General features: G+C 72.3%; 46 protein-coding genes and 1 tRNA gene (1 of these 47 running past the window's edge). 18 read left to right on the top strand and 29 right to left on the bottom strand.

What is annotated here, in order from left to right:
• Positions 1 to 204: 204 nt before the first annotated feature.
• The 3 genes from AB0F03_RS00250 to AB0F03_RS00260 all read right to left on the bottom strand — a co-directional run bounded on the left by AB0F03_RS00250 (position 205) and on the right by AB0F03_RS00260 (position 2421).
• Positions 205 to 657 (bottom strand): DoxX family protein, encoded by a 453-nt coding sequence (locus AB0F03_RS00250; protein ID WP_361984524.1) that lies wholly within the window; start codon positions 655 to 657, stop codon positions 205 to 207.
• 97 nt (positions 658 to 754) lie between these two features.
• Entirely contained in the window at positions 755 to 1435 is a 681-nt protein-coding gene (locus tag AB0F03_RS00255; protein WP_361984527.1) for a class I SAM-dependent methyltransferase, read from the bottom strand.
• A gap of 74 nt (positions 1436 to 1509) precedes the next feature.
• On the bottom strand, positions 1510 to 2421 hold the full coding sequence (locus AB0F03_RS00260; RefSeq protein ID WP_361984530.1) for an acyltransferase domain-containing protein: 912 nt from the start codon (positions 2419 to 2421) through the stop codon (positions 1510 to 1512).
• A 301-nt stretch (positions 2422 to 2722) separates the two neighbouring features.
• Between AB0F03_RS00260 and AB0F03_RS00265 the strand changes: the two genes are divergently transcribed.
• Entirely contained in the window at positions 2723 to 3049 is a 327-nt protein-coding gene (locus AB0F03_RS00265) for a DUF6343 family protein (RefSeq protein WP_361984533.1), read from the top strand.
• Positions 3050 to 3098: 49 nt separating this feature from the next.
• Here the strand turns inward: AB0F03_RS00265 and AB0F03_RS00270 are convergent, their stop codons facing one another.
• From AB0F03_RS00270 to AB0F03_RS00280, 3 genes are all read right to left on the bottom strand, one after another.
• A complete protein-coding gene (locus AB0F03_RS00270; RefSeq protein ID WP_361984536.1) occupies positions 3099 to 3479 on the bottom strand; it encodes a tetratricopeptide repeat protein in 381 nt (126 codons plus the stop codon).
• A 49-nt stretch (positions 3480 to 3528) separates the two neighbouring features.
• Positions 3529 to 4170 (bottom strand): dephospho-CoA kinase, encoded by a 642-nt coding sequence (gene coaE / locus AB0F03_RS00275; RefSeq protein ID WP_361984539.1) that lies wholly within the window; start codon positions 4168 to 4170, stop codon positions 3529 to 3531.
• A 66-nt stretch (positions 4171 to 4236) separates the two neighbouring features.
• A complete protein-coding gene (locus tag AB0F03_RS00280; protein ID WP_361984542.1) occupies positions 4237 to 5175 on the bottom strand; it encodes a PAC2 family protein in 939 nt (312 codons plus the stop codon).
• Between the two features lie 191 nt (positions 5176 to 5366).
• On the opposite strand from AB0F03_RS00280, the gene AB0F03_RS00285 reads away from it, so the two are divergent.
• On the top strand, positions 5367 to 6326 hold the full coding sequence (locus tag AB0F03_RS00285) for a right-handed parallel beta-helix repeat-containing protein (RefSeq protein WP_361984545.1): 960 nt from the start codon (positions 5367 to 5369) through the stop codon (positions 6324 to 6326).
• Between the two features lie 114 nt (positions 6327 to 6440).
• Here the strand turns inward: AB0F03_RS00285 and rpsA are convergent, their stop codons facing one another.
• Complete coding sequence (gene rpsA / locus AB0F03_RS00290) at positions 6441 to 7946, bottom strand: 30S ribosomal protein S1 (protein ID WP_361984548.1); 1506 nt, start codon at positions 7944 to 7946, stop codon at positions 6441 to 6443.
• A 333-nt stretch (positions 7947 to 8279) separates the two neighbouring features.
• Between rpsA and AB0F03_RS00295 the strand changes: the two genes are divergently transcribed.
• Positions 8280 to 9161, top strand: a complete 882-nt coding sequence (locus AB0F03_RS00295) for a class I SAM-dependent methyltransferase (protein WP_361984551.1) — start codon at positions 8280 to 8282, stop codon at positions 9159 to 9161.
• A 68-nt stretch (positions 9162 to 9229) separates the two neighbouring features.
• The gene (gene hrpB / locus AB0F03_RS00300; protein ID WP_361984554.1) at positions 9230 to 11758 is read left to right on the top strand and encodes an ATP-dependent helicase HrpB; all 2529 of its coding nucleotides are present in this window, start codon (positions 9230 to 9232) and stop codon (positions 11756 to 11758) included.
• A gap of 154 nt (positions 11759 to 11912) precedes the next feature.
• Here the strand turns inward: hrpB and AB0F03_RS00305 are convergent, their stop codons facing one another.
• Positions 11913 to 13745, bottom strand: coding sequence for a lytic transglycosylase domain-containing protein (locus AB0F03_RS00305; protein WP_361984557.1), 1833 nt, complete (start codon positions 13743 to 13745; stop codon positions 11913 to 11915).
• Positions 13746 to 14062: 317 nt separating this feature from the next.
• On the opposite strand from AB0F03_RS00305, the gene AB0F03_RS00310 reads away from it, so the two are divergent.
• Positions 14063 to 14923, top strand: coding sequence for a DUF4184 family protein (locus AB0F03_RS00310; protein ID WP_361984559.1), 861 nt, complete (start codon positions 14063 to 14065; stop codon positions 14921 to 14923).
• Here AB0F03_RS00310 and AB0F03_RS00315 read toward each other — a convergent pair.
• The gene (locus tag AB0F03_RS00315; protein WP_361984562.1) at positions 14841 to 15242 is read right to left on the bottom strand and encodes a hypothetical protein; all 402 of its coding nucleotides are present in this window, start codon (positions 15240 to 15242) and stop codon (positions 14841 to 14843) included. The two genes, AB0F03_RS00310 and AB0F03_RS00315, sit on opposite strands and share 83 nt — an antisense overlap.
• Positions 15243 to 15720: 478 nt before the next feature.
• Positions 15721 to 18447 (bottom strand): DNA polymerase I, encoded by a 2727-nt coding sequence (polA, locus tag AB0F03_RS00320; protein WP_361984565.1) that lies wholly within the window; start codon positions 18445 to 18447, stop codon positions 15721 to 15723.
• Positions 18448 to 18593: 146 nt separating this feature from the next.
• Between polA and AB0F03_RS00325 the strand changes: the two genes are divergently transcribed.
• The 9 genes from AB0F03_RS00325 (at position 18594) to AB0F03_RS00365 (ending at position 28744) form a co-directional block, all read left to right on the top strand.
• On the top strand, positions 18594 to 20906 hold the full coding sequence (locus AB0F03_RS00325; RefSeq protein ID WP_361984568.1) for an FdhF/YdeP family oxidoreductase: 2313 nt from the start codon (positions 18594 to 18596) through the stop codon (positions 20904 to 20906).
• A 43-nt stretch (positions 20907 to 20949) separates the two neighbouring features.
• Entirely contained in the window at positions 20950 to 21441 is a 492-nt protein-coding gene (locus AB0F03_RS00330; RefSeq protein ID WP_361984571.1) for a hotdog fold thioesterase, read from the top strand.
• Between the two features lie 125 nt (positions 21442 to 21566).
• Complete coding sequence (locus tag AB0F03_RS00335) at positions 21567 to 22070, top strand: hypothetical protein (protein WP_361984574.1); 504 nt, start codon at positions 21567 to 21569, stop codon at positions 22068 to 22070.
• A complete protein-coding gene (locus tag AB0F03_RS00340; protein ID WP_361984577.1) occupies positions 22067 to 22702 on the top strand; it encodes a Tat pathway signal sequence domain protein in 636 nt (211 codons plus the stop codon). Before AB0F03_RS00335 ends, AB0F03_RS00340 begins: the two co-directional genes overlap by 4 nt.
• A gap of 289 nt (positions 22703 to 22991) precedes the next feature.
• The gene (locus AB0F03_RS00345; RefSeq protein ID WP_361984580.1) at positions 22992 to 24230 is read left to right on the top strand and encodes a branched-chain amino acid ABC transporter substrate-binding protein; all 1239 of its coding nucleotides are present in this window, start codon (positions 22992 to 22994) and stop codon (positions 24228 to 24230) included.
• A gap of 113 nt (positions 24231 to 24343) precedes the next feature.
• A complete protein-coding gene (locus AB0F03_RS00350) occupies positions 24344 to 25273 on the top strand; it encodes a branched-chain amino acid ABC transporter permease (protein ID WP_356820861.1) in 930 nt (309 codons plus the stop codon).
• 5 nt (positions 25274 to 25278) lie between these two features.
• Complete coding sequence (locus AB0F03_RS00355) at positions 25279 to 27114, top strand: branched-chain amino acid ABC transporter permease (RefSeq protein WP_361984583.1); 1836 nt, start codon at positions 25279 to 25281, stop codon at positions 27112 to 27114.
• A gap of 5 nt (positions 27115 to 27119) precedes the next feature.
• Positions 27120 to 28031 carry an ABC transporter ATP-binding protein gene (locus AB0F03_RS00360; protein WP_361984586.1) on the top strand — a complete coding sequence of 304 codons (912 nt, stop codon included), beginning with the start codon at positions 27120 to 27122 and terminating at the stop codon, positions 28029 to 28031.
• Positions 28028 to 28744, top strand: a complete 717-nt coding sequence (locus AB0F03_RS00365; RefSeq protein ID WP_361984589.1) for an ABC transporter ATP-binding protein — start codon at positions 28028 to 28030, stop codon at positions 28742 to 28744. Before AB0F03_RS00360 ends, AB0F03_RS00365 begins: the two co-directional genes overlap by 4 nt.
• Positions 28745 to 28841: 97 nt before the next feature.
• Here the strand turns inward: AB0F03_RS00365 and AB0F03_RS00370 are convergent, their stop codons facing one another.
• A complete protein-coding gene (locus AB0F03_RS00370; protein WP_361984592.1) occupies positions 28842 to 29498 on the bottom strand; it encodes a response regulator in 657 nt (218 codons plus the stop codon).
• Positions 29499 to 29598: 100 nt separating this feature from the next.
• Between AB0F03_RS00370 and AB0F03_RS00375 the strand changes: the two genes are divergently transcribed.
• A tRNA-Leu gene (locus AB0F03_RS00375) sits at positions 29599 to 29673 on the top strand.
• Between the two features lie 92 nt (positions 29674 to 29765).
• On the opposite strand, the gene pyk is transcribed toward AB0F03_RS00375, so the two are convergent.
• Positions 29766 to 31211, bottom strand: coding sequence for a pyruvate kinase (gene pyk, locus AB0F03_RS00380; RefSeq protein ID WP_361984595.1), 1446 nt, complete (start codon positions 31209 to 31211; stop codon positions 29766 to 29768).
• 216 nt (positions 31212 to 31427) lie between these two features.
• Here pyk and AB0F03_RS00385 point away from each other — a divergent pair, with 216 nt between their 5' ends.
• Positions 31428 to 33233, top strand: a complete 1806-nt coding sequence (locus AB0F03_RS00385) for a 5'-nucleotidase C-terminal domain-containing protein (protein WP_361984598.1) — start codon at positions 31428 to 31430, stop codon at positions 33231 to 33233.
• Between the two features lie 70 nt (positions 33234 to 33303).
• Here the strand turns inward: AB0F03_RS00385 and AB0F03_RS00390 are convergent, their stop codons facing one another.
• The 5 genes from AB0F03_RS00390 to AB0F03_RS00410 form a co-directional block, all read right to left on the bottom strand.
• Positions 33304 to 34716, bottom strand: a complete 1413-nt coding sequence (locus AB0F03_RS00390) for a SidA/IucD/PvdA family monooxygenase (protein ID WP_361984601.1) — start codon at positions 34714 to 34716, stop codon at positions 33304 to 33306.
• The gene (locus AB0F03_RS00395; protein ID WP_361984604.1) at positions 34713 to 36107 is read right to left on the bottom strand and encodes a pyridoxal-dependent decarboxylase; all 1395 of its coding nucleotides are present in this window, start codon (positions 36105 to 36107) and stop codon (positions 34713 to 34715) included. Before AB0F03_RS00395 ends, AB0F03_RS00390 begins: the two co-directional genes overlap by 4 nt.
• A 172-nt stretch (positions 36108 to 36279) precedes the next feature.
• Positions 36280 to 37104: an NAD(P)H-binding protein gene (locus AB0F03_RS00400; protein ID WP_361984607.1), complete on the bottom strand. Its 825-nt coding sequence runs from the start codon at positions 37102 to 37104 to the stop codon at positions 36280 to 36282.
• 131 nt (positions 37105 to 37235) lie between these two features.
• Positions 37236 to 39824: an aminopeptidase N gene (gene pepN / locus AB0F03_RS00405; RefSeq protein WP_361984610.1), complete on the bottom strand. Its 2589-nt coding sequence runs from the start codon at positions 39822 to 39824 to the stop codon at positions 37236 to 37238.
• 107 nt (positions 39825 to 39931) lie between these two features.
• The gene (locus AB0F03_RS00410) at positions 39932 to 40282 is read right to left on the bottom strand and encodes a chorismate mutase (RefSeq protein WP_356820839.1); all 351 of its coding nucleotides are present in this window, start codon (positions 40280 to 40282) and stop codon (positions 39932 to 39934) included.
• Positions 40283 to 40412: 130 nt separating this feature from the next.
• Between AB0F03_RS00410 and AB0F03_RS00415 the strand changes: the two genes are divergently transcribed.
• A complete protein-coding gene (locus AB0F03_RS00415) occupies positions 40413 to 41294 on the top strand; it encodes a hypothetical protein (protein ID WP_361984614.1) in 882 nt (293 codons plus the stop codon).
• Between the two features lie 141 nt (positions 41295 to 41435).
• Here the strand turns inward: AB0F03_RS00415 and AB0F03_RS00420 are convergent, their stop codons facing one another.
• The 3 genes from AB0F03_RS00420 to AB0F03_RS00430 all read right to left on the bottom strand — a co-directional run bounded on the left by AB0F03_RS00420 (position 41436) and on the right by AB0F03_RS00430 (position 48684).
• Entirely contained in the window at positions 41436 to 42899 is a 1464-nt protein-coding gene (locus tag AB0F03_RS00420) for a glutamate synthase subunit beta (protein WP_361984617.1), read from the bottom strand.
• Complete coding sequence (gene gltB / locus AB0F03_RS00425; RefSeq protein WP_361985794.1) at positions 42892 to 47406, bottom strand: glutamate synthase large subunit; 4515 nt, start codon at positions 47404 to 47406, stop codon at positions 42892 to 42894. Before gltB ends, AB0F03_RS00420 begins: the two co-directional genes overlap by 8 nt.
• Positions 47407 to 47952: 546 nt before the next feature.
• Positions 47953 to 48684, bottom strand: coding sequence for a VIT1/CCC1 transporter family protein (locus tag AB0F03_RS00430; RefSeq protein ID WP_361984620.1), 732 nt, complete (start codon positions 48682 to 48684; stop codon positions 47953 to 47955).
• A 230-nt stretch (positions 48685 to 48914) separates the two neighbouring features.
• On the opposite strand from AB0F03_RS00430, the gene rbsK reads away from it, so the two are divergent.
• Positions 48915 to 49808: a ribokinase gene (rbsK, locus tag AB0F03_RS00435; RefSeq protein WP_361984623.1), complete on the top strand. Its 894-nt coding sequence runs from the start codon at positions 48915 to 48917 to the stop codon at positions 49806 to 49808.
• 81 nt (positions 49809 to 49889) lie between these two features.
• Here the strand turns inward: rbsK and lgt are convergent, their stop codons facing one another.
• The 9 genes from lgt to AB0F03_RS00480 form a co-directional block, all read right to left on the bottom strand.
• A complete protein-coding gene (gene lgt, locus AB0F03_RS00440; RefSeq protein WP_361984626.1) occupies positions 49890 to 50870 on the bottom strand; it encodes a prolipoprotein diacylglyceryl transferase in 981 nt (326 codons plus the stop codon).
• An 84-nt stretch (positions 50871 to 50954) separates the two neighbouring features.
• Complete coding sequence (locus tag AB0F03_RS00445) at positions 50955 to 51728, bottom strand: thioredoxin domain-containing protein (protein WP_361984629.1); 774 nt, start codon at positions 51726 to 51728, stop codon at positions 50955 to 50957.
• Positions 51729 to 51825: 97 nt separating this feature from the next.
• Complete coding sequence (gene trpA / locus AB0F03_RS00450; protein ID WP_361984632.1) at positions 51826 to 52644, bottom strand: tryptophan synthase subunit alpha; 819 nt, start codon at positions 52642 to 52644, stop codon at positions 51826 to 51828.
• Complete coding sequence (trpB, locus tag AB0F03_RS00455; protein ID WP_361984635.1) at positions 52641 to 53924, bottom strand: tryptophan synthase subunit beta; 1284 nt, start codon at positions 53922 to 53924, stop codon at positions 52641 to 52643. Before trpB ends, trpA begins: the two co-directional genes overlap by 4 nt.
• Positions 53925 to 54223: 299 nt before the next feature.
• Entirely contained in the window at positions 54224 to 55033 is an 810-nt protein-coding gene (trpC, locus tag AB0F03_RS00460; RefSeq protein WP_356820824.1) for an indole-3-glycerol phosphate synthase TrpC, read from the bottom strand.
• Between the two features lie 134 nt (positions 55034 to 55167).
• Positions 55168 to 55566: a DUF2752 domain-containing protein gene (locus AB0F03_RS00465; protein ID WP_361985796.1), complete on the bottom strand. Its 399-nt coding sequence runs from the start codon at positions 55564 to 55566 to the stop codon at positions 55168 to 55170.
• 900 nt (positions 55567 to 56466) lie between these two features.
• A complete protein-coding gene (locus AB0F03_RS00470; RefSeq protein ID WP_361984638.1) occupies positions 56467 to 56724 on the bottom strand; it encodes an HGxxPAAW family protein in 258 nt (85 codons plus the stop codon).
• Between the two features lie 198 nt (positions 56725 to 56922).
• Positions 56923 to 57561 carry a TIGR02234 family membrane protein gene (locus AB0F03_RS00475; RefSeq protein ID WP_361984641.1) on the bottom strand — a complete coding sequence of 213 codons (639 nt, stop codon included), beginning with the start codon at positions 57559 to 57561 and terminating at the stop codon, positions 56923 to 56925.
• A gap of 52 nt (positions 57562 to 57613) precedes the next feature.
• On the bottom strand, positions 57614 to 57671 hold the 3' end of the coding sequence (locus AB0F03_RS00480) for an anthranilate synthase component I (RefSeq protein ID WP_361984643.1). 1421 nt of this gene lie beyond the right edge of the window; the window shows 58 of its 1479 coding nt (coding positions 1422-1479); its start codon lies beyond the right edge, outside the window; it ends in the stop codon at positions 57614 to 57616.

A 57671-nucleotide genomic window follows, 5' to 3' on the forward strand; every position in this document is an offset into this window, starting at 1 on the left:
TGCCGGCGCGGCCGGACGGCCGGGGCGGACCCGGGGCGGCCGGGACAATCGGGGCGGCCGGTCTCATGACCGCGCGCGGCGCCGCACGGAGGGCCGCCACCGCCGCTGCCCCAAGCGGCTCAAACCCGGGCCCGCTGACATCTGCCGGCCCCCCGCCTGCCCGTCAGCGTGGGCGTCCGCGGCGGGGGTCGACCGTCAGGGCTGTCAGCGTCGGCGCAGCAGGCCCAGCAGGTCCCTGTTGTGCTGCCGCCGGGCCCAGGCGATCAGGAGGAGGGGTACGACGAGGATCAGCGGGGTCGCCGCGTTCTGGCCGTCGAACGCGGTGAGCTGGACGATGAACGCGCCGACCATGAGCGCGCTGAGGGCGAGGGCGGCCACGGACTGGAGCACCGGTGTCAACAGCGCGACGGCCCCGGCGAGTTCCAGCGCGCCGATCGTGTACATGGCCCCGCTGCCCCAACCCATTCTGTCGAAGGACTCGACGGCCGACGGGTGCGCGATGAGCTTGGGCAGGGCGCTCGCGACGCCGTAGAACAGGGCGAGCAGCACCTGCACGGTCCGCAGGGCGATCCGGAGCCCGCGTGCCCGGCCGGTGACGGGCGAGCCGAGGCCGCTGGTGGGTGTCGTGGTGCCGGTGGGGGCGGTGCTCTCCGACATGGATGTCTCCTGGTGAGGCGGCGAAGCGGTGCCGGTTGCTTTCACCGACGTAGACCGGCCGGACACCGGAAACTCATCGCCGCGGCCCCGGCCGCCGTCACGCCCTGGGCAGTGCCCTCACCCAGATACCGTCCGGGGTGAGATACGCGTCCACCGCCAGTCCCGCCTCCGCCAGCGCCGACTCGAACTGCTCCTTGGTCAGGGGCCGGGACAGGAACGTCTGTGTCCAGACCGCGTCCGGGAACACATACTCGGCGTGCACCGAGTTCACCCCGTCCCCGACCGGTTCCGCCAAGACGATCCGCACGGTGAGGCCGCTCGGGTCGACCCGCTCTCTCGGCACATCGGAGTGGTAGTCCTCGCCCTCACGCTGGATGAGCACACAGCCGCCCTCCCCCACATGCCGGACGCAGGCGCGCAGCAGCTTTCTGCGCACCTCCTCGTCACCGGCGTGCACCAGGAACGACGCGAGCATCACCACGTCGAACGTCTCCCCCAGGTCGAGACCCTCGATGGGACTGCATATCGTGCGCGCCCCGCGGACCCGGGCCAGCATGTCGGCGGACTCGTCCACCGCCGTGACCGTGAAGCCGCGCTCCAGCAGGGCGTGGGTCACCCGGCCCGCACCGCTGCCCAGTTCCAGAATGTGCGCCCCCGCCGGTACCGCCGCGGCGATGACGTCCGGCTCGCCGCCCACCGGCAGCCGGGTGTACAACTCCACCGCGCAGCCGTCCGGGGTGATCGCACCCGGTCCCGTGCCCTCGTGTCCCTCACGCATGTCGACCCTCATGCCCGGACAACGGCCCGCACCCGCACGCCCGTTCCCCCCCTCCCCCGATTCACCCGTTCGAGCTATCCAGCGCGGAACGGGAACCATCCGTGCCCGATGTACCAGTGGCCGCCCGCCCGCAGATGGTCGCCGACCGCCCGCTCCACGGACGTGCGGCGGGGCAGTCCGGCCACCGGCAGGTCCGGGTCCCCGAAGACGAACCGGACCGGCTCGGCGTCGGCCGGCGCCGTCTTGTCGCAGGCGATGCGGAACCGTTCCTGGAAGCGGACGATGCCGGATTCGGCGGGCAGGTGACGTCGCAACTGCGGGTCGAGGAGCCAGGAGTGGCACAGTACGGCGCCCGGCCGTTCCCCGGGGAAGTGCCGGGGGAAGAACGCGCGGGCGAGCGCCAGGGAGCGGTCGCAGGCGGACGGGGTCAGCGGGCCGTGGAAGTCGGGGACGTGCAGGTTCAGGCAGGGTGTGCCGGGTGCCGCGGCCAGTCCCGCCGCCGCCGTCACCCGGGCGTCACGGTCCCCGAGCCGCGCCCGCTCGAACTGCAAGCGGCCCAGCTGGTACAGCTCCCCGCGGAAATGGCGCACCAGCCAGCGCCGCGACCGCACGCCCGTCCTGCCGTGCCGCCCGCGGTACGCGGCCATGTTCCGGCCCAGGTCCGCCAGGGTGCGCCGGGAGATCTCGGCCGGGATGCCGCGCGCCCGGTGATACGCCCGTGTCCGCGGGAGGGCGGCGAGGAAGACGTACACGGGGAAGACGTCGGCCAGTTCGGCCGGGGCCGCGGCGAACGGCTCGGCCAGGTCGGGTGTGCGGCCCGTGTCCCACGGTTCCCGGAGCAGTTCCTCGACGCAGTCCGTCAGGAGCCTGAGCGTGCCCGGGTCAGCGGTCACCCCGCGCCGGCGCGCGACGAGCTCGTTGATGTCCTCGTGCGGTACGGCCAGGTCGAGGAGGAGTTCGGGCAGGTCGTCGGCGTCCGGCAGCACGTGCGGTTCCCCCCTTTCGGTTCCGGTGGACGGCGTCGCCGCGCACGTCTCACCGAGCGTGACCGGCGGTGGTCGGCTTCCGCTCTCCCGGCGCCGCCCGAGGTCGCCCCGCGCGCGTTGCATCACGCCGAGTCGCCCTCCCTGCCCCGGTGCCGTCCGGCCGGCTCCCGCTCCACGTCGAGAGCATGTCGGGCGCCGGCCCGCTCCACCGCGCCGGACGCCGCTCCCCCGTGCTCCGTCGGGCGTTGATGTGCGTCATCATCGAAGAGTACGGTGCGAAGAGGAGTGGAGTGGTGGCCCGATGCGTACCGGCAGCGAACCGAGAACCGCGCGCAGCCCCCTGCGGGCGCGGTTCTGGCTGAGTGTGTGGGGGCTGCTGTGGGCGTTCCTCGGCACGGCGGTGTTCGCGCTGGCCGGGCGCACCGGCTGGGCGGTGGCCTGCGGGGTGCTGTCACTGGTGGTCGCCGTCGACATGGCCATGATCCTGAGGCATCTGCGCCAGGGCCCGCACTACCAGCCGGGCCGTGACATCCCGCCGTACCAGCCGCCGGAATCCGGACCGCCCCACCCGCGGCCCCCCTACCCCCGGCCGCCCCGTCCCGGGCCGCCCAGACACCGGCACCCGTGATCGACGGCACGGGCGCACCGGCCGGCCGGGCAGGCGGGCCGGCCCGCCGTCAGGCCTCGAAGCGCGCGGCCTTCAGATAGTCCGGGTTCGGGTCGAGCGCGGCGGCCAGCCGGAAGTGGCGCTTGGCCTGCTCGGGACGGTTCTGGCGCTCGTAGGTGCGGGCCAGCGCGAAGTGCGCGAAGGCGTTGTCCGGCTCACGTTCCAGCACGATGGTGAACTCAAGCTCGGCCGGCCGCAGTTGCGCCGCGGCGAAGAAGGCTCGCGCGCGCAGCAGCCGGGCGGCGGTGTTCTCGGGGTGGGCGGCGATGACTCCGTCGAGCAGCTTCACCGCGCCCAGGGGGTCCCGCGCGTTGAGCAGCTGCTCGGCCGCACGGAAGTCGATCACATGGGTTTCCGGCGTAGGTCCGATGGAACCGCTGGTCTCGGGCACGACTGAGTCCTTCCCTCACTCCACCGCTGCAACGCCCCCTGCCGGACCGCTATTCCGCGGCCGCACCGCCCTCGCCCGGCGTACGGTCCCCGCCCCGGCGCGCTCGCCGTACGAGGTCGTCCCAGACCTCGGCGACGCGCTCCCTCAGCGCGTCCAGGGGTACGTCGTTGTCGATCAGGATGTCGGCGATCTCCCGGCGTTGCTCGCGGGTCGCCTGCGCGGCCATACGCGCGCGTGCGTCCTCCTCGGTCATCCCGCGCAGCCGGACCAGCCGGTCGAGCTGGGTCTCGGGGGCTGCGTCGACGACGATCACCACGTCGTAGAGCGGCGCGAGGCCGTTCTCGGTGAGCAGCGGCACGTCATGGAGGACGACGGCGTCCTCGGCCGCCGCGCTCTCCAGCTCGCGGGACCGGGCGCCCACCAGGGGGTGCACGATCGAGTTGAGGACGGCGAGCTTCTCGGGATCGGCGAAGACGATCGAGCCGAGCCGGGGCCGGTCGAGGCTGCCGTCGGCGGTGAGCACGTCGGTGCCGAAGGCATCGGCCACGGCGGCGAGGCCGGGGGTGCCGGGCGCCACGACCTCGCGTGCGATGCGGTCCGCGTCGATCAGCACGGCCCCGTGCTCCACGAGCAGCCGTGACACCTCGCTCTTGCCGGCGCCGATCCCGCCGGTCAGGCCCACTGTCAGCATGGGCGGAAGCTTAGGCCCTGCCGTGGCCGGCAAAACCGGCGGCGGCCGGTCCGAGGAAGCCGGGGGTCAGTTCTCGCCCTCGCGCTCCGCCAGGAAGCGCTCGAATTCCTGACCGATCTCGTCGGCCGACGGGATCTCCACCGCCTCGGCGAGCATGTTGCCCCGGGTCTCGGCGCCCGCCGCGGCGTCGTACTGGTGTTCCAGGCCCTGCACGAGCGCGGTCAGCTCCTCGTCGCCCTCCTGGATCTGCCGGTCGATCTCGGTCTGTGTGCGGTGCGCGTCCGTGCGCAGCGCGTGCGCGACGCCGGGCAGGACCAGGCCGGTGGCGGCCGTGATCGCTTCCAGGACGGTCAGGGCCGCGTCCGGGTACGGGGAACGGGCGATGTAGTGCGGGACGTGCGCGGCGACACCCAGGACGTCGTGCCCGGCTTCCATGAGGCGGTACTCGACCAGCGCCTCGGCGCTGCCGGGCACCTGGGCCTCCTCGAAGGGGCTGCGGTGGCCGGGGACGAGGTCGTTGCGGTTGCCGTGCGGGGTCAGACCCACGGGCCGGGTGTGCGGGACGCCCATGGGGATGCCGTGGAAGTTCACGGACAGGCGGACGCCGAGCCGCTCCACCAGCTGCCGCACCGCCGCCGCGAACCGCTCCCACTCCACGTCCGGCTCCGGGCCCGACAGCAGCAGGAACGGGGCGCCGGTGGTGTCCTGGACGAGGTGGACCTCGATGGCCGGGACGTCGTAGTCGGTCCAGCGGTCCCGCTTGAAGGTCAGCAGGGGCCGGCGGGCGCGGTAGTCCACGAGCCGGTCGTGGTCGAAGCGTGCCACGAGCTGGTGGGGCAGCGAGTCGAGCAGCCGGTCCACGATCTGGTCGCCGGTCTCACCCGCGTCGATGTATCCGTCGAAGTGGTAGAGCATGACCAGGCCGGCCGACTCCTGGGCGAGCGCCATGTCGACCACGGCCAGGCCCTTCGGCTCCCATGCGTACAAACCCTGCGGATCAAGCACTGTGACCGCCCCTCCTCGTGTTCCCCTCCCACAACGCGACCTGGAGCGGGGGAATTCCCGCGACACGCCGCTGATCAGCGATCTCGCGCGCGACCTCTTGACGGTCCGTCACCTGGTCCGTACCTTCACGACGACCAGCATTCATGCTGAAGTCCGTTGTTCATATAGGCGAACGTACGACAGGAGCACTCATGCGCGCACGCACGTCGCTCATCCCCCTGCTCGTCCCCACCCTCGCCGCCGGCGGACTGCTTCTGGCCGCCACCGGCCCGGCCTCGGCCGCCACCGTCGAGGTCACGACCGCGGCGCAGCTGAAGACCGCCCTCGGCGCCGCCCGGCCCGGCGACACGATCCACCTGGCGGACGGCACCTACACCGGCAACTTCAAGGCGTCGACGCCGGCCACGGCTTCCGCGCGCATCACCCTCACCGGCTCGCCGCGGGCCGTACTGACGGCCGGCGGCGGCTACGGCCTGTACCTGAACGGCGCCTCCTACTGGACGGTCAGCGGCCTGACCGTGACCGGCGGCCAGAAGGGCATCATGATCGACGCGGCCAGGGGGGTCGTCGTGGACGGCGTCACGGTGCACGGCCTGGACATGGAGGGCGTGCACTTCCGCGACTCCAGCACGGACGGCGTGATCAGGAACTCGAGGATCTACGACACCGGGAACGACGGCCGCGGCATGGGCGAGGGCGTGTACGTGGGCACCGCCAACACGCTCACCGACCGGAGCGACCGCATCCAGATCGTGGGCAACACGATCGGCCCGGACGTGGGCGGCGAGAACGTCGACATCAAGGAGGGCACGACGGGTGCCCGGATCATCGGCAACACCTTCGACGGCAGCGGCCTCACGGGCGCGAACTACGACGACTCCTGGGTCGACGTGAAGGGTAACGACGTCCTCGTGCAGGACAACACGGGCAGCCACACCGCCAACGACGGCTATCAGACCCACACCCAGCAGCCCGGCTGGGGCTGCGGCACGGTCTTCAGGGGCAACCGGTCGACACTGACCGGCGCGACCGGCGCGACACGTCTGGCGATCGACGTCACCGACGACAGCGCCGCCTGCCGGACGACCGTCTACAGCACCAACACGGTGACCGGCGGCAGCGGCCTGACCAACGTCCCGGTGACGCCGTAGGCACAGTCGGGGTGCGGCCCGGGAGGAGCCGGCGGCCCGGGGAACGCCTGAGGGACCGTACCTCGAAAGGTACGGCCCCTCAGCCGACTATCGGCTAAGCCTCAGCGACAGCGATCAGCTCTGGCCGCCGGCCAGCTTCTCGCGCAGTGCGGCCAGCGCCTCGTCCGAGGCCAGGGCACCGGAGGTGTCCGCACCCTCGGAGGAGTACGAACCGCCGCCGCCACCACCGGTGGACGCGGCCGGAGCCGCAGCCTCGCCACCCTCGGCCGCAGCGGCCTCGTCGGCCTCGCGGGACTTGATGACCTGCTGCTGGTGCTGCTCGAAGCGGGACTGCGCCTCGGCGTACTGGTGCTCCCACGCCTCCCGCTGGGTCTCGTAGCCCTCGAGCCAGTCGTTGGTCTCGGGGTCGAAGCCCTCGGGGTAGATGTAGTTGCCCTGGTCGTCGTACGACGCGGCCATGCCGTACAGGGTCGGGTCGAACTCGACCGAGGCCGGGTCGCTGCCGAACGCCTCGTTGGCCTGCTTCAGCGAGAGGCTGATGCGACGACGCTCGAGGTCGATGTCGATGACCTTGACGAAGATCTCGTCGTTGACCTGGACGACCTGCTCCGGGATCTCCACGTGGCGCTCGGCCAGCTCGGAGATGTGGACCAGACCCTCGATGCCCTCGTCCACGCGGACGAACGCACCGAACGGAACCAGCTTCGTGACCTTGCCGGGCACGACCTGGCCGATCTGGTGGGTGCGGGCGAACTGCTGCCACGGGTCTTCCTGGGTCGCCTTCAGCGACAGGGAGACGCGCTCGCGGTCCATGTCCACGTCGAGAACCTCGACGGTGACCTCCTGGCCGACCTCGACAACCTCGGAGGGGTGGTCGATGTGCTTCCAGGACAGCTCGGAGACGTGGACCAGGCCGTCGACGCCACCCAGGTCCACGAAGGCACCGAAGTTGACGATCGAGGAGACCACGCCGGAGCGGACCTGACCCTTCTGGAGGGTCGTGAGGAAGGTCTGGCGGACCTCGGACTGGGTCTGCTCGAGCCAGGCACGGCGGGACAGGACCACGTTGTTGCGGTTCTTGTCCAGCTCGATGATCTTGGCCTCGAGCTCCTTGCCCACGTAGGGCTGGAGGTCGCGGACACGGCGCATCTCGACCAGCGAGGCCGGAAGGAAGCCGCGGAGGCCGATGTCGAGGATGAGACCACCCTTGACGACCTCGATGACGGTACCGGTGACGATCCCGTCCTCTTCCTTGATCTTCTCGATGGTGCCCCAGGCACGCTCGTACTGGGCGCGCTTCTTCGAGAGGATCAGGCGGCCTTCCTTGTCCTCCTTCTGGAGAACAAGGGCCTCGATCTCGTCACCGACGGCGACGACCTCGTTGGGGTCGACGTCGTGCTTGATCGAGAGCTCGCGGCTCGGGATCACACCTTCGGTCTTGTAACCGATGTCGAGCAGGACCTCGTCCCGGTCGACCTTCACGATGACGCCGTCGACGATGTCGCCGTCGTTGAAGTACTTGATCGTCTCGTCGATCGCGGCGAGGAAGGCTTCCTCGTTACCGATGTCGTTGACCGCTACCTGCGGGGTGGTGGCGGTGGTCTCGGTGCTGCTCGTCATGTGGGAAAGGGCTCCGGTACGGACATTGAAGTCGTAGGTACTGCTTACGCCGGGAGCCCGTTTCGCTCTGAAGAAGCCGGACAGCCAAGGAAGCGCCACTTGAGCACCGGATGCCCGGTGGCGCCTCGACAACCGAGGGGACATACAACAGATGCGAGCGCAGCCTGCTACGTCTGAGGAGCGCAGGCCCGCAGCGCAACTTGTAGCATACGGGGGCAGCCGGGCAGGGTCAATGCGCGAAGGCGCACACCCGGGGCGGATCACCGCATACCCGGCAGAAGAAATGTCTCAGCGGGCCGCGCGGGCCCGCGGAAGTCCTTCCGTGGGGCCCCGGTGCGGGTTGGACGGAAGAGTACGACGAGGGAGCCGATCATCCAAGAGCCGGAGACGTACGAACCGGAGGGCTCCGAGGGGTTCGAGCCGGAGGCCACCAGGCGTGACGCGGACGTCACGGAGAGCGCGCGGGCCAACCGGGGCTGGTGGGACCGCAACGCCGACGAGTACCAGACCGAGCACGGCACGTTCCTCGGCGACGACCGCTTCGTGTGGGGTCCGGAGGGCCTGGACGAGGTGGAGGCCGAGCTGCTCGGCCCGCCGGAGGAGCTGAAGGACAGGGCGGTACTGGAGATCGGCGCGGGCGCGGCCCAGTGCGCGCGCTGGCTGGCCGCGCAGGGCGCCCGCCCGGTGGCCCTGGACCTCTCGCACCGGCAGTTGCAGCACGCCCTGCGGATCGGCGGGTCGTTCCCGCTCGTCTGCGCCGACGCCGGCGCGCTGCCCTTCGCGGACGGGTCCTTCGACCTGGTCTGCTCCGCGTACGGGGCGCTGCCGTTCGTGGCCGACCCGCGGCTGGTGCTGCGCGAGGCGCACCGGGTGCTGCGGCCGGGTGGCCGGTTCGTGTTCTCGGTGACCCATCCGATCCGCTGGGCGTTCCCGGACGAGCCGGGCCCCCAGGGCCTGACGGTGGCCTCCTCGTACTTCGACCGCACGCCCTACGTGGAGCAGGACGAGGACGGCCGCGCGGTCTACGTGGAGCACCACAGGACGCTCGGCGACCGGGTGCGGGACATCGTGGCGTCGGGCTTCCGGCTGGTGGACCTGGTGGAGCCGGAGTGGCCGGCCTGGAACACCTCCGAGTGGGGCGGCTGGTCGCCGCTGCGCGGGAACCTGATCCCGGGCACGGCGGTCTTCGTGTGCGAGCGGGACCGGATCTCCTAGGCAGCGTCCCCTTGGCGCCGCGCACGCGCGCGTGGGGACGGTTCTCGCCGTCGTACGACACTGGGGGCGTGATCCGTGACGACGCCCTGGACGCGCTGCCCGTGCGCTCCGCCCTGCCCGCCCTGACCGACGCCCTGGAGGGGGGCGGTGCCGCCGTGCTGGTGGCGCCGCCCGGCACGGGTAAGACGACCCTGGTGCCGCTGGTGCTCGCGGGGCTGGTCGGCGGCGGTCCCGCGCGGCGGGTGGTGGTGGCCGAGCCGCGGCGGATCGCGGCCCGGGCGGCGGCCCGGCGCATGGCCTGGCTGCTCGGTGAGAAGCCGGGCGGCAGCATCGGGTTCACGGTGCGCGGCGAGCGGGCCGTGGGGCGGCACACGCGCGTGGAGGTCGTGACGACCGGCGTGCTGTTGCAGCGGCTCCAGCGCGACCAGGAGCTGGCCGGTACGGATGCCGTCGTCCTCGACGAGTGCCATGAGCGGCATCTGGACGCCGACACCGTGGCGGCGTTCCTGTGGGACGTGCGGCAGGCGCTGCGGCCGGACCTGCGGCTGGTGGCCGCGTCGGCGACCACCGACGCCGGGGGGTGGGCGCGGCTGCTCGGCGGGGCGCCGGTGGTCGAGGCGACGGGCGTGGCGCATCCCGTGGACGTGGTGTGGGCTCCCCCGGCGCGTCCGGTACGGCCGCCGCACGGGATGCGGGTCGATCCCGCGCTGCTGGCCCACGTGGCGGCGGTGGTGCGGCGGGCGCTGGCCGAGCGGGAGGGGGACGTGCTGTGCTTCCTGCCCGGCGTCGGTGAGATCGCCCGCGTGGCCGGACAGCTGGGGGATCTGGGCGCGGTGGACGTCCTCCAGGTGCACGGGCGGGCGCCGGCCGCGGTGCAGGACGCGGTGCTGGCGCCCGGGGAGCGGCGCCGGGTGGTGCTGGCGACGTCCGTGGCCGAGTCGTCGCTGACGGTGCCCGGGGTGCGGGTGGTGGTGGACTCCGGGCTGGCGCGGGAGCCGCGGGTGGACCACGCGCGCGGGCTGAGCGGGCTCACGACCGTGCGGGCGTCGCGGGCGGCCGGGCGGCAGCGGGCGGGGCGGGCCGGGCGGGAGGCGCCGGGGGCGGTGTACCGGTGCTGGACGGAGGCCGAGGACGGCCGCCTGCCGGCTTTTCCGGCGCCGGAGATCAAGGTGGCCGATCTGACCGCGTTCGCCCTTCAGGCGGCCTGCTGGGGCGATCCGGACGCCTCCGGGCTGGCGTTGCTGGATCCGCCGCCGGGCGGGGCGATGGCCGCGGCGCGGGAGGTGCTGACGGCCGTGGGCGCGGTGGACTCCACGGGGCGGGCCACGGAGCTGGGTGTCCGGCTGGGCCGGCTGGGGGTGCATCCGCGGCTGGGACGGGCACTGCTGGACACCTCGGGCGGGGGCGCGGAGGTCGTCGCGCTGCTCTCCGAGGAGGTGCCGAGGGAGTACGGCGACGATCTCGCGGGTGCTCTGCGGCGGGCCCGGCACGGGGGTGACGCCTATGCGGGGCGGTGGGCCGCGGAGGTGCGGCGGCTGCGGTCCGTCTCGGCGGAGTCCTCCCCGCCGCCCGCCCGCAAGGCCGGCCCGGGCGGCGCCGTCCGGGTCGGACCGGGCCTCGGCGACGACCGCCTCGCCGGGACCGTGGCGTCGCTTGCCTTCCCCGAGCGTGTCGCCAGGCTGGACGGCGGGTCGTACCTCATGGCCTCAGGGACGCGGGTCGAGCTGGGTGAGGGGTCGGCGCTGCGGGGGGCGCCCTGGATCGTGGTCGCGGTCGCCGGCCGGCCCGCCGGAACGGGGCACGCGCGTGTGCGGCTCGGGGCCGCCGTACCGGAGGACGTGGCGCGGGACGCCGCGGCGACGCTCTTGGAGGAGCGGGAGGAGGTGCACTGGGCCGACGGGGACGTCGTGACCCGGCGCGTGGCGCGGCTGGGGGCGATCGAGCTGGCCGTACGGCCCCTGCGGGACGCGCGTCCGGCCCTCGTACGCGTCGCCCTTCTGGACGGGCTCCGCCTGGAGGGGTTCGGGCTGCTGCGCTGGTCCTCCGGGGCGGAGCTGCTGCGGCAGCGGCTGGCGTTCCTGCGTACGCACCTCGGCGAGCCGTGGCCGGACGTGTCGGACGAGGCGCTGCACGCGCGCGTGGACGAGTGGCTGGAGCCCGAGCTGGGCCGGGCCCGGCGGCGGGCGGATCTCGGGCGGATCGACGCCGGGCAGGCGCTCGCGCGGCTGTTGCCCTGGGCGGGCGGGGAGGCCGCCCGGCTGGACGAGCTGGCACCCGAGCGGGTCACCGTGCCGAGTGGGTCCAGGATCCGGATCGACTACGGGGATCCGGAGCGGCCGGTGCTCGCGGTGAAGCTCCAGGAGCTGTTCGGGCTTCAGGAGACGCCGGCCGTGGCGGGGGTGCCGCTGCTCGTGCACCTGCTCTCCCCCGCCGGACGGCCCGCCGCCGTCACGGCCGACCTCGCCTCCTTCTGGCGGGACGGCTACCGGGCCGTCCGCGCGGAGCTGCGCGGACGCTATCCCCGGCATCCGTGGCCCGAGGACCCGGCGACGGCTCGGGCGACCCGGCACACGAAGGCGCGGGCGGACCGGGCCTGACCGCAGGCAAGCGCGGGGCGAGCGGTTCGAGGGCTCGGCGCCGGTTTTTGACGGTGTATCAGTTCGAGGTCATGGCAGTGCGTGGGTGAAGTGAAGAAAGTGGGCGCCCGTCCCGCCGGAGCGGGAAGGGCGCCCTGTCGGTCGTGCGCCGGGCTCAGGAGGAGGCGGACCCGGTCGGGGACGGCGTGGTCGGGGTCGGGGACGGGCCGGCCGGGGACTCGGCGGGGGCGACCTTCAGCTCCACGGTGAGGGTCGCGCCGCCGGTGGTGGTGATGCGGAGCAGGAAGGTGCCGGCGGTGTCGTCCGCGTACAGCTTCGGCAGGGTGAGCAGGCCCTTGTCGTCCGTGGCCAGAGTGGTGAGGGTGCGTACGGGCTTGCCGTCGGCGTCCTTGAAGTAGGGGCCCTTGTCGTTCTCGGTGGTGTCGGCCGCCGATTTGACCAGGGTGGCGGTGGCCGCGACCTTGTCCGCGACGGTGCCCAGGTACGTCGCCTTCACCTCGACCTGGTCGGCGAACTCGCCGCCCGGGGCACAGGTCAGCGGGGTGTCGCTGGTGCGGGCGAGGGTGTCGGCGGCGCGCGCGGTGACCGTGGCGGTGTAGTCGACGCCCTTGGCCGGGCGGCCCACGACGGACACGGTGACCTTGAAGTCGCCGGTCTTCTCGCCGGCCTGGAGCGCCGGGGCCAGCGCGACGCCCTTGGCGTCGGTGGCGACCGTGGCCACGGTCTCGCCGCCGGTGAAGGTGGCGTCGGTGCCGCCGGTGATGGTGAACCGGAGCCTGACCTTGGCCACCGACTTGCCCACCTTGGTCTCGGCGCGGGCGCTGATCCGCTCGGTGAAGGCGTCGCCGGCCATCGCGGTGAGCTTCCCCGTGCCCGCGTCCTCCAGGTGGTCCACCAGGTCGGTGTTGGAGGGCGGGGGCGTCGGCGGGACGGGCGGCGTCGGCGGCTTCGGGTCGGGCGTCTCGTGCCCGCCGTTGCCGTTGCCGTTCCCGCCGTTGCCGTTCCCGCCGTTGTCGTGGCCGCCGTTGTCGTGACCGCCCTTGCCGTCGCCCTTGCCGTCGTCCTTGCCGGGCTTACCGGGGCGGTCGGGCTTCGGGGCGGGCTCGGTCGTCGGGGGGTGCGTGGGCAGCGGCGACATCGGCAGGCCGGAATCCGTGTCGCTGCGGTGCTCGGGCACCCCGCCGGTGCCGTCGGGGATGGAGTGGGTGCCCTTGCGGTAGTACTCCATCCAGTTCAGGACCAGATCGAGGTAGTCCTGCGAGTTGTTGTAGCTGAGGATCGCCCGGTGCAGGTCGGCCTCGTGGGACAGGTCCCAGCCGTTTCGGCACAGATAGTGGCCCGCGGCGAGCGCGGCGTCGTAGACGTTGTTGGGGTCCTTCTTGCCGTCACCGTTGCCGTCGCGGCCGGCCCAGGCCCAGGTGGACGGGATGAACTGCATGGGGCCGATGGCCTGGTCGTACGCGCTGTTGCCGTCGTACGCGCCGCCGTCGGTGTCCGCGATGAGCGCGAAGCCGTTGCCGTCGAGCTGCGGGCCGAGGATCCGGCGCAGTGTGGTGCCGCCGGCGTCGACCTGGCCGCCGCGGGCCTGCCCCGACTCCACGTTGCCGATGGCGGCGAGCAGTTGCCAGGGCAGGTTGCAGCCGGGCTTGGCGGTGCGCAGGTCGGCCTCGGCCTTCTTGTACGCGTCCAGGACCGTCGCCGGGATGCCGCCCTCGGCCCTGCTGACGGGACCGGAGGGGCCGGCGCTCGACGAGGGGCTCGGGCTGGGGCTGTTCAGCGGGGGCAGGTCCGTGTAGTACGGCGAGTTGCCGGTGGCGTTGCCGTCGCTGTCCGGCGTGGGTGCGGCGGCACCGGCTGCCGTCTGTCTGCCGTGCTCCTCGCCGGCCGCTCCAGGAGCCTGGGACGCGGACAGAGCCGCGACCGCCGCCGCGGCCACGGCGGTGGTCGCCGCTCCCTTGCGCAGTCGCCTGCCGAAATGCGCCGCCATGAAGTGAACCCCTCCCATGGACGCCCGTGCGTCCGTCTCCGCCGGACTGCCTCGCTGTGGTGTGACGGTTGACCCGGTGCTGTGGTTGCCCCTGTTCCGCATTTCCATGTGTGCGATATGCGTTCGACCGCGCATCCACCGCGGTGACGCAGGTGACCCTACGACAACTTGCTGTGAGCGGGCACCCGTTCGGGCCCGATTACAGCGGCCGGCCGGCGGTCGTCGACGGGAACGCGCCCGCACGGCGGTCCCGCATACTGGGCGGACTCGATCACCGGTGCCGTGTCCCGGCCCGGCGACCGCTCCAGGGGGTTGCGTTGCCGTTCACACTCAGCCACGCGGCAGCCGTGCTGCCCGCGGTCCGCCGGGACGGGAGCGGCCGGGGCCGGCTGGTGCCCGCGGTGCTCGTCACCGGCTCCTTCGCGCCCGACGTGCCCTACTACGCGGCCGGGATCCTGCCGGGCGGCATGGAGTCCGGCACGCTCACGCACTCGTTCACGGGTGTCGTCACCGTCGACGTCCTCATCGCCTGGGCGCTCACGGGGTTGTGGCTGCTGGTCCGGGAACCGTTGCTCGCGCTGTTGCCGGCGGCCCGGCAGGGAGGGCCGGCCGTCCTGCTGCGCCTCGGCGCGCCACGCGCGCGCGTGGGCGCCTCCACGGCGGGCCGGTGGTACGGCTCCGCGGTGCTCGGCGCGCTCACCCATGTGGTGTGGGACGCGTTCACGCATCACGACCGGTGGGGGACGCGGCTGATCCCGGCCATCGGGCGGGACCGTCCGGCGGGCATGCCGCTGTTCACGTGGCTTCAGTACGGGTCGTCCGTGGCGGGTGCCGTGGCGATCGCCCTGTTCGTGGTACGCGCGCTGCGGCGGGCGCCGGACGGGGTGCCGGCGGGGGTACCCGTGCTGTCCGTACGGGACCGGTGGTGGGCGCTCGCGGTGATCGGCGGCTGCGCGCTGGCCGGGGCGGCGCAGCGGGCGGCGGGGTGGTGGGAGCACCAGGGGGCGGTGGTGCGGCCGTGGGAGCTGGTGCCCACCCTGTGCTTCGGGGTGGGCGCCGGGGTGGTGCCGGGGCTGCTGCTGTACGCCGTCGGGGTCAGGGTCCGGCGTCCGGCCGCTGCTCCCGGGGCTCGTGGTGAGGCGGCCGGTGCGGGCCGGGAGCGGCCGGTCGCTCGGTGAGGGACGCCACGAAGACGGTGAGGGTGTGCCGGGGGCGTGCCCTCGGGATCTGGGTGAGCGCGAGGGCGAGGTATCCGCGGACCAGGTCGGCCCGCAGGCGCCGGTCGGGGATGCGGGCCGTACGGCCGGCGAGCCGGCGCCGGAGGTTCCTGGTGACCCTGCGAACGGTGACGGTCAGGTCGGCCGGGATGCGGGCGGTGCTTGCGTCGGCCGCGACAACCGGGACCCGCGAGGGGGGCATGGCCTGCGCCGAGAAGGTGTCCGCCCAGTCCCGGGGCGCTGCCTCGGGCGTCCGGCGGTGAAGCATGCGTATACCCATGCCCGCAGTGTTGCGGCTGCGAGGGGTGGTGGGCGTTCTGACGGGGGCCACGAGAGTGACGGCCCCTCGGGGAGAGCGCCGCGTCCGCTGCGCGTCCCCCGGCGGGGTGCGCAGGTGGGAGCGGGTGCCGGGGGTGCCGAGGCCCCGGCGCCGAGGGGATGCGCCGGCCGGGGCGGTGGATCAGCGTTGCGGCGAGGGGGGTGCGGGCGCCCCCTGCCCCTGGCCGGGGGGCGTCGCGGCCCGTCGGCCGTGACGCCCCCCGGCCCCGCGGGTTGTGGGCTGGGGTCTTTCGTTCGGAGCAGGCCGGATCAGGGAGCGGGGTCCGGTGCCGTACGTCGCGGGGCGGAGGAGGGCGCCGTGGCGGAGCCATGGCACCCGACGACGACGCGGCGGTGGGGGCACCTCCCGCTCGAGCGAAGCCGGGAGCCGGGGAGCGGTGCCGGACCCCGCGAGCCCGGCCTGATCCGAACGAGAGCCCCTAGTGGGCTGCCGATTCCCAGTCCGGGCCCACGCCCACCGAGACGTCCAGCGGCGCTCTCAGGTGGACGGCGTCCGCCATCTCGCGGCGGACGATCTCCTCCGCGGCCGCCCGTTCCCCGGGGGCGATCTCCAGGACGATCTCGTCATGGACCTGGAGGAGCATGCGGGAGGTGAGGCCGGCTGCCCGCAGGGCGCTGTCCACCTTCAGCATGGCGAACTTGACGATGTCCGCCGCGGTGCCCTGGATGGGCGCGTTGAGGGCCATGCGTTCGGCCGCCTCGCGGCGCTGGCGGTTGTCGCTGTTGAGGTCGGGGAGGTAGCGGCGGCGCCCGAAGAGGGTCGCCGTGTAGCCCGTCGCCCGGGCCTCGTCGACCGCCCGGCGCAGATAGTCCCTGACTCCGCCGAAGCGCTCGAAGTAGGCGTCCATCAGGGCCCGCGCCTCGGCCGCCTCGATGTTCAGCTGCTGGGACAGTCCGAACGCCGACAGGCCGTAGGCCAGGCCGTACGACATGGCCTTGATCTTGCGCCGCATCTCCGCGTCGACCGCGTCACGCTCGACGCCGAACACCTGGGAGGCGGCCGTGGTGTGCAGGTCCTCGCCGGAGGTGAACGCCTCGATCAGGCCCGCGTCCTCGGAGAGGTGGGCCATCACCCGCAGCTCGATCTGGCTGTAGTCGGCGGTCATCAGGGACTCGAAGCCCTCGCCGACCACGAAGCCCCGGCGGATCGCCCGGCCCTCGTCGGTGCGGACAGGGATGTTCTGGAGGTTCGGGTCCGTGGAGGAGAGCCGGCCGGTCGCGGCCACCGTCTGGTTGAAGGTGGTGTGGATGCGGCCGTCACCCGCGATGGTCTTGATCAGGCCCTCGACGGTGACGCGGAGTTTGGCCTGCTCCCGGTGCCGGAGCATGATCACCGGCAGTTCGTTGTCGGTCTGGGTGGCGAGCCAGGCCAGGGCGTCGGCGTCGGTGGTGTAGCCGGTCTTGGTCTTCTTCGTCCTCGGCAGGGCCAGCTCGCCGAAGAGGACCTCCTGGAGCTGCTTGGGCGAGCCCAGGTTGAACTCGTGGCCGGCCGCCGCGTGCGCCTCCTTCACGGCCTGCTGCACCGCGCCGGCGAACATCTGCTCCATGGCCTCGAGGTGCGCGCGGTCCGCCGCGATGCCGTGCCGCTCCATGCGGGCGAGCAGCGCCGACGTGGGCAGCTCCATGTCGCGGAGCAGCTCGGCGGCGCCCACCTCCGCCAGGCGGCCCTCGAAGGCCTCGCCCAGGTCGAGGACCGCGCGGGCCTGGATCATCAGGGCCTCGGCCTCGGCGCCGTCGTCCGCGCCGAAGGCCAGCTGGCCGTCGGCCGCGGCGGCGGGGGCCAGCTCGCGGTGCAGGTACTCCATGGACAGCGCGTCCAGGTCGAAGGAGCGGCGGCCCGGCTTGACCAGGTACGCGGCGAGCGCGGTGTCCATGTGGACGCCCTCGACGCTCCAGCCGTGCTCGGCGAAGACGCGCATGGCGCCCTTGACGTTGTGGAACACCTTGGGGCGGCCGGCGTCGGCCAGCCAGGCCGCGAACGCGTTCTCGTCGGCCTCGTCCAGCTCGGACGGGTCGAACCAGACCGCCGCTCCCCCGGCCGTGGCGAGGGCGACCTCGGCGACCGAGCCGGCGCCCAGCGCCCAGGTGTCCACCGTGGCGACGCCCAGGGTGCCGGCGCCGTGCCCGGCGAGCCAGGGGGCCAGTTCGCCCGTGCTCAGGATGCTGCCGTCGATCTCGACGCCGTCGCCGGTGACCGGGGCGGCCTCGGCCTCCTCGGTGCCGGGGTCGACGGCGAAGAGGCGCTCACGCAGGGACGGGTTGCGGATCTCCAGGGTGTCCAGGACCATCGCGACGGCCTTGCGGTCGTACGGGGCCCGCTCCAGCTCGGTGACCGCCCGGGGCAGCTCGACCTGGCGCTCCAGTTCGGTGAGGACGCGGTTGAGCTTGACCGATTCCAGGTGGTCGCGGAGGTTCTGCCCGGCCTTGCCCTTGACCTCGTCGGCCCGCTCCACCAGCTCCGCGAACGAGCCGAACTGGTTGATCCACTTGGCGGCGGTCTTCTCGCCGACGCCGGGGATGCCGGGGAGGTTGTCGGACGGGTCGCCGCGCAGGGCGGCGAAGTCGGGGTACTGGGCGGGCGTCAAGCCGTACTTCTCGACAACCTTCTCCGGGGTGAACCGGGTCAGCTCCGAGACGCCCTTCGTGGGGTAGAGCACCGTCGTGTGCTCGGTGACCAGCTGGAAGGAGTCGCGGTCGCCGGTGACGATCAGCACCTCGAAGCCCTCGGCCTCGGCCTGGGTGGCGAGGGTGGCGATGATGTCGTCCGCCTCGAAGCCCTCGACGGCGAAGCGCTGCGCGTGCATCGCGTCGAGCAGCTCGCCGATCAGCTCCACCTGCCCCTTGAACTCGTCCGGCGTCTTGGAACGGTTCGCCTTGTACTCGATGAACCGCTCGGAGCGCCAGGTCTTGCGGGAGACGTCGAAGGCCACCGCGAAATGCGTGGGCGCCTCGTCACGCAGGGTGTTCGCCAGCATCGACGCGAAGCCGTAGATCGCGTTCGTGGGCTGGCCGGTCGCGGTGGTGAAGTTCTCCGCGGGCAGCGCGAAGAACGCGCGGTAGGCCAGCGAATGCCCGTCCATGAGCATCAGCCGGGGGCGCTTGCCGCCGGGGGTGCTGTCGGTCTGCTTCGATGCTGTTTCTGCCACGTCCCCGATCCTGCCACGCCGCACTGACAGTCCGGACCGGGCTCCTCGGCCCCGCCTGCCCCGGCCGGCCCGCCCGGCGGCGGTGTCAGTGGGCCGTGGGAGGATCGTCGGCGTACTTGTCACGCGCAGTCGAAGGGGAGCGTGCGATGGCGACGAAGCCGCCCAAGGGTGATCCGGTTCAGGACGCACCGCAGGTCGGGGAGCCGAAGCACGCTGCGGCGGGGCTGCCGGCCATCGGGCACACGCTGCGGATCGCGCAGCAGCAGATGGGGGTGCGGCGCACCGCGCTGACGCTGCTGCGGGTGAACCAGAAGGACGGCTTCGACTGCCCTGGCTGTGCCTGGCCGGAGCCGGACCACCGGCACGCGGCGGAGTTCTGCGAGAACGGCGCGAAGGCCGTGGCCGAGGAGGCCACGCTGCGCCGGGTCACGCCCGAGTTCTTCGCCGCGCACCCGGTCGCGGACCTCGCCGGCCGCAGCGGCTACTGGCTGGGCCAGCAGGGCCGGCTCACGCACCCCGTGTATCTCCCCGAGGGCGGCACGCACTACGAGCCGGTCGGCTGGGACCGCGCCTTCGACATCATCGCCGAGGAGATCGCCGCCCTCGGCTCCCCGGACGAGGCCGTCTTCTACACGTCCGGCCGCACCAGCAACGAGGCCGCGTTCCTGTACCAGCTCTTCGCGCGCGAGCTGGGCACGAACAACCTCCCCGACTGCTCGAACATGTGCCACGAGTCGTCGGGGTCCGCGCTCAACGAGACCATCGGCATCGGCAAGGGCAGCGTCCTGCTGGAGGATCTGTACCAGGCCGACCTGATCATCGTCGCGGGCCAGAACCCGGGCACGAACCATCCGCGCATGCTGTCCGCGCTGGAGAAGGCCAAGGCGAACGGCGCGCGCGTCATCAGCGTCAATCCACTGCCGGAGGCGGGCCTGGAGCGGTTCAGGAACCCGCAGACCCCGCAGGGCCTCCTCAAGGGCGCCGCGCTCACCGACCTGTTCCTCCAGATCCGCATCGGCGGTGACCAGGCGCTCTTCCGGCTCCTGAACAAGCTGGTCCTGGAGGCGGACGGCGCGGTCGACGAGGAGTTCGTACGCGAACACACGCACGGGTTCGAGGAGTTCGCCGAGGCCGCGCGTGCCGCCGACTGGGACGAGACGCTCGCGGCGACCGGACTCACCCGCGCGGAGATCGAGCAGGCGCTGGGCATGGTCCTCGCCTCGCGGCGGACCATCGTGTGCTGGGCCATGGGCCTCACCCAGCACAAGCACTCCGTCCCGACCATCCGCGAGGTGGTCAACTTCCTGCTGCTGCGCGGCAACATCGGCCGCCCGGGCGCGGGCGTGTGCCCGGTGCGCGGACACAGCAATGTCCAGGGCGACCGCACCATGGGCATCTTCGAGCGCCCCGCCCCGGCCTTCCTGGACGCCCTGGAGAAGGAGTTCGGGTTCGCGCCGCCGCGCGAGCACGGTCTCGACGTCGTACGGGCCATCCGCGCGCTGCGCGACGGGGAGGCGAAGGTGTTCTTCGCCATGGGCGGCAACTTCGTCTCCGCCTCCCCCGACACCGAGGTCACCGAGGCCGCGATGCGGCGCGCCCGGCTGACGGTGCACGTCTCCACGAAGCTGAACCGCTCGCACGTGGTCACCGGCGCGCGGGCGCTGATCCTGCCCACCCTGGGCCGCACCGAGCGTGATGTGCGCGAGAGCGGTGAGCAGTTCGTGACCGTCGAGGACTCGATGGGCATGGTGCACGCCTCGCGCGGGCGCCTGAAGCCCGCGAGCCCGCATCTGCGGTCCGAGCCGGCCATCGTCTGCGGCCTGGCGCGCCGGGTGCTCGGCGGGCGCAGCGTCGTGCCGTGGGAGGAGTTCGCCAAGGACTACGCGGCGATCCGGGACCGCATCGCGCGCGTGATCCCCGGTTTCGAGGACTTCAACGCGCGCGTGGCCCGGCCCGGCGGTTTCGCGCTGCCGCACGCCCCGCGCGACGAGCGCCGTTTCCCGACCGCCACGGGCCGGGCGAACTTCACAGCGGCGCCGGTGGAGTACCCCGCGCTGCCCGAGGGCCGGCTGCTGTTGCAGACGCTGCGCTCGCACGACCAGTACAACACCACGATCTACGGGCTGGACGACCGGTACCGCGGCATCACGGGCGGGCGCCGGGTGGTGCTGGTGCGTCCCGAGGACGCGCGGGCGCTCGGGGTCGCCGAGGGCGCGTACGTCGACCTGGTGAGCGAGTGGCGGGACGGGGTGGAGCGGCGGGCGCCCGGTTTCCGGGTGGTGCTCTATCCGACGGCGCGCGGGTGCGCGGCGGCGTACTACCCCGAGACGAACGTGCTGGTGCCGCTGGACGCCACCGCCGACACCAGCAACACCCCCGCCAGCAAGTCCGTCGTCGTGCGCCTCGAAGCCCACACCGGGGACGCCGGGAGCCGTCTGGAACAATCGGCGGCCGACTGAGCGTTTGCTCAGCAGCAGACAGGTGGACGAACGGAGCCGGCCGATGGGTGAGCAGCAGCGTGTGAAGTTCCCGCAGGAGATCCTCGACGAGTACGCGGCGCTCGGTGTCGACCTGCCGGCCCTGTTCTCGGCCGGCCACCTCGGCACGCGCATGGGTGTGCAGATCGTGGAGGCCTCGGCGGACCGGGTCGTCGGGACGATGCCGGTGGAGGGCAACACCCAGCCCTACGGCCTGCTGCACGGCGGTGCCTCCGCGGTGCTGGCGGAGACGCTGGGCTCGGTCGGCTCGATGCTGCACGGCGGCAGTTCGAAGATCGCGGTCGGTGTGGACCTGAACTGCACGCACCACCGGGGGGTCCGCTCGGGCCTGGTGACGGGCGTGGCCACGCCGGTGCACCGGGGTCGGTCGACGGCGACGTACGAGATCGTGATCAGCGACGAGGAGGACCGGCGGGTCTGCACCGCCCGGCTGACCTGTCTGCTGCGGGACGTCCGGCCGGGCGAGGGAACGCCCGCGCGGTCCGCCGGAAGCTGACCCCGTCCCCGTCGGAGCGTCACCCCCGCGCGGTCCGTCGGAACGTCACCGCCCGCGCGGCCGGAGGCGGAAGGCCGGCCCGCCGGAGCGTTGCCCCCCGCCGTCCCTCCCCTTAGCTTCGGCACATGGGACGGCGAGGAGGCCCCCGGCCGGGGGTGAGGTTCCTGGTGTGCGGGCTGCTGGCGGTGCCGGTGGCGCTGTGCGCGACGGGCTGCGGCGGACCCGGAGGTTCCGCGCACCCGTCCCCGGGCGCCACCGGCCGCTCCGCGCAACCACCCCCCGGCGCCACCGGCCGCTCCGCGCACCCATACCCCGGCGGCACCGGACCCGCGCCCGCGTCCGCCCCGGCACCCGCGTCGCCCTCCGCCGCCTCCGACGCCGACCTGTGCACCAGGATCGTCGCGTACTGGTCACGCAGGGCGCTCGGCGACGACACCTACGGCGACTACCAGTCGATGGGCCTGTCCCATGGGCAGTACCAGATCCTGCGGGACGTCGTGGACGCGGCGCGCGTCACCCTGCGGCACCAAGGGTCCGCCGAGGCGTATGAGTTGATCGACCGTCAGTCCCGGCGGGCGTGCACCGAGCGCTACCGCCACGGGCCCCCGAGCGAAGGCCCCTGGACATGAGCGGCGTCGGCCCGCCGGAGCCCGGTGAGGGCACGCGCGCGTGGGACACCCCGCACCCGCGGGGCCCGCGTCCTGCCGGTCGCACGCGCGCGGCCGTGGCCGCCCGGTACGCCCGCCACCGGCGGACCACCCTGGCGCTGGCCACCGCGACCGCCGTCCTCGGGGCCGGCGGCGCGCTCTACGCCACCCGGCCGCAGCAGCCGCCCCCGCGCCCCACGCGCCCGCACCCCGAGGTCCCGTACCCCTCCCAGGTGGTGGACGTGACCTACCTGGAGGACCGGCCCCCTCCGGCGGGCGCCCCGCCGCGCAGCTTCAGCTTCACGGTCCTGCTGAGCGTGGCCTCGGGGCCGCCGGTCACCGTGACGCGCGTGGCCCAGCCGTACGCGGGACTGTCCCTGACGACACGGCCACCGGCTCCGTGGCGGACAGTCGCCGGTGCGGCGCGCGAGGTCACGGTCACCATGCACGTGACGAAATGCGGAGAAGTCCCCTGGCACGCCGGGCTTCCTTTCCTCGACGTAACTGTGCGTAATGCGCGCGCAATACAGGTACAGAGCTTCATCCTCGGCGGCCGTTACGCGCAGCACCTCTCCCACGCCGTGGAAGTAGCCTGCGGCAACAGAGTTCGGTAATCAGCAAAACGCCCGAGACGCCTGGTTGGATCATGGCAGGTCCTGCGGGTTCTCAGAATGCGGACAGCGCGAATCCACCTTAATTCGTCCGTTCCCCCCACGTCGTACCGCTCTGCATTACGCCGTGTCATAACAAGAGCGTCACAGCCTTGGCCAGACACTCCTCCACGTTCCCCACACACGCCTAGAGTCACGGCCAGTCACCGCGCCATCGGAATCTCACTTCAGCGCGGCGCGCGACTCGGCCGTTTCCATGGGGAGGCGGTTGTGCCTGGGGAAAGGACTGATCGTGCGTCAAGGTTCGCTTATCGCCATCACCGCCGCGCTGGCGGCGGGAGCGCTCACTCTCACCGCCTGCGGCTCGCGCGACAGCGGCGACAAGGGCTCGGACTCCGGCAAGGGTGACGGCGGCAGCACCGTCGTCATCGGCGTCGACGCCCCGCTGACCGGCGACCTGTCCGCCATGGGCCTCGGTATCAAGAACTCGGCGGACCTCGCCACCAGGAACGCCAACAAGCAGAACCTCGTCAAGGGCGTCACCTTCAAGATCGAGGCCCTCGACGACCAGGCCCAGCCGTCGGCCGGCCAGCAGAACGCCTCCAAGTTCGTGTCGGAGCAGAACGTCCTCGGTGTCGTCGGCCCGCTGAACTCCTCGGTCGCCGAGTCGATGCAGAAGGTCTTCGACGACAACAAACTGGTCCAGGTCTCCCCGGCCAACACCGGCCCCGCCCTGACCCAGGGCACGGACTGGCAGAACAAGAAGGTCCGCCCGTACAAGGCGTACTTCCGCACCGCGACCACGGACGCCATCCAGGGCCCGTTCGCCGCCCAGTACGTCTACAACACCGCCAAGAAGACGAAGGTCTTCGTCATCGACGACAAGAAGACCTACGGCGCGGGCCTGGCCGCCACCTTCACCGACGAGTTCAAGAAGCTCGGCGGCAAGGTGGTCGGCACCGAGCACATCAACCCCGACGCCAAGGACTTCTCCGCGGTCGCCACCAAGGTGAAGAACTCCGGTGCCCAGGTCGTCTACTACGGCGGTGAGTACCCGCAGGCCGGCCCGCTGAGCAAGCAGATCAAGGCCGCCGGTGCCAAGGTCCCGCTCGTCGGCGGTGACGGCATCAAGGACGACACCTTCATGAAGCTGGCGGGTGCCGAGAGCACCGGCGACCTCGCCACCTCCGTCGGCGCTCCGGTCGAGGACCTGCCCTCGGCCAAGCAGTACGTCAGCGACTACAAGTCCGCCGGCTACAAGGAGGAGTACTCGGCGTACGGCGGTTACGCCTACGACTCCGCCTGGGCGGTCATCGAGGCCGTGAAGAAGGTCGTCGACGCCAACGGCGGCAAGCTTCCCTCCGACGCCCGCGCGAAGGTCACCGCGGCCATGCAGGACGTGTCCTTCGACGGTGTGACCGGCAAGGTCTCCTTCGACGCGTTCGGTGACGCCACCAACAAGCAGCTGACCGTCTACGCCGTGAAGAACGGTGCCTGGACGCCGGTCAAGTCCGGTACCTACACGGGCTGACCCCCGCCCGCACCACCTGAAAGAGCCGCGCGGGGCGCTGTTCCACTGGCGCCCCGCGCGGACTCGCATCCGGCCACATCCGTCGAACTTTCCGAACGCTCGGAGGACATGCGGTGCACGAACTGCCGCAGCAGCTGGTCAACGGCCTGCTACTAGGATCCATGTACGGGCTGGTCGCCATCGGCTACACAATGGTCTACGGCATTGTCCAGCTCATCAACTTCGCCCACGGCGAGATATTCATGACGGGCGCGTTCGGCGCTCTCACCGTGTGGCTCTGGCTTCCCGGCGGCACCACCATGTGGATCGCGCTGCCACTCATGATCATCGGTGCCGTCGTCGTCGCCGTCGCCATCGCGGTCGGGGCGGAACGATTCGCCTACCGTCCTCTCCGCAACGCCCCACGCCTCGCCCCGCTCATCACCGCCATCGGCCTCTCCCTCGCGCTCCAGCAGGCGGTGTGGGCCTGGTACCCGGAGGCGAAGTCCGCGCGCACCTTCCCGCAGATCCCGGGCGGCCCCTTCGAGATCGGCAGCGTCACCATCCAGACGGGTGACATCTTCCTGGTCGTCGCGGCCCCCCTCAGCATGGCCGTCCTCGCCTACTTCGTGATGAAGACCCGCACCGGCCGCGGCATGCAGGCCACCGCGCAGGACCCGGACACCGCCAAGCTGATGGGCGTCAACACCGACCGCATCATCGTGATCGCGTTCGCCCTGGGCGCCGCGTTCGCCGCGGTCGGAGCCGTCGCCTACGGCCTGAAGTACGGCGAGATCAACTTCCGGATGGGCTTCATCCTCGGTCTGAAGGCGTTCACCGCGGCCGTTCTCGGCGGCATCGGCAACATCTACGGCGCCATGATCGGCGGCGTGGTCCTCGGCGTGGCCGAGACCCTGGCCACCGCCTACATCGCCGACATCCCCGGCATGGACAAGTTCGGCAGCCAGTCCTGGGCCGACGTCTGGGCCTTCGTACTCCTCATCCTCGTACTGCTGTTCAGGCCACAGGGCCTGCTCGGCGAGCGCGTCGCGGACAGGGCGTGAGACCGATGACCACACAGACCACCGCACCCGACACCCCCGGCACCCCCGGTGCCGCCGCGGCCCCCGCCCCGTCCGGACTGCTGCCCCTGCCGGAGAAGGCCGCCCTCGGCCTCGCCCTCGGCGGCAGCGTGCTGACGGCCGTCTCCACCTTCCTCGCCTGGACGTGGACCTCGGACTTCCCCGGCGACCTCACCGTCTACGGCTACCCGGGCGGCCTCCAGGTCCTCGTGCTCATCGGCGCGCTCCTCGCCACCCTGTTCGCCCTGGCGGCCTACGGCGTCCGGGGCCTGGACCGGCTGACGCCCGCCGGGCCCGGCGCGGCCCTGCGCTTCGCCACCCTGGCCGCCTTCGCCACCAGCTGGTACACGGTCCTCGCGATCAGCACCGAACTCGGCGGTCTCGTCAACCTCGAGCCCGGCGGCTTCCTCGTCGCCGTCGGCAGCCTCGCCGCCTTCGCCGGCGCCCTGGCCCTGCCGTTCCAGCGGCCCGAGCCGGAACCGGCCGACCCCGACGACAGCGGCGTCGAGAAGTTCAAGCACCGTCTGGCCCACCAGTGGGAGACGGTCAAGGCGGTCTTCGCCGCCGGTCCCGCGCGGCCCGTGGGCCCTCTGCCGTCGTACGCCGAGATCCTGATCATCGTCGCGGTCCTCGGGCTCGGCCTGACCGTCTTCACCTACGGCATCGGCACCGAGTACGACGAACTGTTCGTCGGCTTCCTGATCACCGCGGGCCTCGGCTTCGCCGCCCTGAACAAGGCGGGGCTGATCTCGCAGGCCTCGGAGATCACCTCCCGGCACCAGAACATCACCACCTGCGGCGCGTTCGTCGCGGCGGCGCTGTTCCCCTTCACCCAGACGAATGACCAGTACGCGACCCTCGGCGTCTACATCCTGATCTTCGCCACCGTCGCCCTGGGTCTGAACATCGTCGTCGGCCTCGCCGGCCTCCTCGACCTCGGTTACGTCGCCTTCCTCGGCGTCGGCGCCTACGCGGCGGCCCTGGTCTCCGGCTCCCCCAGCTCGCCGTTCCACGTGCACTTCCCGTTCTGGGCGGCCGTCCTCGTCGGCGCCGCCGCCTCGCTCGTCTTCGGCGTGCTGATCGGCGCCCCGACGCTGCGGCTGCGCGGCGACTACCTCGCCATCGTCACCCTCGGCTTCGGTGAGATCTTCCGGATCACGGCGAACAACCTCGACGGCACCTCCGGGCCCGACCTCACCAACGGCTCGAACGGCGTCTCGTCGATCCCGAACCTCGACGTCCTCGGCTTCGACTTCGGCACCCAGCACGACATGGGCGGCTTCACCATCGGCCGGTTCGCCAACTACTTCTTCCTGATGCTGGTCATCACCGCGATCGTGGTGCTGGTCTTCCGGCGCAGCGGCGACTCCCGCATCGGACGCGCCTGGGTGGCCATCCGCGAGGACGAGACCGCCGCGCTCGCCATGGGCATCAACGGCTTCCGGGTCAAGCTGATCGCCTTCGCCGTCGGCGCCTCGCTCGCCGGTCTCGCGGGCACCGTCCAGGCCCACGTCACCTACACGGTGACGCCCGAGCAGTACCTGTTCGCCGGTCCCATCCCGCCCAACTCCGCGTTCCTGCTCGCCGCGGTCGTCCTCGGCGGCATGGGCACCATCAGCGGTCCGCTGATCGGCGCAGCCCTGCTCTTCCTGATCCCCAACAAGCTCCAGTTCCTCGGGAACTACCAGCTCTTCGCCTTCGGCCTCGCACTGGTCCTGCTGATGCGGTTCCGTCCCGAGGGCCTCATCCCCAACCGCCGCCGCCAGCTCGAGTTCCACGAAGAGGCGGAAGCACCCACCCTCCTGACGAAGGCGGGGGCCTGACCACCATGACCACCGACACCACCACCAAGGACACCGCCGCCGGCGCCACCCGGCCCGGCGAGACCGTCCTCGACGCCCGCGGCGTGACCATGCGCTTCGGCGGTCTGACCGCCGTGCGCGGCGTCGACCTCACCGTCAACGCCGGCGAGATCGTCGGTCTGATCGGCCCCAACGGCGCCGGCAAGACGACCTTCTTCAACTGCCTGACCGGCCTGTACGTCCCCACCGAGGGCGAGGTCCGCTACAAGGGCGCCGTCCTGCCGCCCAAGTCCTTCAAGGTCACCGCGGCCGGCATCGCGCGGACGTTCCAGAACATCCGGCTGTTCGCCAACATGACGGTCCTGGAGAACGTGCTCGTCGGCCGGCACACCCGCACCAAGGAGGGCTTCTGGTCGGCCGTGCTGCGCGGACCCGGCTTCCACCGGGCCGAGAAGGCCTCCCGGGAACGGGCCCTGGAACTGCTGCGGTTCGTGGGCCTGGACAACAAGGCCGAGCACCTCGCCCGCAACCTGCCCTACGGCGAGCAGCGCAAGCTGGAGATCGCCCGTGCCCTGGCGAGCGAGCCCGGTCTGCTGCTGCTCGACGAGCCGACGGCCGGCATGAACCCGCAGGAGACCCGGGTCACCGAGGAACTGGTCTTCGCCATCCGGGACATGGGCATCGCCGTCCTCGTCATCGAGCACGACATGCGGTTCATCTTCAACCTGTGCGACCGCGTGGCCGTGCTCGTGCAGGGCGAGAAACTGATCGAGGGTGACAGCGCGACCGTCCAGGGCGACGAGCGCGTGATCGCGGCCTATCTCGGCGAGCCCTTCGAGGACGCGCCCGGCGCCGAGGAGGTGGCCGAGGTCGAGGCCGCCGAGGCGCACGCCGGGACCACGACGGACGCCGCGCCCGGCAAGGAGGACGACCGATGACCGCACTGCTGGAAGTCGAGGACCTGAGGGTCGCCTACGGCAAGATCGAGGCCGTCAAGGGGATCTCCTTCAAGGTCGAGGCCGGTCAGGTGGTCACCCTCATCGGCACCAACGGCGCCGGCAAGACCACCACCCTGCGCACGCTGTCGGGCCTGCTGAAGCCGGTCGGCGGACAGATCAGGTTCAACGGCAGGTCGCTGAAGAAGGTCCCGGCCCACCAGGTGGTGTCGCTGGGGCTCGCCCACTCCCCCGAGGGGCGGCACATCTTCCCGCGCATGAGCATCGAGGACAACCTGCGCCTCGGCGCGTTCCTGCGCAGCGACAAGCCGGGCATCGAGAAGGACATCCAGCGCGCCTACGACCTGTTCCCCATCCTCGGGGAGCGCCGCAAGCAGGCCGCGGGTACCCTCTCCGGCGGTGAGCAGCAGATGCTGGCGATGGGCAGGGCGCTGATGTCCCGTCCGAAGCTGCTGATGCTGGACGAGCCGTCGATGGGGCTGTCGCCGATCATGATGCAGAAGATCATGGCGACGATCGCCGAGCTGAAGTCCCAGGGCACGACGATCCTGCTGGTCGAGCAGAACGCCCAGGCGGCGCTCTCGCTCGCCGACCAGGGTCACGTCATGGAGGTCGGCAGCATCGCCCTGTCCGGCACGGGCCAGGACCTGCTGCACGACGAGTCGGTGCGCAAGGCCTATCTCGGCGAGGACTAGTCCGGCGAGGGCCGCCTCCCGCGGCGGCCGGTCGGCACAGTGCCCCGCGTCCTTCCGGGCGCGGGGCACTCGTCGGTGGCGGGGGCGGCGCCGGGCGTCAGTCGGTCTTCGCGGACTTCTTCTCCTCGCTGTCCGCGATGACCGCCTCGGCGACCTGCTGCATCGACATGCGCCGGTCCATGGAGGTCTTCTGGATCCAGCGGAAGGCGGCCGGCTCGGTCAGGCCGTACTCCGTCTGGAGGATGGACTTCGCGCGGTCGACCAGCTTGCGGGTCTCCAGCCGCTGGGTGAGGTCGGCGACCTCCTGCTCCAGCTGCTTCAGCTCGGTGAACCGGGAGACGGCCATCTCGATCGCCGGGACGACGTCGCTCTTGCTGAACGGCTTCACCAGGTACGCCATGGCCCCCGCGTCGCGGGCCCGCTCGACGAGGTCGCGCTGGGAGAACGCGGTGAGCATCAGGACCGGCGCGATCGACTCCCCGGCGATCTTCTCGGCCGCGGAGATGCCGTCCAGCTTGGGCATCTTCACATCCAGGATGACCAGGTCCGGCTTGTGCTCGCGGGCCAGCTCGACGGCCTGCTCACCGTCCCCGGCCTCGCCGACGACGGTGTACCCCTCTTCCTCGAGCATCTCTTTCAGGTCCAGCCGGATCAGGGCCTCGTCCTCGGCGATGACGACGCGGGTCGTCAGCGGAGGCACGTGCGACTTGTCGTCGTCGGGCACGTCTACGGGCTGGGGCGACTCGGCGGTCACGGGGGCTCCTCGTTCGGGGCAGGGGCGCTGCTGACAAGAGCCTACCTAGCTACGGTATGGTGGACGCGCGGAGGGTCGGGGGGAACCTTCGATCCTGCGAGCCCCGGTAGCCCAATTGGCAGCAGGCAACGGATTCAAAACCCGTACAGTGTCGGTTCGAGTCCGACCCGGGGCACTTTTCCTTGGTTTCCAAGGTCAGTATTCGGTTTCCAAGGTCAGCAGCAAAGAGGGCCCCTCGGGTGAGGGGCCCCTTGTCGTCCCCGGCTGTCACGGGGCCTGCTCCGGACTGTCGTCCTCGCCGATGTGATGGACCCGGACCAGGTTGGTCGAGCCGGAGACGCCGGGCGGGGAACCCGCCGTGATGACCACGACATCGCCCTTCTCGCACCGGCCGTACTTCAGCAGCAGCTCATCCACCTGTTCGACCATCGCGTCCGTGGATCCGACGTGCGGGCCGAGGAAGGTCTCGGCGCCCCAGGTCAGGCTGAGCTGGGAACGGGTGGCCGGCTCGGGGGTGAAAGCGAGCAGCGGGATCGGCGAGCGGTAGCGGGAGAGCCGGCGGGCGGTGTCTCCCGACTGGGTGAACGCCACCAGGAACCTCGCGCCGAGGAAGTCACCGATCTCGGCGGCGGCCCGGGCGACCGCACCGCCCTGGGTGCGCGGCTTGTTCTGCTCGGTCAGCGGCGGCAGGCCCTTGGCCAGCATGTCCTCCTCGGCCGCTTCGACGATCTTCGCCATGGTGCGCACGGTCTCGACCGGGTACTTGCCGACGCTGGTCTCGCCGGAGAGCATGACCGCGTCCGTGCCGTCCAGCACCGCGTTGGCCACGTCGGAGGCCTCGGCGCGGGTGGGCCGCGAGTTGTCGATCATCGAATCGAGCATCTGGGTGGCGACGATCACTGGCTTGGCGTTGCGCCTGGCCAGCTTGACCGCGCGCTTCTGCACGATCGGCACCTCCTCCAGCGGCATCTCCACGCCCAGGTCGCCGCGCGCGACCATCAGCGCGTCGAAGGCGGCCACGATGCCGTCGAGGTTCTCCACGGCCTGCGGCTTCTCGATCTTGGCGATCAGGGGCAGGCGGCGACCCTCCTCCGCCATGATCCGGTGGACGTCCTCGGCGTCCCGGCCGCTGCGGACGAAGGAGAGGGCGATCAGGTCGAAGCCGGTGCGCAGCGCCCAGCGCAGATCGTCCTCGTCCTTCCCGGACAGGGCGGGGACGGAGACGGCGACACCGGGGAGGTTCAGTCCCTTGTGGTCGGAGACGACGCCGCCCTCGACCACCCGCGTGTGCACCTGGGGGCCGTCGACGGCGGTGACCTCCAGGCAGACCTTGCCGTCGTCGACGAGGATGCGCTCACCGGGGGCGACATCGGCGGCGAGGCCCGCGTAGGTGGTGCCGCACCGGTGGCGGTCGCCCTCGACGCCGTCCTCCACGGTGACGGTGAAGAGGTCGCCGCGTTCAAGCAGTACCGGTCCTTCGGCGAAGCGGCCGAGCCGGATCTTCGGGCCCTGAAGGTCGGCGAGCACTCCGACGCTGCGGCCGGTCTCGTCAGCGGCCTTCCGCACCCGCTGATAACGCTCCTCGTGCTCGGCGTGGGTGCCGTGGCTGAGGTTGAACCGGGCGACGTCCATTCCGGCCTCGACCAGTGCCTTGATCTGGTCGTACGAGTCGGTGGCGGGCCCCAGAGTACAGACGATCTTTGCTCGGCGCATACGTCGAGCCTAGGCCTTACCCGCGGGTAGAGAATTGGCCCCGCGTGACGACTCAACAGACTTTCGGCAAAGGGATATTGACAAGTGTTTAATTGAGTGCCGGTTCGCTCCGATGAGCGATGGTCATCAGATCGCAACCTGCCGGACCTGTTGACACAGGTCATGCTCAGGTCAGAATCTACGCGCGTCGTCGACCATGCGCCAAGGAGACCGAGAATGCCGCTGAACCGCCGGAAGTTCCTGAAGAAGTCCGCCGCCACCGGAGCGGGAGTGGCGGTCGCCGGCGCGGCGGCGGCACCGGCGGCCCGGGCGGCGGACGGCAAGAAGCCCCCGCGCCCCGCCAAGCGGTACTCCCTGACCGTCATGGGCACCACCGACCTGCACGGCCACGTCTTCAACTGGGACTACTTCAAGGACGCGGAGTACGCCGACAAGGCGGGCAACGCCATGGGGCTCGCCCGTATCTCCACCCTGGTGGAGCAGGTCCGCGCCGAGAAGGGCCGCTGCAACACCCTGCTGCTGGACGCCGGTGACACCATCCAGGGCACCCCGTTGGCCTACTACTACGCCAAGGTCGACCCGATCACCGCCAAGGGCGGCCCGGTGCACCCGATGGCCCAGGCGATGAACGCCATCGGGTACGACGCGGCGGCGCTCGGCAATCACGAGTTCAACTACGGCATCGAGACGCTGCGGAAGTTCGAGTCGCAGCTGCGTTTCCCGCTGCTCGGCGCCAACGCCGTGGACGCCAGGACGCTGCGGCCCGCCTTCGCGCCGTATGTCATGAAGACGTTCCACGTGCCGGGCGCCAGGCCGGTCAGGGTGGCCGTGCTCGGTCTGACCAACCCGGGCATCGCGATCTGGGACAAGGCGTACGTGCAGGGCAAGCTGGCGTTCCCGGGCCTGGTGGAGCAGGCCGCCAAGTGGGTGCCGAAGCTGAGGTCGATGGGCGCGGACGTGGTCGTCGTCTCGGCGCACTCGGGTACGTCGGGCACGTCGTCGTACGGCGACCAGGTGCCGTACGTGGAGAACGCGGCCGCCGACGTGGCCCGCCAGGTGCCCGGCATCGACGCGATCCTGGTCGGCCACGCGCACCTGGAGATCCCGGAGCTGAAGGTCGTCAACGAGAAGACGGGCCGGACCGTCGTCCTCTCCGAGCCGCTGTGCTACGCCGAGCGGCTCACCCTCTTCGACATCGAGCTGGTGTTCGGCAAGGGCCGCTGGGAGGTCGAGTCGGTCTCCGCCTCGCTGCGCGACTCCAGCTCCGTCGCCGACGACCCCAGGATCACCAAGCTGCTCACCGACGAGCACCAGAAGGTCGTCGCGTACGTCAACCAGGTCGTGGGCCGGGCGACCGAGACCCTGACCACGGTCGAGGCCCGCTACCGGGACGCCCCCATCATCGACCTGATCACCAAGGTCCAGGAGGACGTGGTCAAGGCGGCGCTCGCGGGCACCCCGTACGCCTCGCTGCCGGTGATCGCCCAGGCCTCGCCGTTCTCCCGGACCTCCGAGATCCCGGCCGGCGACGTCACCATCCGGGGCCTGTCCAGTCTGTACGTGTACGACAACACGCTGGTGGCCAAGCTGCTGACGGGTGCCCAGGTGCGCGCCTACCTGGAGTACTCGGCGGAGTACTACGTCCAGACGGCCGCCGACGCCACGGTGGACGTCGAGAAGCTGACCAACGCCGGTGGCCGCCCGGACTACAACTACGACTACGTCTCCGGCCTGTCGTACGACATCGACATCGCCCAGCCGGCCGGGTCGCGGATCAAGAACCTGACGTTCCAGGGGGCCGCGCTGGACGACGCCCAGCAGTTCGTGCTCGCGGTGAACAACTACCGCGCCAACGGCGGCGGCGCCTTCCCGTACGTCGCCGCCGCCAAGGAGCTGTGGTCGGAGTCCACGGAGATCCGCACCCGGATCGCGGAGTGGGTCACCGCAAAGGGTGTCCTGGACCCGAAGGACTTCGCGTCGGTGGACTGGAAGCTGGTGCGCAACGGCACGCCGGTGTTCTGAGCGACGTGAACGGCGTCGGTGCCCGCCCGCGCGGGTGCCGGCGCCGGGCGGTGGGGGCCTGCGCGGCGGATCATCTGCCCTCGACCAGCGGGGTCAGCCGTCCGGCGGGTCTGCTCTGCGGGACCCGGCCCGCGGGTTCCCGGAGTCCGAAGCTGGTGAAGGCCGTGCGGGCAGGGAGCGGGTACGCCTCCTTGCCGGTGAGCGAGTTGAGGATGGTGGCGCTGCGCCAGGCGGCCAGGCCGAGGTCGGGTGCGCCGACGCCGTGCGTGTGCAGCTCGGCGTTCTGGACGTGGACCGAGCCGGTGACCGAGGGGTCCAGGACGAGCCGGAACTCCTCGTCGATCCGCGGGCGTCCGCCGCTGTCCCGGCGGATGTAGGGGTCTAGCCCGGCCAGGATGCGGCCGAGGGGACGCTCGCGGTAGCCGGTGGCGAGGACGACGGCGTCGGTGGTGAGCCGGGACCGGCTGCCCTGCTGGAGGTGCTCCAGGTGGAGTTCCACCTGGGTGGTGGCGATCCGGCCGGCGGTGCGGACGCGGACCCCGGGGGTGAGGACCGCGTCGGGCCAGCCGCCGTCCGGACAGCGGCGGTACAGCTCGTCGTGGATGGCGGCGAGGGTGCCCGCGTCGATGCCCTTGTACAGCTGCCACTGGGCGGCGACGAGCCGGTCCCGGACGGGTTCGGCCAGGGCGTGGAAGTAGCGGGTGTAGTCGGGCGTGAAGTGCTCAAGACCCAGCTTGGAGTACTCCATCGGCGCGAACGCCTCGGTGCGGCCGAGCCAGTGCAGCCCTTCCCGGCCGGCCGGGCGGTGGCGCAGCAGGTCGAGGAAGACCTCGGCGCCGGACTGTCCGGAGCCGACGACGGTGACGTGCCCGGCGGCGAGCAAGGTGTCGCGGTGCTCGAGATAGTCGGCGGCGTGGAGGACGGGCAGACCCGGCGTCTCCACCAGGGGCCTGAGGGGGTCGGGCACGTAGGGGGCGGTGCCGATGCCGAGGACGATGTTGCGGGTGTGCGTACGGCCGAGGGCCTCGGCCTCGCCGTCGGCGTCGAGCTGGGTGTGGTCGACCTCGAACACGTCCCGTTCCGGGTTCCAGCGGACGGCGTCGACCTGGTGGCGGAAGTGCAGCCCGGGCAGCTGCCGCGCGACCCAGCGGCAGTAGGCGTCGTACTCGGTGCGCTGGATGTGGAAGCGCTCGGTGAAGTAGAACGGGAAGAGCCGTTCGCGGCTCTTGAGGTAGTTGAGGAAGCTCCAGGGGCTGGTGGGGTCGGCGAGGGTCACCAGGTCGGCGAGGAACGGCACTTGGACGGTGGCGCCGTCGATGAGCAGCCCGGGGTGCCAGTCGAAGCCGGGACGCTGTTCGTAGAAGACCGCGTCGAGTTCGGCGAGCGGCTGGGCGAGCGCGGCCAGGGAGAGGTTGCAGGGGCCGATGCCGATGCCGACCAGGTCGCGCGGGGATGCGGGGTCGCGGCGTGGGGGGTGGGTCATCCGGGGGTGCTTCCTTCGGCGAGTGCGGCGAGTTCGACGAGCGTGAGCAGGCGGGCCAGGTCGTCCGGCCGGGTGTGGGGGTTGAGGAAGGTGGCCTTGAGCCAGAGGCGGCCGTCGAGCCGGGCGCGGCCGAGAACGGCCCGGCCCTCGTGCAGCAGCCTGCGGCGCGCGGTGGCCACGGCGGTGTCGTCGGCCTCGGCCGGGCGGAACAGGACGGTGCTGATGTCGGGCCGGTCGTACAGCGCGAAACCGGGGTGCCGGCGGACCAGCGCGGCGAAGTCACGGGCCAGGGCGCAGACCTGGTCGACCAGGGTGCCCAAGCCACCACGGCCCAGTGTTCTCAGGGTGACGGCGATCTTCAGGATGTCGGGGCGGCGCGTGGTGCGCAGGGAGCGGCCGAGGAGGTCGGGGAAGCCGGCCTCGGTGTCGTCGTCGGCGTTGAGGTAGCCGGCGCGCTGCCGGAGGGGGGTCAGTTCGTGGGGGTGGGCGACGGCGAGGAGGCCCGCGGCGACCGGCTGCCAGCCGAGTTTGTGCAGGTCGAGGGTGACGGTGTGGGCCGCGTCGAGCCCGGCGAGCTTGCCGCGGTGCCGGTCGCTGAAGAGGAGGCCCCCGCCGTACGCCGCGTCGATGTGCAGCCGGACGCCGTGGGTGGCGCACAGGGCGGCGATCTCGGGGAGCGGGTCGATCAGGCCGGCGTCGGTAGTGCCGGCGGTGGCGGCCACGAGCAGGGGGCCGGAGAGCGCGGTGAGGGCTCCGTCGAGGGCGGCCGGGTCGAGGGTGCCGTCGGGTGCCGGGATGACGACCGGGTCGGGCAGGCCGAGCAGCCAGGCGGCGCGCGGCAGGGAGTGGTGGGCACCCGCCCCGCAGACCAGCCGGACGCTGCCGCCGTGGGCCTCGCGGGCGAGCAGCAGGGCGAGCAGGTTGGACTCGGTGCCGCCGGTGGTGACGAGGGCGTCGGCGAGGCCGGCCGTGCGGGCGAGGGTGCGCGCGACCGTGGCTTCCAGGGAGGAGGCGGCCGGGGCCTGGTCCCAGGAGTCCAGGGAGGGGTTGAGGGCGCCCACGGCGAGGTCGGCGGCGGTGGCCACGGCGAGCGGCGGGCAGTGCAGGTGGGCGGCGCACAGCGGGTCGGCGGGGTCGGCGGCGCCCTCCGCGAGGGTCTGGACGAGGACGCGCAGGGCGTCCGGATCGCCGGTGGCCGGCAGGACGTCCCCGAGGGCGTCGGCGACGCGCGCGGCGACGGCGTCCGGTCCGCCGGCGGGCAGCGGTCCGCCGCGCCGGGCGGCGCCGGCCGCGAGCGCGTCCAACACGGTGGCGAGGAGGGGCCGCAGGGCGTCGGTGCCGCCGGGCCCCGAGGCGAGCGGCGGCAGGTGCGGGGAGTGTCCTGCGCTCATGGGCTCTCCTGGCGGGCACGGGAACGTCCAGCGGGCTTCCGGCTTGTGGGTGGACTTCCAGCTTGTACCGGAAGGGTGCCCTGCGTCCCGGAAGCCCGGTGAACGGAACCCGAAAGTGTGTACTGCCGTCCCGGGAGACCCCGTGGGGAGGGTGGTCGCGCGCTCCCGCCGGTTACGCCCGGAAGTCCCCGGCGTGGTCCCGGGCCCACCGGTCGAAGGGGCGGGCGGGGGTGCCGGTGAGCTGCTCGACGGTGCCGGTGATCTCCGGGGGCACGCCGACGGTCTCGGCGAAGGTGCGCAGCAGGCGTTCGAGCATCTGCGGCGGCACGTGCGGGAAGAGTTCCGGGCCCGCGTCGGCCGGGTCGGTCTCCACGAACGTCAGCTTCCTGCCGAGCGCGGTGCCGATGGCCTCCACCTGGCCGGCGTTGCTGGTCGCCGCCGGCCCGGTCAGCCGGTACGCGGCGCCCTCGTGCCCGTCGTCGAGCAGGACGCGCTCGGCGACGGCCGCGATGTCGTCCTCGTGGATCGGCGCGGTGAGCCCGTCCGCGAAGACGCCGCGGACGGTGTCGCCGGCGCGGATCTGCGGTGCCCACTGGAGCGCGTTGGTGGCGAAGGCGTTGGGGCGCAGGAACGTCCAGGCGAGCCCGCTGTCCTGGATCTGCCGCTCGGCGGTGGCGTGCATGACGTGGATGGGATGGGTCTCGTCGGCGCCCTCCTGGATGACGCCGCTGGAGAGCAGGACGACGTGGCGTACCCCGTGGGCGCGGGCCGCCGCCAGCAGCGGGGCGGTGCCGGCCTGCGCGTAGAGGAAGAGCTTCGTCGCCCCGGTGAACAGGGCGGCGGGCTCGTCCGGACGGAACGCCACCACCTCCGCGGGTGCGGGCAGCTCGGCCCGCTCCGGGTCGCGGGTCAGCGCGCGGACAGGCTGTCCCGCGGCGAGGAGACGGTCGACAAGGGCACGGCCTACGTTGCCGGTCGCGCCGGTCACTACGATCACGATGCCGCCTTTCGGGGGCTGGGCTGATCTCCGGAGCCCGAGCCTAGGGACGGCGGCCGGTCCCCCGCATCGTCGCCAGGTACCAGCCGTGCCCTACGTCGTCGGACCTACGCCCGCCCGCGCCCCCGGGCCTACGCCCCGACCTGCGCTCCCCGCGCGGCGGCCGGCGCGGTCTGTCGTGCCGGCCGCCCCTCGCGCACCCGCAGGGCGCGGGACAGGTCGTCCAGGCGGTCGGCGAGGGTGCGGCGCAGGGCCGGGGTGAGGTCGGCCTCGCGCAGACAGGCCTCGCCCAGCCGCAGGTTCCCGGCGTCGACGGCGTGGGCCGGGAAGCACCAGCGGCCGGCGGCGACACCGATGGCGGGGCCGCGGCGGGCGGCGACGGCGACCGCGTCCTGGTAGAAGCGCGGCACGTACTCCCGGACCAGCTCGGCCTGTTCGGGCTGCCAGAAGCCCTGTGCGGTGGCCGTGAAGAGGTAGTTGGACAGCGAGTCGCCGGCGAACATCGCCTCCCAGGCGGCGCGCTTGGCCTCGGGGTCGGGCAGCGCGGCACGGCAGCGGGCGGCACCCTCCTGGCCGGTGGCGCTCGGGTCGCGCTCCAGCTCGGCGGCGATGGCGGCCTCGTCGGTGGCGCCGAGCACGGCGAGCCGGGCGAGGACGCGCCAGCGCAGCTCGGGGTCGAGTTCCGGGCCGCCGGGCACCGTGCCGTCGGCGAGCCAGGCGGCGATGGTCTCCGGGCGGGCGGTCACACCGATCAGGTGCCGTACGGCGATGAGCCGCAGGCCGGGGTGGTCGCCGTCCTCGGTGCGCCGCAGCAGGTCGCGGCAGAGCGACGTGAGGCCGGCCAGGGCGGCCGGGCGGTCCTCGGGCGCCAGGTACTGGTCGGCGATCTGGCCGGAGGCGAAGGCCAGTACGCCCTGGGCGACGGCCAGGTCGGTCTCGTGCGGGAGGTGGGCACGGGCCGTCTGAAGATAGGCGGCGGCCGGCAGCTCGCCGTCCCGGACGGCGTCCCGCAGGGCGTTCCACACGACCGCGCGGGTGAGCGGTTCGGGCAGGCCGGACAGGTGGGTGCGGGCCGTCTCGGCGGACGCGGCGTCGAAGCGGATCTTGGCGTAGGTGAGGTCGCCGTCGTTGAGGAGGACGAACGCGGGGCGCGGGCCGGCGGTGCGCAGGCTCAGACCGTCGGCGGCGGGGAGGTCTGCTTCCACGCGTCGGCGCAAAATCAGCCGGCGCTCGTCGTGCAGGTCGCGGTCGTAGACGCCGAGGGTGACGCGGTGCGGGCGGCTGCCGCCGTCCCCGGCGGGACCGGTCCCGGCCGGGGCGCCGGCGGTGCCCAGGTGCCGGACGTCGAGGTGCCAGGTGCCGTTGTCGGCCGTGACGTCGGGCACGAGGGTGTCGACGCCGACGGTGCGCAGCCAGCTGTCGGCCCAGGCGTGGACGTCGCGGTCGGTGGCCGAGGCGAGGGAGTCGACGAAGTCGGCGAGGGTGGCGTTGGCGAACTTGTGCCGCGCGAAGTGGGTGTTGATGCCGGCGAGGAAGTCCTTCTCGCCGAGCCAGGCGGCCAGCTGGCGCAGCGCGGAGGCGCCCTTGGCGTAGGAGATGCCGTCGAAGTTGAGCAGCGCGGAGGCCGTGTCGTCGACGTTCTCGGGGGCGACCGGGTGGGTGGTGGGCCGCTGGTCGGCGTCGTAGCCCCAGGACTTGCGGGTGACGGCGAACTCGGTCCAGGGGTCGGTGAACCGGGTGGCCTCGGCGGTGGTCCGGTAGCCCATGTACTCGGCGAAGGACTCGTTCAGCCAGATGTCGTCCCACCACTTGAGGGTGACGAGGTCGCCGAACCACATGTGGGCCATCTCGTGCGCGATGACCATGGCGCGCGTCTGCCGTTCGGTGTCGGTGACGGCGGAGCGGTAGACGAAGTCGTCGCGGAAGGTGACCAGGCCCGGGTTCTCCATGGCGCCCGCGTTGAACTCGGGGACGAACGCCTGGTCGTAGGAGTCGAAGGGGTACGGCTCCTCGAACTTCTCGTGGTAGCGGTCGAAGCACGCGCGCGTGATGTCGAAGATCTCGTCGGCGTCGGCGTCCAGGTGGGGTGCGAGCGAGCGGCGGCAGTGGATGCCGAAGGGCAGTCCGCGGTGCTCGGTGCGCAGCGAGTGCCAGGGGCCGGCGGCGACGGCCGCGAGGTAGGTGGAGATCAGCGGGGTGGGCGCGGCCTGCCAGACGCCGTCGCCCCGCTGCTCGGTGACGCCGTTGGCGAGGACGCTCCAGCCCTCCGGCGCCCTGACGGAGATCTCGAAGACGGCCTTCAGGTCGGGCTGGTCGAAGGCGGCGAAGACGCGCTGGACGTCGTCCATGAACAGCTGCGTGTAGACGTACGTCTCGCCGTCACTCGGATCGGTGAAGCGGTGCATGCCCTCGCCGGTGCGGGAGTAGCGCATGACCGCGTCGACGCGCAGCTCGTGCTCGCCGGCGGTGAGGCCGCGCAGCGGCAGCCGTCCCTCGCGCAGCGACTCGGGGTCGAGCGACCGTCCGTCCAGGGTGACACCGCGCAGCTCGGCGGGCTTCAGCTCGACGAACGTCTCCCCGTCGGACCGGGCGGTGAACCGGATCGCGGTACGGGAGCCGAAGGTCTCGTCCCCGGTGGTGAGGTCCAGTTCGACCGTGTAGCGGTGGACGTCGAGGAACTGTGCTCGGAGCTGCGCTTCGTCGCGCGTGAGTACGGACATGCAGGCCATGCTGCCTGATGGGGCCGACAGCGCACAGGGGCGGATCGGTACACGGCTTATGTCCCTTGTGCGCCCCCGGTCGGCCCGCCGCCCGGCCGCGCTGCCGGTCAGACGGCGTCCGCGGCGTCCCCGTTGTGGGTGTCCTCGGCGATCCGCTCGTGGTGCCGGATCACCTCGGCGATGATGAAGTTCAGGAACTTCTCGGCGAACGCGGGGTCGAGCTTGGCGTTCTCGGCGAGGCGACGCAGCCGTTCGATCTGCCGGGACTCGCGGGCCGGGTCGGCGGGCGGCAGCTGGTGCACCGCCTTGAGCCTGCCGACCTGCTGTGTGGCCTTGAAACGCTCGGCGAGCATGTGGACGACGGCCGCGTCGATGTTGTCGATGCTGTCGCGAAGCCGCTCCAGTTCGTGGCGGACCTCGGGGTCCACGGCACCCGTGCCGGTGTTGCTGGTCGTCATGGACGCCCACCCTATGTGCTGGACCGGCCCGGGCCGCGAGGTGTCCGGGGAGTGGATCGCCGGTGGATCCCCGGGACCCGGGGTCCACCTACAGTGGAGGGGAGTTCCGGCGTCTGAAGGGGGTCAGGACGTGGCGAACGGCGGACCGGTCGAGCACGGTTACCCGCATCTGGAGACGATCCGGGCCGCGGTCACCGCGCTGTACCGGCGGCTGTCCCACGGCACCGTGGAGACGTTCTCGGTCAGCGTGGCCCCCGCCGACGTGGCCTTCTGCGACACCGACGACCTGCATCTGGGCGCGCAGCGCGTGGCCCGCGAGATCGTGCGGCACTTCCGGCTGCCGGACGCGCGGCTGATCGTCTGCTTCCGGGAGATGACCCATGCGGCCGACGTCGAACTGGCGTCGGGTCCGGAGTACTTCGTCGAGCTGAACGACCGGTTCCGCACCCATCGCCGGGACATCGGCGCGGCGCTCGCCCACGAGGTGGCCCACGTCTACCTGCACCGCCTGGACCTCACGTTCCCCACCACGGCCGAGAACGAGATCCTGACGGACACCGTCACGGCCTACCTGGGCGCGGGCTGGCTGCTGCTGGACGCCTACCGGGAGGACGGCGTCTCCTCCCAGAAGCTGGGCTACCTCACCCCGGAGGAGTTCGGTTACGTCCTGGCCAAGCGGGCCCTGATCTTCCACGAGGACCCGTCCGTGTGGTTCACCAGCCCGCAGGCGCACACCGCCTACGCCAAGGGGCTGGCCCGGGCCCGCCGCGACGAGCAGCAGCCGCCGCTGACCGCGGCCGGCTGGGCGGGCCGCCGCCGCTACGCGCACGACCGCCGGCACGCCCCGGACGTGCCCCCGGCGGGCCCGTACGCCTTCACCCCCGACGGCCTCGGCCGCCTCCAGGTGACCTTTCCCTGCCCGACCTGCCACCAGCGGATCAGGGTGCCGGTGCGGGGACGGGTACGGGCGCGGTGCGGATTGTGCCGGACGGTGCTGGAGTGCGACACGTAGGCCGTGCGCCGTGGCCGTCCGCCGGGCCGCGACGGCGTCGGGACGTGCGACGGCGCCTGCCCAGTCGTCCGGTCGGGGACAGGCGGGCAGGCGCCGTCAGTGTTCCGTACGCCTTTGTACGGGACGTCTTCGTGACCGCCGTCAGACCGCCAGGGCGCGGTCCGTCGGGCGGATCGGGGCCGGCAGGTCGCTGGCCCCGGTCAGGTAGCGGTCGACGCCGCGGGCGGCCGAGCGGCCCTCCGCGATCGCCCAGACGATCAGGGACTGGCCGCGGCCGGCGTCACCGGCGACGAACACACCCGGCACGTTGGTCTGGAATTCGGCGTCGCGGGCGATGTTACCGCGTGCGTCCAGCTCCAGGCCGAACTGGTCTACCAGGCCGTTCTCCCGGTCGGTGCCGGTGAAGCCCATGGCGAGGGTGACCAGCTGGGCGGGGATCTTGCGCTCGGTGCCCGGCTTCTGGGTCAGCCGGCCGTCGACGAACTCGACCTCGGCGAGGTGCAGCCACTGCACGTTGCCGTCCTCGTCGCCCTCGAAGTGGGTGGTGGAGGCGGAGTAGATCCGCTCGCCGCCCTCCTCGTGCGCCGAGGTGACCTTGTAGAGGAGCGGGAAGGTCGGCCAGGGCTGGTCGGCCGGGTGCCGCTCGTCGTTCGGGCGGGGCATGATCTCCAGCTGGGTGACGGAGGCCGCGCCCTGGCGGTGGGCGGTGCCCACGCAGTCGGCGCCGGTGTCGCCGCCGCCGATCACGACGACGTGCTTGCCCTCGGCCGAGATCGGGGTGGTGACGTAGTCACCCTCCTGGACCTTGTTGGCCAGGGGCAGGTACTCCATCGCCTGGTAGATGCCCTTCAGCTCGCGGCCCGGCGCCGGCAGGTCGCGCGCGGTCGTGGCACCGGCGGCGATCACGATCGCGTCGTACCGCTTCTTCAGGTCGCGGGCGGTGATGTCGCGGCCGATCTCGACACCGGTGCGGAAGCGGGTGCCCTCCGCGCGCATCTGCTCGATACGGCGGTTGATGTGCCGCTTCTCCATCTTGAACTCGGGGATGCCGTACCGCAGGAGGCCGCCGACGCGGTCCGCGCGCTCGTAGACGGCGACCGTGTGGCCGGCCCGGGTCAGCTGCTGGGCGGCGGCGAGACCCGCCGGGCCGGAGCCGATGACCGCGACCGTCTTGCCGGACAGGCGCTCGGGGATCTGCGGGGCGACGTCCCCGGTCTCCCACGCCTTGTCGATGATCGAGACCTCGACGTTCTTGATGGTGACCGGCGGCTGGTTGATGCCGAGCACGCACGCCGACTCGCAGGGGGCCGGGCAGAGGCGGCCGGTGAACTCCGGGAAGTTGTTGGTCGCGTGCAGGCGCTCCTGAGCGGCGGCCCAGTCCTCGCGGTAGGCGTAGTCGTTCCACTCGGGGATCAGGTTCCCCAGCGGACAGCCGTTGTGGCAGAACGGGATGCCGCAGTCCATGCACCGGCTGGCCTGCTTGCTGATGATCGGCAGCAGGGAGCCGGGGACGTAGACCTCGTTCCAGTCCTTGACGCGCTCACCGACGGGACGGGTCTTGGCGACCTCGCGGCCGTGGTTCAGGAAGCCCTTCGGGTCAGCCATTGATCGCCGCCTCCATCATCTTCTCGGTGATCTCGGTCTCGGAGAGACCGGCTCGCTCGGCGGCGTCCTTGGCGGCGAGCACTGCCTTGTACGTGCTGGGGATGATCCTGCTGAACCGCTCCACGGCCGTGTCCCAGTCGGCGAGCAGCTTCGCGGCGACCGTCGAGGAGGTCTCCTCGGCGTGGCGGCGCACCACGTCGTGCAGCCACTGCTTGTCCGTGTCGTCCAGGGCCTCGACGGCACCGGCGTTGCCGGCGTTGACGTTGTCGCGGTCGAGGTCGATGACGTACGCGATGCCGCCGGACATGCCCGCCGCGAAGTTGCGGCCGGTCGGGCCGAGGACGACCGCGTGACCGCCGGTCATGTACTCGCAGCCGTGGTCGCCCACGCCCTCGGAGACGACCGTCGCGCCGGAGTTGCGGACGCAGAACCGCTCACCGGTACGGCCGCGCAGGAACAGTTCGCCGCCGGTGGCGCCGTAGGCGATGGTGTTGCCGGCGATGGTCGAGTACTCGGCCAGGTGGTCGGCCGCGCGGTCCGGGCGGACGACGATCCGGCCGCCGGACAGGCCCTTGCCGACGTAGTCGTTGGCGTCGCCCTCCAGGCGCAGCGTGACGCCGCGCGGCAGGAACGCGCCGAAGGACTGGCCGGCGGAGCCGGTGAAGGTGATGTCGATGGTGTCGTCGGGCAGGCCCGCACCGCCGAACTTCTTCGTCACCTCGTGGCCGAGCATGGTGCCGACCGTGCGGTTGATGTTGCGGATGGCGACCTGGGCGCGCACCGGCTGCGCCTCGGTGGCGTCACCGGCCGCGAGGGCGTCGCCGGCGAGCTTGATCAGCTCGTTGTCCAGGGCCTTCTCCAGGCCGTGGTCCTGGGCGATCAGCCGGTGGCGGGCGGCGCCCGCGGGCAGGTCGGGCACGTGGAACAGCGGCTCCAGGTTCAGGCCCTGTGCCTTCCAGTGGTCGACCGCGCGCTCGACGTCGAGCACCTCGGCGTGGCCGACGGCCTCCTCGATGGAGCGGAAGCCCAGCTCGGCCAGCAGCTCGCGGACCTCCTCGGCGATGAACCGGAAGAAGTTGACCACGTGTTCGGCCTTGCCGGCGAAGCGCTCGCGCAGCGCCGGGTTCTGGGTGGCGATGCCGACCGGGCAGGTGTCCAGGTGACAGACGCGCATCATCACGCAGCCGGAGACGACGAGCGGCGCGGTCGCGAAACCGAACTCCTCGGCGCCGAGCAGCGCGGCGATGACCACGTCACGGCCGGTCTTCAGCTGGCCGTCCGTCTGGACCACGATCCGGTCGCGCAGGCCGTTGAGCAGCAGGGTCTGCTGGGTCTCGGCGAGGCCCAGCTCCCAGGGGCCGCCCGCGTGCTTCAGCGACGTCAGCGGGGACGCGCCCGTACCGCCGTCGTGACCGGAGATCAGGACCACGTCCGCGTGCGCCTTGGACACACCCGCCGCGACCGTGCCGACGCCGACCTCGGAGACCAGCTTCACGTGGATCCGCGCCTGCGGGTTCGCGTTCTTCAGGTCGTGGATCAGCTGGGCGAGGTCCTCGATGGAGTAGATGTCGTGGTGCGGCGGCGGGGAGATCAGGCCGACGCCCGGCGTCGAGTGACGCGTCTTGGCGACCCACGGGTACACCTTGTGGCCGGGCAGCTGGCCGCCCTCGCCGGGCTTGGCGCCCTGGGCCATCTTGATCTGGATGTCGTCCGCGTTGACCAGGTACTCGCTGGTGACGCCGAAGCGGCCGGAGGCGACCTGCTTGATGGCGGACCGGCGGGCCGGGTCGTACAGGCGCTCGGCGTCCTCGCCGCCCTCACCGGTGTTGGACTTGCCGCCCAGCTGGTTCATGGCGATGGCGAGGGTCTCGTGCGCCTCCTTGGAGATGGAGCCGTACGACATCGCGCCGGTCGAGAACCGCTTGACGATCTCGGAGACCGGCTCGACCTCCTCGACGGGGATCGGGCCCCGGTCCGACTTGAAGCCGAACAGGCCGCGCAGCGTCATCAGGCGCTCGGACTGCTCGTTCACGCGGTCGGTGTACTTCTTGAAGATGTCGAGGCGGCCGGTGCGCGTGGAGTGCTGGAGGCGGAAGACCGTCTCCGGGTCGAACAGGTGCGGCTCGCCCTCGCGGCGCCACTGGTACTCGCCGCCGATGTCCAGCGCGCGGTGCGCCGGAGCGATGCCGGAGGCCGGGTAGGCCTTGGCGTGGCGGGCGGCGACCTCCCGGGCGATGACGTCGATGCCGACGCCGCCGATCTTGGTGGCGGTGCCGTTGAAGTACGTCCGCACGAAGGTCTCGTCCAGGCCGACGGCCTCGAAGACCTGGGCGCCTCGGTAGGAGGCGACGGTGGAGATGCCCATCTTGGACATGACCTTCAGGACGCCCTTGCCCAGGGCGTAGATCAGGTTCTTGATGGCCTGCTCGGGCTCGAGGCCGTTGAGGAAGGTGCCGGCGCGCAGCAGGTCCTCGACGGACTCCATCGCCAGGTACGGGTTGACGGCGGCGGCGCCGTAGCCGATGAGCAGGGCGATGTGGTGGACCTCGCGGACGTCACCGGCCTCGACCAGCAGGCCCACCTGGGTGCGCTGCTTGGTGCGGATGAGGTGGTGGTGGACGGCCGAGGTGAGCAGCAGCGACGGGATCGGCGCGTGCTCGGCGTCGGAGTGCCGGTCCGACAGGACGATCAGGCGGGCGCCGTTCTCGATGGCCGCGTCGGCCTCGGCGCAGATCTCCTCGATGCGGGCGGCGAGCGTCTCGCCGCCGCCGGAGACCCGGTACAGGCCGGAGAGGGTCGCGGCCTTGAAGCCCGGCATGTCGCCGTCGGCGTTGATGTGGATGAGCTTGGCCAGCTCGTCGTTGTCGATCACCGGGAAGGGCAGGGTGACCGTGCGGCACGAGGCGGCCGTCGGCTCCAGCAGGTTGCCCTCGGGGCCCAACGACGAGCGCAGGGAGGTGACCAGCTCCTCGCGGATCGCGTCCAGCGGCGGGTTGGTGACCTGCGCGAAGAGCTGGGTGAAGTAGTCGAAGAGCAGCCGCGGGCGCTCGGACAGGGCCGCGATGGGCGAGTCCGTGCCCATGGAGCCGATCGGCTCGGTGCCGGTGCGGGCCATGGGCGCGAGGATGACGCGCAGCTCCTCCTCGGTGTACCCGAAGGTCTGCTGGCGGCGGGTGACCGAGGCGTGGGTGTGGATGATGTGCTCGCGCTCGGGCAGGTCGCCCAGCTCGATCTCGCCGGCCTCCAGCCACTCGGCGTACGGCTTCTCGGCGGCGAGGGCCGCCTTGATCTCGTCGTCCTCGATGATGCGGTGCTCGGCGGTGTCCACGAGGAACATGCGGCCGGGCTGGAGGCGGCCCTTGCGGACGACCTTGGCCGGGTCGATGTCGAGGACGCCGACCTCGGAGCCGAGGACGACGAGGCCCTCGTCGGTGACCCAGTAGCGGCCGGGGCGCAGGCCGTTGCGGTCGAGGACCGCGCCGACCTGGGTGCCGTCGGTGAAGGTCACACAGGCCGGGCCGTCCCAGGGCTCCATCATCGTGGAGTGGAACTGGTAGAAGGCGCGGCGGGCCGGGTCCATGGAGGCGTGGTTCTCCCATGCCTCGGGGATCATCATCAGCACGGAGTGCGGCAGCGAGCGGCCGCCCAGGTGCAGGAGCTCCAGGACCTCGTCGAAGGAGGCGGAGTCGGAGGCGTCCGGCGTGCAGACCGGGAAGATCCGCTCGATGGCCTTCTCGTCCGAGCCGAACAGGCCGGAGACGAGCTGCGACTCGCGGGCCTGCATCCAGTTGCGGTTGCCCTTGACGGTGTTGATCTCACCGTTGTGGGCGACGAAGCGGTACGGGTGCGCCAGCGGCCACGACGGGAAGGTGTTGGTGGAGAACCGGGAGTGCACGAGCGCGATCGCGGAGGCGAAGCGGCGGTCGGACAGGTCCGGGAAGAAGGGCTCCAGCTGGCCGGTGGTCAGCATGCCCTTGTAGACGATCGTCCGGGCGGACAGGGACGGGAAGTAGACCCCGGCCTCGCGCTCGGCGCGCTTGCGCAGCACGAACGCCCTGCGGTCCAGCGCGATGCCCTCGCCGGCATGGTCGGTCACGAAGATCTGGCGGAAGGCCGGCATGGTGGAGCGGGCGGTGGCGCCGAGCAGCTCCGGGGCGACCGGCACCTCGCGCCAGCCGAGGACGGTCAGCCCTTCCTCGGCGGCGATCGTCTCGATCCGCGAGACGGCGGCCTTGGCCCCGTCCTCCGGCAGGAAGGCGATGCCTACCGCGTAGGAGCCGGCCGCGGGAAGGTCGAAACCGGCCACCTCACGGAGGAAGGCGTCGGGAACCTGGGAGAGGATGCCCGCGCCGTCGCCCGAGTCGGGCTCGGAGCCGGTGGCACCGCGGTGCTCCAGGTTGCGCAGGACGGTGAGCGCCTGCTCGACCAGCGTGTGGGACGCCTCGCCGGTAAGAGTGGCGACGAAACCGACACCACAGGCGTCGTGTTCGTTGCGGGGGTCGTACATACCCTGCGCAGCAGGGCGAGCATCCATGAACGACCAGTTCTGGCCGTTCTCGGAATGCTGGGACGGCTGGCGCGGCGTACGCATCGGCTCTCCCGTCGTCGTCATATGGCATGTGGCAGGTGCCGAGGGACGACGTTGGCCCTCTGCTTCAGATCAAAATTTCGTGCAGGTTACATGATGGAGCGATTCCCGGGAACCGGATACTGCGTTCCAACATGCGGACGCCGCGGTCGCGGCGGAGGTGCCGCGCGAACGCGGCGCGTGCCGTGGATGGCGGCGACTGCCGTGTGGTGACGGCGGGGGTGCCGCACGGTGGCGGCGGGTGCCGCGCCGGGCGGCGGAACGGTGCGGGGGCCGTCACGGACAGGATCGGTCGGATCCGCGTCCGTCGGGCCGGAGGGGCCGGGGGGAGCGTCATCGCCCACCCCGCAGGGGTGCGGCAGGCCTCATTGCCCACAGCGCTTACGGCTCATGCCCGGTGGTCATGCGCGCGAAACCAGCGAGTAACGGCTACTTATGCGGCCCATCGCATAGGTAGCGGTCGGGCTATCCTACGGCCGTTCCGAACAGAGTGCCCAGGGCGTACGTCACACCGGCCGCCGCACCGCCGAGCGCCAGCTGCCGCAGACCGCTGAACCACCAGCTGCGCGCGGTCACCCTGGCCACGACGGCGCCGCACCCGAAGAGCCCCGCCAGGGCGAGCAGCACGGCCGGCCAGAGCACGGTCGCGCCCAGCAGATACGGCAGCAGCGGCAGCAGGGCGCCGAGGGCGAACGAGCCGAAGGAGGAGACGGCCGCGACCAGCGGCGAGGGCAGATCGCCGGGGTCTATGCCCAGCTCCTCGCGGGCGTGGATCTCCAGGGCCTGCTCGGGATCCTGGGAGAGCTGCCGGGCGACCTGGCGGGCCAGCTCGGGCTCGACCCCGCGGGCCACGTACAGCGCCGCCAGCTCGGCCTCCTCGTCCTGCGGATGCCTGCGCAGCTCACGGCGTTCGACGTCGAGTTCCGCCTCGACGAGTTCGCGCTGGGAGGCGACCGAGGTGTACTCGCCGGCCGCCATGGAGAAGGCGCCGGCGGCGAGCCCCGCGAGTCCGGTGATGACAATGGTGTGCTGGCCCATGGACCCGCCGGCCACGCCCGTCATCAGGGCGAGATTGGAGACCAGGCCGTCCATCGCGCCGAAGACGGCGGGGCGCAGCCAGCCGCCGTTGACGTCGCGGTGGGTGTGGTTGTCACGGTGCGCCTCGTGGAGCGCGGCCTCGGTTTCGATGATCGCCATACGGTCCCCCAGGGTAGCTAAGGCAAAGCTAAGTTTGGACGAGTTCTATACTTCGACAACACTGAATCTACCTCCCCCATTCCGCCCCCGCCACCAAGGAAAGGCTCGTCTAACCTGCGGTTTTCCCTCGTGTCCACCGGGGCCGCCCGGCCCGCTCCAGAGGATGATTTCGGGCATGACACCCGAAACACTGGAATACCTCGAAGAGCGCACCGGGAGGTGATCCGCCCATGACCCACATCGCGGTCCTCGGCAGCACGAACATGGACCTCGTCACCTACGTCGCCAGGGCCCCGCAGCGCGGCGAGACCGTGACCGGGCGGGAATTCCGTACGATCCCCGGCGGCAAGGGCGCCAACCAGGCGATCGCCGCCGCCCGCGCCGGCGCCACCGTCTCGATGATCGGCGCGGTCGGCAACGACGCCTTCGGACTGCGGCTGCGCGACACCCTCGAACACTCCGGGGTGGACACCGACTCCCTGCGCACGGTCGAGGGTCCCTCCGGCACGGCACACATCGTGGTGGACGACGAGGGCGGCAACTCCATCGTCGTCATCCCGGGGGCCAACGGCACCGTCGACCACCTCTCCCCCGGTGACGAGGGGGTGATCGCCTCCGCCGACGCCCTGCTGCTGCAACTGGAGATCCCGCCGGCGGCGGTCGTCGCGGGCGCGCAGGCGGCGCACCGGCACGGGGTCCGTACGGTGCTCACCCCGTCCCCCGTCCGTCCACTGCCGCCCGAACTCCTCGCCGCCACCGACCTGTTGGTGCCGAACGAGTACGAGGCGGTCACCCTCACCGGCTGCACCGACCCGCGCGAGGCGGCGGCCGCCCTGCTGGACCTGGTGCCCCAGGTCGTCGTCACCCTGGGGGCGACGGGCTGTCTGTACCGGGCCCGGGGCGCCGAGCCGCTGGTGGTGCCCGCGCCCCGGGTGAGCGCCGTCGACTCCACCGGCGCGGGCGACACCTTCGCCGGCGCGCTCGCCGTGGCCCTCGCCGAGGAGAGACCGGTGCGCGAGGCCCTGTCCTGGGCGGCCGCCGCGGCGGCGATCTCCGTGCAGCGGGCTGGGGCGTCGGTGTCGATGCCGTACCGGCCGGAGATCGAGGCGCGGTACAGCACGTGAGGACGGCGGCACCGGCCGCCCGCACACGCGCGGAGGGCGCCCGGAGAGTCCCGGACGCCCTCGGTGCCGTACGGCCGGCGGTCAGCTCTTCTCGGCCGGCTCCGTCTCGTCCTTGCGCGAATCCCCGGAGCGCGGGGTCTTCTCCCCGACCCCGGCAACGGCCTCCGTACCGCCCTCGGAGTCCGTACCGCCGTCGGCTTCCTCGCCGCCCTCGGCCTCCGTGCCGGCGCCGGCCGGAGTGCCGGGGGCGTCCGGCTCCATGACGGCCTCGCGGCCCGGCCGCTTCTTCGACGACACGACGATGTACACCACCGCGAGCAGGAAGACGACCAGCGCCGTCCAGTCGTTGAGGCGCAGGCCCAGGATGTGGTGGGCGTCGTCCACCCGCATGTACTCGATCCAGCCGCGGCCCACGCAGTATGCGGCGACGTACAGCGCGAACGCCCGGCCGTGGCCCAGCTTGAAGCGGCGGTCGGCCCAGATGACCAGGAAGGCGACGCCGACGCACCACAGGGACTCGTAGAGGAAGGTCGGGTGGTAGTAGCCCGGCACCCGGCCGCCCTCGGCGGAGGTGATGTGCAGCGCCCAGGGAACATGCGTCTCGCGGCCGTACAGCTCCTGGTTGAACCAGTTGCCCCAGCGGCCGATGGCCTGCGCGACCGCGATTCCGGGTGCGACGGCGTCGGCGTACGCCGGCATCGGGACGCCCCGGCGGCGTGCGCCGATCCACGCGCCGAGCGCGCCGAGGGCGATCGCGCCCCAGATGCCCAGGCCGCCCTCCCACACCTTGAAGGCGTCCACCCAGTCACGGCCCTTGCTGAAGTACAGCTCGTAGTCCGTGATCACGTGGTAGAGCCGGCCGCCGACCAGGCCGAACGGGACGGCCCAGACGGCGATGTCGGCGACCGTGCCGGACTGGCCGCCGCGGGCGATCCAGCGCTTGTTGCCGAGCCAGACGGCGACGAAGACGCCGATGATGATGCAGAAGGCGTAGCCGCGCAGCGGGATGGGGCCGAGGTACAGCACCCCGTGCGACGGGCTGGGAATGTAGGCAAGTTCCATGGCAGGTCCGACGCTACCGTGCCGGGCCGTGGGGACGGCAGGCAGCCCGGCTACGGGTCCATAACGGGGACGTGCGGGAGACGCTCATCCCTGGCCGGCCGTCTCCACCAGCTGCTTGAGCCTGGCCGGGGACATCGTCCGATCCTCCATGATGTTCTTGCCGCCGAGCAGGACGGTCGGCGTGCTGTTGTAGCCGGCGGCGCCCATGGCCCGGTGGGACTTGTTCACCCAGGCGAGGTGGGTGCCGTCCTTGACGCAGGTGCGGAACGCGGGGGTGTCCAGGCCCCGCACCTTGCCGGCCAGCTTGATCAGCGTGCCGTTGTCGCCGAAGGTGTCGACGCTCTCCTCGGGCTGGTTGTCGTACAGCACGTCGTGGTACTCGCGGAACTTTCCGGCGTCCTGGGCGCAGGCCGCGGCGTTGGCGGCGCGCAGGGAGCCGGCGCCGCCGAGGTTGCCGTCGATCAGCCGGACCAGGTGGTAGTCGACTCTGAGCTTGCCGGCGTCGGTCAGCTGGTGGAGGGTCGGCCGGTACACCGTCTCGAAGGCCCGGCAGGCCGGACAGCGGAAGTCCTCCCAGACGGTGAGCGTCGGCCTGTCGCCGTCCTTGCCGACCGGGATGGCGAGGCTGTCCCTGCCCTGCGCGCCCGAGGGCGCCACGACCGGGCCCGCGCTGCTGCCCTTGTCCTTGCCGGCATGGGCGGCGATCACGCCGATCACCGCCGCGAGGCCGAGGACACAGACCACGCTCGCGCCCACGATCAACGTGCGCCGCCGCTTGTCCCCGGCCTTCTGCTTCTCGCGCTCGACCGCCAGCCGCTCCCGGGCGGTGCGCTTTCCGTCACGGTTCTTCTCGCTCACACCCCCAGAACGAACCGGGGAGGCGCAGCGCGCCTCCCCGGCCCAAGGTCCACCCCTTCGAGTGACCGCACCCCTGGAAAGGGGACCCCACGTGCGGTTACGCCTGTCCGCGGACACCCTTCGCCAGGTCCGCCGCCAGCTCGCGGACCGCCGCGAGGCCGGAGGCGTGGTCGGGGGCGTCCAGCATCCGCTTCACGAACGCCGAGCCGACGATGACCCCGTCGGCGAAGCCGGCGACCTCGGCGGCCTGGGCCGCGTCGGAGACGCCGAGCCCCACGCAGACGGGCAGGCCGGTGCCGGTGGCGCGGGTGCGCTCGACCAGCTCGTGGGCCTGTGCGCCGACGGACGCGCGGGTGCCGGTGACACCCATGAGGGAGGCGGCGTAGACGAAGCCGCTGCCCGCCGCGGTGATCCGGGCGAGCCGCTCGTTCCTGCTGCTCGGCGCCACGACGAAGACCGTCGCAAGGCCGTGCTTCTCGGCGTGCTCCCGCCACAGCGCCGACTCCTGCACGGGCAGGTCGGGCAGGATGCAGCCCGCGCCGCCCGCCTCGGCCAGCTCGGCGGTGAAGCGCTCGACGCCGTACCGGTCGATCGGGTTCCAGTACGTCATGACCAGCACGGGTTTGCCGGTGGCCGCGTGGGCCTCCCTGACCGTGCGCATGACGTCCGCGATCCTCACCCCGCCGCGCAGGGCGATGTCGTCGGCGGTCTGGATGACCGGGCCGTCCAGGACCGGGTCGCTGTGCGGCAGGCCGACCTCGACGATGTCGGCGCCGCCGTCGAGGACGGCCTTGACCGCCTCGATGCCGCCGTCCACGGTCGGGAAGCCGGCCGGGAGGTAGGCGATGAGCGCGGCGCGGCCCTCGGCCTTCGCGGCGGCGAGGGTGTCCGACAGCAGCTGGATGGTGCCGCTCACTTGGCGTCCCCCTCGATCTCGGCGGTGTCGGCCTCGTCGGCGGCCACCTCGGCGTCGGTGTCGTACAGCCCGAAGTAGCGGGCGGCGGTGTCCATGTCCTTGTCGCCGCGGCCGGAGAGGTTGACGACGATCAGACCGTCGGGGCCCAGCTCCCTGCCGACCTCCAGGGCGCCGGCGAGGGCGTGGGCGCTCTCGATGGCCGGGATGATGCCCTCGGTCCGCGACAGCAGGCGCAGGGCCTGCATGGCGGCGTCGTCGGTGATCGCGCGGTACTCGCCGCGGCCGGAGTTCTTCAGATAGGCGTGCTCGGGGCCGACGCCCGGGTAGTCCAGGCCGGCCGAGATCGAGTACGGCTCGGTGATCTGGCCCTCCTCGTCCTGGAGGACGTAGGAGCGGGAGCCGTGCAGGATGCCGGGCTCGCCGGCGGTGAGGGTGGCCGCGTGCTCGCCGCTCTCGATGCCGTGGCCCGCGGGCTCGCAGCCGATCAGACGGACGCCCTCGTCGGGGATGAAGGCGTGGAAGAGGCCGATGGCGTTCGAGCCGCCGCCGACGCAGGCGACGGCCGCGTCCGGGAGGCGCCCGGCACGCTCCAGCAGCTGACGGCGGGCCTCCACACCGATCACCCGGTGGAAGTCGCGCACCATGGCAGGGAAGGGGTGGGGGCCGGCGACGGTGCCGAACAGGTAGTGGGTGTGGTCGACGTTGGCGACCCAGTCCCGGAACGCCTCGTTGATGGCGTCCTTGAGAGTGCGGCTGCCGGACTTCACGGCGACGACCTCGGCGCCGAGCATGCGCATCCGGGCCACGTTGAGGGCCTGGCGCTCGGTGTCGATCTCGCCCATGTAGATCGTGCAGTCGAGGCCGAACAGCGCGCAGGCCGTGGCGGTCGCGACACCGTGCTGGCCGGCGCCGGTCTCGGCGATGACCCGGGTCTTGCCCATGCGCCGGGTCAGCAGGGCCTGGCCGAGCACATTGTTGATCTTGTGGGAGCCGGTGTGGTTGAGGTCCTCGCGCTTGAGGAACACCCGGGCGCCGCCGGCGTGCCGGGCGAACCGGGGGACCTCGGTGAGGGCGCTGGGGCGGCCCGTGTAGTGCGCGAGCAGGTCGTCGAGTTCGCGGGCGAACTCGGGGTCCGCCTTGGCCTTGTCGTACTCGACGGCGACCTCGTCCACGGCGGCGACGAGGGCCTCCGGGATGAACGTACCGCCGAACGCGCCGAAGTAGCCTTGCGCGCTGGGGACCTGCCCCTCGGGGTCAGGGATGAAGAACTGGCTGGGCATGCGGATACCTCACGGTGAGTGTGATGAGAAGACACTGATCGCCGTGGGGTGCGGGGCTCGTCGGTCGGCCTCAGCTCGTCTGTGGCGTGTCGCGCAGTTCCCCGCGCCCCTGAGGGGCGCGGTGCCATCGACGCCCGTTCACCTGCCCGGGTTCGTCGCCGATGACGTACCGCACGCGACGGCCGTGGACGCGCCGGGCCGGGGCACGACAGCCCCTCGGGCGGCAGCCGCGCGCCAGGCGGGCGTGCCGGTCCACGGTCGTCACGGTGAGAGTCATCGGGACCAAGCCTAGCGGGAGGTCAGCCGCGCCCGTGCCGCAGTGCCGGGTGCTCGCCCGCCGCCACCAGGTCGGCCACCGCCGCCTTCGGGTCGCGGCCGGTCACCAGGGACTCGCCGACCAGGACCGCGTCGGCGCCGGCGTTGGCGTAGGCGATCAGGTCGTGCGGCCCGCGCACGCCGGACTCGGCCACCTTGACCACGCTGTCCGGGATCTCCGGGGCGATCCGCTCGAAGGTGCCGCGGTCGACCTCCAGCGTCTTCAGGTCGCGCGCGTTGACGCCGATGACCCGGGCGCCCGCGTCCACCGCCCGCTCGACCTCGTCCTCGTCGTGCACCTCGACGATGGGCGTCAGGCCGATGGACACCGCCCGCTCGATCAGCGACTCCAGGGCCGGCTGGTCCAGCGCGGCCACGATCAGCAGCGCGAGGTCGGCGCCGTACGCGCGGGCCTCCCACAGCTGGTACGACGTGACGATGAAGTCCTTGCGCAGCACCGGGATGTCCACGCGCGCGCGAACGGTCTCCAGGTCGGCAAGGGAGCCGCCGAAGCGGCGCTGTTCGGTGAGCACGGAGATCACGGCGGCGCCGCCGGCCTCGTAGTCCGCCGCGAGTGCGGCCGGGTCGGCGATCGCGGCGAGCGCGCCCTTGGACGGGCTGGAGCGCTTGACCTCGCAGATCACCTTGACGCCGTCGCCCTTGAGCGCGGCCACCCCGTCCTTGGCGGCCGGGGCCTTCGCCGCACGCTCCTTGAGCTCGTCGAGGCTGACGCGTGCCTGCCGCTCCGCGAGGTCGGCACGGACTCCGTCGATGATCTCGTCGAGCACACTCACGCGAGCGGCCCCCTTCCAGGACGGTGGTTCCTTCGGTTCTGAAAACCCGTGGTCACTGCGATGGTATCCGCAGGAGGGCCGAGGCCTCGCATCCAGTTGTGGGCGGTCCCACTACCTGGACGTTCGCCGTTCGATCAAGGGTGTAGCCAGCCACCGAACGGCAGGTTCCGGACGACGGTGAACACCAGCAGCAACGCGCCGAGCGCCCACAGCTGTGCCGGCCGGGGGTCGATCCGCAGCGGCCGGCCGCGCGTCGCGCGGACCACCCAGACGGCCCACAGCACGGCGAGGCCCAGGCAGGCGGCCACCCCCAGCGCGTTGTCGCGCAGGGCGGTGAGGAGCTCGCCGTGGACGAGGGCGTGCGCGCCGCGCAGCCCGCCGCAGCCCGGGCAGTACAGGCCGGTGACCCGGTACAGGGGGCAGGCGGGGTAGTGGCCGGGCTCGTTCGGGTCGACGGCGCCTACGTAGGCGAAGGCCCCGCCGACGGCGGCGAGCAGCCCCACCGCGACGGCGAGCCGCCGCCGCGGCGGCACGGGCGGGGCGGGGCGCGGAAGGCTCCGCGGAGCCCACGGCGGGGCCGGTCGGCTGTCGGCGTTCACCCGGGAAGTCTCCCCCGCGGCCGGGGCACGCGCGCGCGGAGCGCGTCCGGCCGGGGGGGCCGCACATCCGGCTGAGGGACGAGCGGGGCCGCACACGGCCGGGCGGAAAGGTGCCCGGTCCGGCCGGCACGCGCGTGTGCCCCGTCCGGCCGGGCGGCGGCAGGCGCCGGCGCGCCCCCGGCGAGCGGGGCGCCGTGCCGTCGGCCTCGCCGGACCGACAGACATACCCGGCGGGGCCCGGGACCGGCCGGGTCAGCGCGGGCGACCGTCAGCGGGCGCGTCCGCAGGGGGCCGCACCCCGGAGAGCCGCTGCGGACCGGCTCTCGGGGGGGGCGGGGTGCGGACGGCACCCCGGCGGGAGCCGGATACGGCCCGGCCCCGGGAGGACCGGACCCCGGCGGGAAGACGCGGACCGACAGTCATACGCGGAGGCGTCCGGGTCAGGTCGCCCCGGGCGCGAGGGCAGACCCGCAGCAGGCGCGTCCGGAGGGGGCCGGTCCCGGTCCCCCGGACGGCCGGCGTGCGGACCGGTTCCCGGAGGGCCGGCGCGCGGACCCGGCCGCCGAGGGACGGCGGCGGGACGAACCCCGGAGAGGCGCGCGGGGGCCGGACCGTAGAGGGGCCGGATACGGACCGGCCCCGGCGGGGCGGGTGGGCACCGGACCCCCGGGGGCAGGTGAGCGCCGGACCCGGGAAGCTCGGGTCAGGGCCGGCCCCACGGGTGGGCCGATACGGACCGGCCCGGAAGGGTGAAGGCCCGGGAACGGTGAAGGGCGGCGCCGGGTTCCCTGTCGGGGTCCGGGCCGCCCCTCGGGCAAGCGTCGCGCGCGCCGGTCAGCTCTCGGCGCCGGCCGGCTCGCGGGTCGCGGCGGGGGCGGTGTGCGGGGCGGGGCGGGACGCCTTCGGCTGGCCGAGACCCATGGCACGCATGATGGCGCCGACGACGCCGCCGAGCACCACGATCACCATGCCGGCCCAGAAGCCGGCCGGCTGGGCCATCACCATGAAGGCGCCCGAGACGCAGAAACCGATGAAGGCGATGATGACACCGGTCCAGGCGGCCGGGGTGTGACCGTGGCTGCTGCCCGCCATGACTTGCTCCTCGTTGCTGTGTACGTGTGCGTCGTAGTACGCGTCGTACGTCGTGTCCGTACGGTTGCGAGCCCGCCCGTCACTGTCCGAGCCGGACGCTCGCCGTCCATTGTCCCGTACGCGTGTGGCCGCCGGACGCTGGGGTGGCGTCTGTTTCACCACACCGGGCCGCATCCGCCCGCGCCCGCGGCTCCCCGCTCAGGCGCCGGTCGGGTCCTCGCCCCGGTCCAGGGCCTTCCAGATCTCCTCCGGCCGCTCCGGGTCGGCGGGCCGGGCCGTGCGCCGCGGGCGGGGCGTGCCGCGCTCGTAGCGGCCGGACATCGCGGGCCACAACCGGCCGTAGCGCAGGGCGAGCAGCCCGGCGAGCAGGATCAGCAGGCCGCCGGCGACGGCGACGTAGGGCCAGGCGGTGTGGGTGAGCGCGTCGACCGTGGCGGAGGTGTCGCCGCTGACCCTGGCGGCCTTCTCGTCCAGCGCGGAGCTGTCGGAGGCGGCCACGAGGGCGGCGGCGGCGATCCCGGCACCGGACAGCGCGAGCAGCCCGGAGACGGCGAGGCGGCCGGCCCGGCGGACGGCGAAGACGGCGACGAGCGCGGCGAGGCCCACTATGGCGAGGGCCGCGGGGACGCCCGTGACGTCGCTGCCCCTGGCGGTCAGCGGGAACGCGCCGCCGGCCACCGTCGCGGTGCCCTCCGCCCAGCGCTGCCGGGTCGCGAGCAGCGTCACGGCCGCGCCGAGCGCACCGCACAGGAGGGCCACGGCGAGGCTGCGCCGGCCGGACCGGGCGGGTGCGGCGGCTTCGGAACGGGGGTGAGGAACGGCAGTCACGTACTCCACTATCGCCTGAACCCCGGGCGAACCGTCACCCGGGGCTCCCGTGGCGGGCGTCCTACCGGCTCAGCCGGTTCGCCGTGTGGACCGCCCGCAGCACCGCCGCGGCCTTGTTG

Source organism: Streptomyces sp. NPDC028722 (genome assembly GCF_040637655.1).
Taxonomy (GTDB): Bacteria; Actinomycetota; Actinomycetes; order Streptomycetales; family Streptomycetaceae; genus Streptomyces.

Bases quoted from the DNA above. Each gene is read 5' to 3' on its own strand.
- AB0F03_RS00250 (WP_361984524.1), bottom strand. From the start codon at position 657: ATGTCGGAGAGCACCGCCCCCACCGGCACCACGACACCCACCAGCGGC.
- AB0F03_RS00255 (WP_361984527.1), bottom strand. From the start codon at position 1,435: ATGCGTGAGGGACACGAGGGCACGGGACCGGGTGCGATCACCCCGGAC.
- AB0F03_RS00265 (WP_361984533.1), top strand. From the start codon at position 2,723: ATGCGTACCGGCAGCGAACCGAGAACCGCGCGCAGCCCCCTGCGGGCG.
- coaE (WP_361984539.1), bottom strand. From the start codon at position 4,170: ATGCTGACAGTGGGCCTGACCGGCGGGATCGGCGCCGGCAAGAGCGAG.
- AB0F03_RS00285 (WP_361984545.1), top strand. From the start codon at position 5,367: ATGCGCGCACGCACGTCGCTCATCCCCCTGCTCGTCCCCACCCTCGCC.
- rpsA (WP_361984548.1), bottom strand. From the start codon at position 7,946: ATGACGAGCAGCACCGAGACCACCGCCACCACCCCGCAGGTAGCGGTC.
- AB0F03_RS00305 (WP_361984557.1), bottom strand. From the start codon at position 13,745: ATGGCGGCGCATTTCGGCAGGCGACTGCGCAAGGGAGCGGCGACCACC.
- AB0F03_RS00315 (WP_361984562.1), bottom strand. From the start codon at position 15,242: ATGGGTATACGCATGCTTCACCGCCGGACGCCCGAGGCAGCGCCCCGG.
- AB0F03_RS00325 (WP_361984568.1), top strand. From the start codon at position 18,594: ATGGCGACGAAGCCGCCCAAGGGTGATCCGGTTCAGGACGCACCGCAG.
- AB0F03_RS00330 (WP_361984571.1), top strand. From the start codon at position 20,950: ATGGGTGAGCAGCAGCGTGTGAAGTTCCCGCAGGAGATCCTCGACGAG.
- AB0F03_RS00335 (WP_361984574.1), top strand. From the start codon at position 21,567: ATGGGACGGCGAGGAGGCCCCCGGCCGGGGGTGAGGTTCCTGGTGTGC.
- AB0F03_RS00340 (WP_361984577.1), top strand. From the start codon at position 22,067: ATGAGCGGCGTCGGCCCGCCGGAGCCCGGTGAGGGCACGCGCGCGTGG.
- AB0F03_RS00355 (WP_361984583.1), top strand. From the start codon at position 25,279: ATGACCACACAGACCACCGCACCCGACACCCCCGGCACCCCCGGTGCC.
- AB0F03_RS00360 (WP_361984586.1), top strand. From the start codon at position 27,120: ATGACCACCGACACCACCACCAAGGACACCGCCGCCGGCGCCACCCGG.
- AB0F03_RS00365 (WP_361984589.1), top strand. From the start codon at position 28,028: ATGACCGCACTGCTGGAAGTCGAGGACCTGAGGGTCGCCTACGGCAAG.
- pyk (WP_361984595.1), bottom strand. From the start codon at position 31,211: ATGCGCCGAGCAAAGATCGTCTGTACTCTGGGGCCCGCCACCGACTCG.
- AB0F03_RS00385 (WP_361984598.1), top strand. From the start codon at position 31,428: ATGCCGCTGAACCGCCGGAAGTTCCTGAAGAAGTCCGCCGCCACCGGA.
- AB0F03_RS00390 (WP_361984601.1), bottom strand. From the start codon at position 34,716: ATGACCCACCCCCCACGCCGCGACCCCGCATCCCCGCGCGACCTGGTC.
- AB0F03_RS00395 (WP_361984604.1), bottom strand. From the start codon at position 36,107: ATGAGCGCAGGACACTCCCCGCACCTGCCGCCGCTCGCCTCGGGGCCC.
- pepN (WP_361984610.1), bottom strand. From the start codon at position 39,824: ATGTCCGTACTCACGCGCGACGAAGCGCAGCTCCGAGCACAGTTCCTC.
- AB0F03_RS00410 (WP_356820839.1), bottom strand. From the start codon at position 40,282: ATGACGACCAGCAACACCGGCACGGGTGCCGTGGACCCCGAGGTCCGC.
- AB0F03_RS00420 (WP_361984617.1), bottom strand. From the start codon at position 42,899: ATGGCTGACCCGAAGGGCTTCCTGAACCACGGCCGCGAGGTCGCCAAG.
- gltB (WP_361985794.1), bottom strand. From the start codon at position 47,406: ATGTACGACCCCCGCAACGAACACGACGCCTGTGGTGTCGGTTTCGTC.
- AB0F03_RS00430 (WP_361984620.1), bottom strand. From the start codon at position 48,684: ATGGCGATCATCGAAACCGAGGCCGCGCTCCACGAGGCGCACCGTGAC.
- rbsK (WP_361984623.1), top strand. From the start codon at position 48,915: ATGACCCACATCGCGGTCCTCGGCAGCACGAACATGGACCTCGTCACC.
- lgt (WP_361984626.1), bottom strand. From the start codon at position 50,870: ATGGAACTTGCCTACATTCCCAGCCCGTCGCACGGGGTGCTGTACCTC.
- trpB (WP_361984635.1), bottom strand. From the start codon at position 53,924: ATGCCCAGCCAGTTCTTCATCCCTGACCCCGAGGGGCAGGTCCCCAGC.
- AB0F03_RS00470 (WP_361984638.1), bottom strand. From the start codon at position 56,724: ATGGCGGGCAGCAGCCACGGTCACACCCCGGCCGCCTGGACCGGTGTC.